Below are 57,671 nucleotides of genomic sequence, written 5' to 3'. Positions count from 1 at the left end.
CAGCACCTGCAGGCGCTGGTCGGGGCCGGGGCCCAGGGCCGAGGTGCCGGCTTCGGCCAGGGCCAGGTGCGGGCGGCTCACGCCGATGAACGCGGCCAGCTCGGCCTGGGTAAGGCCGAAATGGGCCCGCACGGCGGCGGCGAGGCTGCGGGAAGGATAAGCGCGACGCGACATGGGCGGGACGGGGCAAGCGGAGGCAACAATCAGGTAAAAATAGATACCAATGTTGCCGCCGGGCACCCTGCGCCCGAGAAACATTCATATTTATTTTTGGCTGATTGTTGCCTCCGCTTGCCCCGTCCTCTTCGCGGGCTTTCTGTCTTGTTCGCTTTCAGCTTTTTACCGCCCGTTACCGTACTAGTTATCCCAGCGGTTCTTTTTCCCGCCCCCTCACGCCATGCATGATTTAGCGGCCCTTTTCCTGGCCAAGGTGAACGCCAGCCCCCAGGTGCAATTCGTCTACGACATTGCCGCCGGCCGGGTGGTTTTCATCAACCAGGCCTACGAGCAGGTGCTGTTGGGCACCGATGCCGGCGTCAACGCCGAATTGCCCGCCCTGCTGGCCCGCATTCACCCCGACGACCGGGGCTACCTCGACGAGCATTGGGCGCGGTGGGTGCGGGGCGAGCAGCTGGGCGAGATTACCGTCCGCTTGCAGCGCGTGGGCGAGTCGGCGCAGTGGTTCACGGTCATCCCCTACTACCATCCGGCGGCGGCGGCGGCGGGCCCGCTGCTGGTGTGCACCCTGCACGACATCAGCGCCGCCAAGCACCACCAGGCCAATTCCGACCTGTTCAACAGCCGCAAAAACGTGACGCTGGAGGTCCTCTCGCACGATGCCAGCGGGGCCTTCATCATGATTGAGCAGCTGGCGCAGTACCTGCGCGAGGAGCTGCCCGAGGCCGCGCAGTCGCAGGTGCAGCTGCTGGAGATGCTGGAGAACACCAGCCGCGAGAGCGTGAAGATGATTCGCGACCTCATCAACATCGAGTTCGCGGCGGCCGTGACCACGAACCTGAAGGTGGACCGGGTGGACCTGGGCGAAATCATGCGCGGCCCCCTGGAGCAGCTGCACGTCGGCTACGAGCTGCTGGGCCACCACTTCGCCTATACGCTGCCGGCGGAGGCCGTGTACGTGAACCTGGACGTGAGCAAATTCACGCAGGTGGTCATCAACCTGGTGAGCAACGCCATGAAATTCACCCGCGACGAGGGCCACGTGCGGGTGGCCGTGGTGGAGCTGGCCGACCGGGCGCGGGTGGAAGTGGCCGACGACGGCATCGGGATTCCGGCGGCCATGCTGCCGCACGTGTTCGAGCGGTTCACCCGCGCCCGGCGGCTCGGCCTGCGGGGCGAGGAAACCATTGGCCTGGGCCTGTCGCTCTGCAAAACCATCGTGGAGTGGCACGACGGCACGTTGTCGGTGGCCAGCACCGAAGGCCAGGGCAGCGTGTTTACCGTGGAACTCCCCCTGGCCGAGGGGTTTGATAGCCGGTTGCCCGAGGAGCTGGTGGAGGCCGTCGTTTTTCCCTAACCGCGGGGGTTGGCAACCGCCCAGGGAAGCGGTTCGGGCGGTTGGCACTCGTCCAGCAGGGCCAGCCCGGCGGGCCAGTCGCCGTAGCCGCTGGCGGTGTTGATGTGGCCGGCGTTGCCGATGTCGACCAGCTCGCTGCCCCAGGCTTCGGCAAACTGGTGGGCGCGGGCGGGCGTCACCCATTCGTCGTTCCGGCTCAGCACCACTGTGCTCGGGAAGGGCAGCCGGGCCAGGGGCATCGGGGCAAAGCCGGTGGTGGGAAAGGCGGCATAATGCGCGGTTTCGACGTCGCTCGGGGCCACCAGCAGCGCGCCTTTGATGCGGTGGCCGTAGGCAGCGGCCCAGTGCGCCACGGTGGCGCAACCCAGGCTGTGGGCCACGAGCACCACCCGGCTCAGGTCTTCACCAGCCAGGGCCTGCGCCAGGGTTTCGACCCACTCCGCACGGTCGGGGCTGTCCCAGCTGCGCTGCTCGATGCGGGTAAAACCTGGCTGCATGCGCTCGAAATACGTTTGCCAATGGTCGGGGCCGGAATTGCCGAGGCCGGGCACGATGAAGACGCGGGCTGTTTCTTGCATCTTCAAAAGTAGCTCCCCTGTTACCTTTCTTTCTCTATGAAAATCTTCTCCGCCGCCCAAACCCGCCAGCTCGACCAGGCCACCATTGCCGAACAAGGCCTCATTTCGGTCGAATTGATGGAACGAGCGGCCACGGCCTTCACGGGGTGGTTTGCCAGCCATTTCAGCCCGGCCGAAACCGGCGAAATCCTGATACTGTGCGGCCCCGGCAACAACGGCGGCGACGGCCTGGCCGCCGCCCGCCTGCTGCTGCAAGCCAATTACCCCGTGCGCGTGGCCCTGCTGCCCGCCGAAAAGCAGTCGGCCGACTGGCAGCACAACCGCCAGCATCTGCCGGCCGCCGTGCCCGTGGTCGAAATCAGCGAAGGCCAGCTGCCCGGGTTTCCGGCCGGCGGGGTGGTTATCGACGCCCTGTTTGGCACCGGGCTTTCGCGTCCGCTGGATGGGTTGGCGGCGGCCGTGGTGGCCCACCTGAACGCGGCCCCCGCTCGCGTAGTCGCCATTGATTTGCCGAGCGGCCTCTTCGCCGACGCGCCCCAGCCCGCCGACAGCCCGGTGGTGCGGGCACAGCACACGGTCAGTTTCGGCCGGCCCAAGCTGGCCTTTCTGCTACCGCAGAACGCGGGCTTCGTGGGCGAATGGCAGGTGGAAGACATTGGCCTGAGCGAGGGCTTCATTGCCGACACCGCCACGCCCTGGCACTACACCGATGCCGCCGCCGTGGCTGGCGCGCTCCCGGCCCGGCCCCGGTTCAGCCACAAGGGCACCTTTGGGCACGCGCTGCTGCTGGCCGGCAGCCGGGGCAAGATGGGCGCGGCCGTGCTCTCGGCGGGGGCCTGCCTGCGCAGCGGCGTGGGCCTGCTCACGGCGCGAATCCCGGGCTGCGGCTACGACATCTTCCAAATCAGCCAGCCCGAAGCCATGTGCCTGCCCGATACGCAGGTGAATTTTATCAGCAAGCTGCCCAAGCTGGCGCCCTACCAGGCCGTGGGCATCGGCCCCGGCCTGGGGCAGGAAACGGCCACCTTGGCGGTGCTGCGCAAGCTGCTGAAAGCGGCCGCCAAGCCCACCGAAAAGCGCCCCAACCCCTTGCCCCTCGTTATCGATGCCGACGCCCTGAACCTGCTGGGCCTGCACCGCGAGCTGCTGAAGCTGCTGCCCGAAAACACCGTGCTCACCCCCCACCCCAAGGAGTTCGAGCGCCTCACCGAGCCGGCCCGCGACGACTACCACCGCCTGGACCTGCTGCGCGACTTCGCCACCAAATACCGCTGCCTGGTGGTGCTCAAAGGCGCCTACACCTGCCTGGCCACGCCCACCGGCGCGCTGCACTTCAACAGCACCGGCAACGCCGGCATGGCCACCGGCGGCAGCGGCGACGTGCTTACCGGCGTGCTGCTGGCCCTGCGCGCCCACGCCCAACTGCCGGCCTTCGAGGCGGTGCGGCTGGGCGTGTACGCCCACGGCCGGGCCGGCGACCTGGGAGCCGCGCAAACCGGGCAGGCCGGGCTGGTGGCCGGCGATATCGTGCGCCACATGGGGCCAGCGTTGGCGGAGCTGGAAGCCTAAACAGGCATGCTCGTCTTGCGTCAGAAGTACTCGTTCTACTCCTACTTACCCCACCAAATAGAGCACAGCCGGCACCAGCAGCACACCATCGGCCAGCAGGGCGAAGAAGTAGTCGCTCCGGCGCTCATCGGCCAGCAGGATGACCGAAGCCGCTGATAAGCCGGTCAGCAGCAGGACCAGCGGCGGGGCTTCCCGCTCGAAGCCCAGGGCCATGGCCCCGGCCAGGAAGGCCAGCGCCACGGCTTTGGCCCCGGCCAGGCCCAGCACCACGGGAAAGGTGCGGGTGCCCGCCGCCCGGTCGCGGCTCAGGTCGCGGATATCGAACACGACGGCCAGGCTCAGCACCAGGCAGAAGCGCTGGGCCAGCAGGCCGCCCGCCTCGGCCAGCGGGCGGTGCTGCGCCAGCGTGGGCAGCCCCACGGTGATGGCCGACCACACGCCCGCAATCAGAAACCCTTTCAGCAGGGGCACTTCGCGCAGGGCCCGACGCTGCCCGCCCCAGCGCGCCAGCGGCCACGAATACAGCAGCGCCAGCGCCGCCAGGGGCAGCAGGCTGGGCAGGTAGCGCCACCAGCCATCGGCCAGAAACAGGTAGCCGGCCACCAACGCCGCGACCCCGGCCAGCCCTACCAGCAGGCGGCGGTGCTGCTGCTGCCAGGCCTTGCGGCCCGAGGCCCCGGCCGGCTGCCGGTGCTTAAAGGGCAGGGCCGCGTCGAGGTTGTAGACCAGCAGCGTGGCGGCGAACACCAGCAAAACCACCCGGTAGCTGCCGGCCGGGGCCACCGGCCACAGCTTGAACGTAGCGGCCGTCTGGGCGGCCGCGGCCGCGGCCAGCCACACGCTGCTGAACAGCACGGCATCGAGGCCGCGCCGGAAAAGACCACGGCCGGCGGAATCTCCAACAGAAGGCGACGACGAAACCACGAACGAAGGTAAAGCCGGCCGGGGCCGCAGCAAAAAGGCGAAGCCCGGCCCGGGGGCCAGCTTCGCCTGAATGGCAACTACCGCGGGAAAAGAACCGCCGACCTAGGCCTTGCGGTCGCCGAAGGTGTCTTCGTAGAGCTTGATGCTGTCGTTGATGATGCGGTAGGCGTCCTCCTTGCCCATGAAGCGCTCCACGGTGACGTGCTTGTTGTGCTCCAGGGCCTTGTAGTCCTCGAAGAAGCGGCGCATTTCGAGCAGCGTGTGGGGCGGCAGGTCGCTGATGTCGTTGTAGTGGTTCACCGAAATGTCGTGGGCGGCCACGGCGATGATTTTATCGTCCTCCTCGTCCTGGTCCACCATCTGCATCACGCCGATGACTTTGGCCTCCACGAGGCACATGGGCACGATGTCGACCGAGCAGAGCACCAGGATGTCCAGCGGGTCCTTGTCGTCGCAATACGTTTGGGGGATGAAGCCGTAAGCGGCCGGGTAGTGCACGGCCGAGAACAGCACGCGGTCCAGCTTCAGCAGGCCGCTGTCTTTGTCGAGCTCGTATTTGCCCTTGCTGCCTTTGGGAATTTCGATGATGGATTGCACCACGGTCGGGGTATCCTCGCCGCGCGACACGTCGTGCCAGGGATTAAAATGGGTCATTGATTGATGTGTTGATTTTTTTGGTGTGCTGATGTGCTGAGTTGGAGGCGCCTTTCAGTGCAGGCATGTGTTGTTGATGTGCTGGGGTGGAAGTACCTTTCAGGGCAGGCGGTTGATTAAGGTTGATGAATTACGGTATGTTTGTTTGAAATGACTATTCTTTAAACTTCTTGCGTGGCGATTCCTGAAACCGATAACCTGATTGTCCGGCTGACTTTTGAATTCTCGCTGCTGATTATTGATTACACGGAGCGCCTCGAAATTCAACGCCGCTACGTGATGGCCAATCAGCTGATGAAAAGCGGCACCTCCATTGGCGCCAATGTGCGGGAAGCCCAAAGCGCGGAAAGCCGGGCCGACTTTGTGCACAAATGTAAAATTGCGGCCAAGGAAGCCGAAGAAACCGACTACTGGCTTTTGCTGTGCCACCACGCCCCTTCCTACGAAAACCCCGGCGAGTTGCTGCCCCGGCTGCTGAGCATCCGAAAGATTCTTTCGAAAATCATTTCTTCCGCTCACAAGGCCTAAGCGGACTTTGTTTAGGCAGCACATCCGCACATCAAAAAATCAGCAAATCAACGCAGCACCTCACCTAGCGGCACCCCCGAGCAACCGCTGGGCTCCTGGATGTGGAGGAAGCGCGCCAGCGTAGCCGCGATGTCGACCACCCGGGCGGGGACTACCGATTCGCCGTGCTTTACGTGCCAGCCCCAGAAAAGTAGCGGGACGTGGGTGTCGTACTGCCAGCTCACGCCGTGGGTGGTGCCCTTGATGACGGGGTACGAGTAGGCTTCGAGCCAGCCGGGCAGCAGCACGGTCAGCACGTCGCCGGAGCGGGGGGCGAAGAAGCCGTTTTCCTGGAACATGCCGGGGCCTTCGGTCCAGTGGCTGGCCTGCAGGTCGGTGGCGGTGCGGGCCTGGGCCACGCCGGGCAGCGTGCGCAGGATGGCGGCTACTTCGGCCTGGGTGGCGGCCAGGTCCAGGTGCTTCTGGGCCAGCAGGGGGCGGTTGAGGTAGACTTGCAGGTTCTCGAAATCGAGCACCCAGGCGCCGGGGCCGTGGCGGTGCGTCAGCACGCGCTGCACCGAGTCGCGCATGATGCCGATGCCCACGCCGCCGCCGGGCAGGTGGTGCTCCTGCAAAAAGCCCACGGCGTGGGCCGCGCCGTGGTCGGCGGTGAGGAAGACCAGGGCCTGGCCCGGGCCCACGGTTTTGTCGAGCTCGGCCAGCAGGCGGGCAATGTCGCGGTCGAGGCGCAGGTAGGTATCCTCGGTTTCCACGGCGTTGGCCCCGAACTGGTGGCCCACGTAGTCGGTGCAGGAGAAGCTCACGGCCAGCAGGTCGGTGATGCCGGGGCGCTGGCCCATCTGCTCGGCGTGCAGGGTTTCGATGGCGAAATCGGCCGTGAGGCTGTTGCCAAAGGGCGTGCTGCGGATGAGGTCGAGGTTCTGGGGCGTGGTTTTGGGCTGGGTTTCGCCGGCGGCTTTTTCCAGGGATTTCACGGCGGCCACGGGCGCGGCGCTCAGCACCGGCAGGTTGTGGGGAAAGGTGGGCGTGACTTCGCCGGGGAAGCCGTTTTCCCAGGGCACGTTGTCGGGGCTGCTTTCGGTGTAGTCGGCCAGGGGCAGCAGGGTTTCCCAGGGCTTGCTGAGGTACTGCGCGGGCAGGCCGCGGGCGTTGAACTTGCTCACCCAGTCCGGCAGCTGCTTCATATAGAAGGTGCTGGTGATGAAGGCCCCGTTGGTGCCGTCGTACCAGTAGGCGGCGTTGGCGCCGTTGCCGGCCGGCAGGATACTGCCCCGGTCTTTCATGCTGAGGCCGATGACCTTGCTCTGAAAGTTGGTGGCCAGCCGCAGCTCGTCGCCGATGGTGGTGCTCAGCAGGTGGCGGGGGCTCTGCTGGCCGGCCACCAGCGAGGTGCCGCCCACGGGCTGCACGGTTTTGTCCTCGGTCACGTAGGTGCCCTTGCCTTCCTCGCGCACCCACCAGTTGTTGCCGATGATGCCGTTGGCCGAGGGCGTGGCCCCGGTGTAGATGCAGGCGTGGCCCGGCCCGGTGTAGGTGGGCACGTAGTTGTAGTGGGTATTCTCGAAGCTAAAGCCCTGGCCCAGCAGCCGCTTGAAGCCGTCGTTACCGAACTTTGACCAGTAGCGGTAGAGGTAATCGTAGCGCATCTGGTCGACCACGATGCCCACCACCAGCTTGGGGCGGGGCACGGGTTCGCCGGCTTTCTGGCCGAGGGCGGGCACGGCAGCCAGGGCCAGCAACACGAGAGATAATATCTTTTTCAAGGAAAAGCAGGTAAGGCTAGACGACCACAAAGATACCCCCGCCCGGGCATGAGGAATGCGCCATAACCAGAACGTCGTGCCGAGCGCAGCCGCGGCATCTTGCGTGCTTCGTTGTAATGGCATTGATTACTACCACACGCGAGATGCCGCGGCTGCGCTCGGCACGACGTGCTTCTTCCTTCTCCCCAACTTCCCCTATGCCCCTCCCCGCCCTTATCTTCGACATGGACGGCGTACTCGTCGACAACACCGGCGCCCACGCCCGCTCCTTCCAGCTCCTGTTCCGCGACCTGGGCCTGACCACCAACGCCCTGCGGCTGCTCAAGCGCTTCAACGGCATGCCCGCCGCCGAGATTCTCACCCACGTTTTCCGCCACCCCGTGCCGCTGAAGCAGCGCGAGGCTTACGTGGCCCAGCGCGAGTTTCTCTACCGCGTGCTGTTCTGGAACAAGCGCCGCGAGGTGGCCGGCCTCACGGCTTTCCTGAAGGCGGCGCGGGCAGCGGGGCACCCCATTGGGCTGGGCACGGGCTCGGGCGAAACAGCTATCCACTACATCGTCGACCACCTGGGCCTGCGCCCCTACTTCGACGTGATTGTGGGCGAGGCCGACGTGAAGCACGGCAAGCCCCACCCCGACACCTGGCTGGTGACGGCCAAAAAGCTGGGCGTGGCCCCGGCCGACTGCATCGTGTTCGAAGATGGCCTGCTGGGCGAGCAGGCCGCCTACCGCGCCGGCATGCGCTGTGTGGCCGTGGCCACCACCCTGAAGGCGGCCGATTTCCAGGCCCCGCTCACCGTCATCAAGGATTTCACCGAACTCACGCCCGCCCAACTACCGGCGCTGCTGGCTGCTCAGCCCCAGGTGCCCCGGCCGCAGAAGGAGCGCAGCTGATGCTGCTCCGGCATGACCAGAAACGAAGAAGGCCCCGACGCTGAGCGCCGGGGCCTTCTTGTTAGGGCAGCGGGGCGCTACTCCACCACCAGGCGCAGGGCGCGGGCCCCGGCGCGCACCACGTACACGCCCGCCGGCAGCCCGGCCGGCAGGGCCAGCGCAGCCGTGCCGGCGGCATCGGCCGGGGCCGACGTCACCGGGCGGCCCAGCGCGTCAGACACGCGCACCTCCGTGCCGGGCGCGGCCCCGGTGAGCGTGGCTGCGTCGTGAGCCGGGTTGGGGAACAAGGCCAGCCCGGCCCCGGCCGACGCCGGGCCCAGGGCCACGGCCCGCACCGGCGAGTAGCTGAAGCTGCCGTCCAGGTCCACCTGCTTGAGGCGGTAGTAAAGCAGAACTGCGCCGGGCAGATTAGCATCCACCAAGCCGTAGCGGCGGGCGCTGCTGCTGCTGCCGGCGGCGGCCACCGTGCCCAGGGGCGCGAAGACCGTGCCGTCGAGGCTGCGCTCGACTTCGAACGCCTGGCTGTTCTTTTCCGAGGCCGTGGCCCAGGCCAGGCGCACGGTGGCCGGGCCCTCGGCCGTGGCCGTGAAGGCGGTCAGCTCCACGGGCAGGGGCTGCTGGAAGACCACCACCGGCGCGGGGGCCGTAAAGGGCAGCCCGGTCTGGCCTGCGCCGTTGTTGCCCCAGCCCCAGAGGGTGCCGTCGGTTTGCACGGCCAGGGTGTGGGTGGCCAGCGAGCCCGTGGCTATGCGCTGCCAGGTAGCCGTGCCCACGCGGGCGAAGGCGCTGCGGTTGGTGGTGGTGGTGCCGTCGCCCAGCTGGCCCACGCCGTTGGCCCCGGCGGTCCAGAGGCTGCCATCGGGGCGCAGGGCCAGGCTGTAGTTGGCCCCGGCGGCCAGCTGCTGCCAGGTGGCAGTGCCAATGGCGGTGGGGCTGAGGCGCGGGGTGGTGCTGCCGTCGCCGAGCTGGCCGCTGCCGTTGTCGCCCCAGGCCCAGAGGGTGCCGTCGGGTTTCAGGGCCAGCACAAAGGCTCCGCCGGCCACCACGCTTTGCCAGCTGGTACCAATGCTCACTTGCTGGGGCGTGAGCTGGGCCGTGGTATTGCCCTGGCCGAGCTGGCCGCTGCCATTGGTGCCCCAGGCCCAGAGGCTGCCATCGGTTTGCAGGGCCACCGCGAAGCTGTTGCCGGCGCTCACGCGCTGCCAGGTGGTGGCGCTGCCTACCTGCACGGGGGCGTTGCGCAGGGTGGTGCTGCCGTCGCCGAGCTGCCCCACGTTGTTCAGGCCCCAGGCCCAAAGGGTGCCGTCGGCCCGCACGGCCACCGAAAAGTCGGAGCCGGCCGCCGCGCTCAGCCAGGTCGAGGCAGCGCCGCCCACCTGCACGGGCGTGGGCACCGGCGGGTTGTTGTACTGCGTGCCCTGGCCGAGCTGGCCGTTGCCGTTGTGGCCCCAGGCCCAGAGGCTGCCATCGGGCCGGATGCCCAGGCCGTGGCGGTAGCCGGCGCTGAGCTGCTGCCAGGCATCGGTGCCGGCGTGCACCGGGGCCAGCACGGCTTTCAGGGCACTGCCCGTGCCCAGCTCACCGGTGATGTTGGTGCCCCAGCCCCAGCGCTCGGCGGCGGCCCTGGTGCCCAGGCTGAAATCGAGGCCGGCGGCCACGCTGGTCCAGTCGGTGGCGCTGCCCACCTGGGCGGGGGCCAGCAGCAAGGGGGTGGGCGCGGCCGGGCTGCCCACCTGCCCGTTCGAGTTCAGGCCCCAGGCCAGGATGGAGCTGCCGGTGCGGCGGGCCACGGTCTGGCTGCTGCCGGTCGCTATTTCCTGCCAGGTGGTGGCGGTGCCCATCTGGGTGGGCGTGGCCTGGTTGGTGGTGCTGCCGTCGCCCAGCTGGCCGTAGTCGTTGTTGCCCCAGCCCCAGAGAGTGCCGTCGGTTTGCAGGGCCACGGTGTAGTTGGGGCCCGCGCTGGCCTGCTGCCAGGTGGTGGCCGTGCCAATCTGGGTGGGGCTGCGGCGCACGGCGGCGGTGCCGTCGCCCAGCTGGTTGTTCACGTTGCGGCCCCAGGCCCAGAGCGTGCCGTTGGCGGCAATGGCCACGCCGTGCAGGGCAAAGGGGCTGGCGGCCACGCTCTGCCAAACGGTGCCCGCGCCAATCTGCGTGGGCACGGTGCGGGTGGTGGTGGTGCCGTCGCCCAGCTGGCTGTCGCCGTTGAAGCCCCAGGCCCAGAGGGTGCCGTTGCTTTTCAGGGCCAGGCTGTGGTACACGCCGGCGGCGGCGCTCTGCCAGTCCGTGTCGGTGCCGACCTGCACGGGGATGGCGTTGGCGCTGCCGTTGGTGGTGCCGTTGCCGAGCTGGCCGTAGTCGTTGCGGCCCCAGGCCCAGAGCGTGCCGTCGGTTTTAAGGGCCAGCGTGTGCGTGTAGCCCACCGCGATGCTGCGCCAGTTGGTGGCCGTGCCTACCTGCACGGGAGCGTTGCGGTTGAAGTTGGTGCCATCGCCGAGCTCGCCCTTGTCGTTGCGGCCCCAGGCCCAGAGCGTGCCGTCGCTGCGAATGGCCTCGGTGAAATAGGAGCCCGAAGCCACGCTCAGCCAGGTGCTGGTGCCCAGCTTCACGGGCAGAGCCCGCTGCACGCCGGTGCCGTCGCCAAGCTGGCCGTTCTGGTTGTAGCCGCTGCCCCACAGGGTACCGTCGGCGTGAATGCTGAAAGAGAAGCCGCCGCCGGCGGCCACTTTTTGGGCCGATGCGGCCAAAGGCAGCAAGGCCAGCACGCCGGCCGACAACCAGTAGCGGGCTTGCGCCCTCCACCGGGCCAGCGAGAAGAAGTGTAGCATAGAAGCAGCGGGAGCGTCACCCCCGGAAGTAAGGCCGGGGCCCGCGCACGCCATGCGCCGGGCCCCAATGAACAAATAAAAAGAGAGCAGCAATCCCAGCAAAGGTACCGGCCCCGGCCCCGCGGCGGCATCGCATGTTGATGCGAGGCCTTCCGGCCCGGCCCCGGCCGACTCCGTCGCAAACAGCCCCCGCACCGGGAGGCACGGGGGCTGTAACCAGGAGCCGGAAGCGGCGGCCTATTCCACCGTGAGGCGCAGGGCTTTGCCGCCGGCGCGCACCACGTACACGCCCGCCGGCAGCCCGGCCGGCAGGGCCAGCTGGGCCGTGCCGGCGGCATCGGCCGGGGCCGACGTCACCGGGCGGCCCAGCGCGTCCAGCACCGTCACCAGCGTGCCGGGCGTCGCGCCCGTGAGCGTGGCCGTGCCGCCGTGAGCCGGGTTGGGGTAGAGGGCCAGGCCAGCGGCGGCGCCCGTCAGGGCCACCACCCGCACCGGCGAGTAGCTAAACGTGCCGGCCAGGTCCACCTGCCGCAGGCGGTAGTAGAGGAGGGCCACGCCGCCGGGCAGCTTCGTATCCAGCAACTCGTAGCTGCGCGGGGTGCTGCTGGAGCCGGCGGCGGCCACCGTGCGGACAAGGGCAAACGCCTGCCCGTCGACGCTGCGCTCGACTTCAAAGCGGGCACTGTTCTTCTCCGAGGCCGTGGCCCAGGCCAGGCGCACGGCGCTGGCACCGTTGGCCGTGGCCGTGAAGGCGCTCAGCTCCACGGGCAGAGGAGCGGCTTTGCTGCCCAGGGTCCAGATGGAGAAGTCGCTGATGCCGGTTTTGGTCACCGTGTTGGCGGCGATGGTCACCGGGTTCTGGTTGGCCCAGGGGCCGCCGGGGCCGCTTACCGACTTGAACAGGTTCAGGTTGGCAGGCGTGATGCCGTTGAGCTCGTGGTCGAAGTAGGCGAAGTCCATGGTCACGCTCAGGCCCGAGTTGGTGGCGGGCTGAATGTCGAAGTAGCGCTTCACGCTCACGCTGCTGCCCGCGCCGGTGAGGGCCGTGCCGGTGGTGCGCACCACCGGCGTGAGGCCGGGCGCTACCGAGCCGGCGGCGGGCGTCAGCGTCAGGCCCAGGCCGCCGAAGGCTTCGGCACTGCCGGGCGCCAGCGTGCGCGTGGCGGCCACGTTGCCCAGCACGTAGGCGGCGTCCGTTTCACTGAGCGAGGCCGCCGAGCCCAGGCTGACGCGGTAGCTGCTCGTGGTGGTCAGCGTGCCGTTGGTCAGCGTGAGAGGGCCGGTCAGGGCCAGGTCGCGCTGAAGCTGCACGGTGCCGGCCGACTTATTCACCGCGAGGCTGGCGAAGGCCGTGGCCGCGCTGCCGCCCAGCAGCTGGGTGGCCGCCGCGCCCACAAAGGCCACTGGGCCGTTGAGCGCGCCCGTGCCGTTGTTGGCGAAGTCGCCGTTCACCTGCAGCGTGGCCCCCGCTCCCAGCGTGAAGCTGGCCCCGGCGTCGATGGTCAGGTCGCGCACGGCCAGGGTGCCGGTGGTCACGTTGGGGTAGCGGGGCGCGCCGGCCGGAATCAGGGCGCTGATGGTGGCGTCGGGCACCTGGCCGTAGCTCCAGTTCTGGCAGTCGAGGAAGTCGGTGTTCAGGTTGCCCACCCAGGTAGTGGTGGTCAGAGGGGCGGGTGCGCCCAGCACCGTTACCACGGCCGGGGCGGTGCTCACGTTGCCGTTGGCGTCGGTCACGGTTACCTGCACGGTGTTGGGGCCCAGGTTGGCGCAGCTGAAGGTGGTTTGCGACACCGCTACGCCCAGGGCATTGCTGCCGGTGCAGTTGTCGCTGGTGCCGGTGTATACCTGGCTGGTCATGAGCGTGGCCGTGCCCGATGGCCCCAGTACCACCGAAGCGGGCTGGGTGAAGGTGCCCACGTTGGGCACCAGCACGAAAATGCGCTTCACCGAGTAGCTGCCCACGTTGTTGCCGAAGGTCCAGTCGGTGTCGCCCACGCCGGGCGCGTTCTGGTTGCCGATGCCCACCCCATCCTGGGCAGCCGAGGTACCCCAGCCGTTGTAGCCAAACACGGTCTGGGGCGTGGTCAGGTTATGCACCTGGAACGAGCCGTGGCCGGCACCGGTGTTCTGGCCGCCGTCGCCCATGTCAAAATAGCTGCCGTTGGCCGCGCTCACGTTGTCGTCATTGGCCTGGCTGTAGTTGCTGGGCCACATTTCCACGCGGCCGGCACCCAGGCTGCTGCCCGTGACGAGGGCGCCGCCGACGTTGCTGAACACGCTCAGGTTGCTCACGCTCTGGTGCCAGTTCACGGGGTTGGTGGTGGGATGGGGCAGGCCGAGCTGGGTCAGCGTGCTGGCAAAGTTGTCCATTGAGGTCCACACCCACTGGGTGCCGGTGCCGGTGGTCAACTCCATATAGTAGGCCACGCGGGCGGGCGCGACAATGGCGGCCCCCGAGTTATTCACCGCGTAGGGCACCGCCGCAACGTTGCCAAAGTTGCCATCAGCGGGCATATCCAGCTGGTAGAGCACGCCGTAGCCGTTGGCTTCGGGCACGTTGGCCAGGGCCAGGGCGGGGGCGGCCGGCAGCGGGCCGCGCCCCGCGCCGGGGGCCAGCTTATCCTGCACCGTCACGGTGGCCGGGGCGGTGCTGGTGACGCCGTTGGCGTCGGTCACGGTCAGGGTCACGGCGTTGGGGCCGAGGTTGGCGCAGCTGAAGGTGCTGGGCGACACGCTCAGGGCGGTGGCCGGAGCCAGAGCGCAGTTGGCGGTGCTGCCGTTGTTCACGGCCGCGGCCGCCAGCGTGGCGTTGCCGTTGCCGTCGAGGGTCAGGGTCACGTTCTGGGCCACGGCCACCGGCGCGCCGGCGCAGGGCGTCACGGTGATGGTATTCGAATAGGCCCCGGTGTTGGTCACGCTGGTTTTATCGGCCCGCACGCGGTAATAGTAGGTCGTGCCGGTCGTCAGGCCGGTCACGGCCTGGCTGGTGGTGCCGCTGGCCACCGTGAAGGGCGAGTTGGTGAGAGGGGCCGAGAAGTCGGCCGCCGTCGACACGTCGAGGAAGTAGCCATTGTCGACCACACCCACGGCCGGGGCCGCCCAGCGGGCGGTGAAGCCCGTGCCCGTGATGCCCGAAGCCGCCAGGGCCGTGGGCACCACCAGCGCGTAGCTCTCTACCCAGTTCGAAGTGGCGCCCGTCAGGGCAAAGGTGTTCAGGGTACCGGGGTAGCCGTTGGCGCTCAGGTCGGGCAGAGTGGTTACGCCGGTGTTGGTGCCGCCGGCCGTGCCCTGGTCGAAGTTGGCGTAGAAGCCCAGGCTGGCGGGCTGGGCCACGGCCGTGCTGCGCATATCCGCCTGAATGTCGGCCGCCGAGAGGGCCGTGGTGTAGATGCGCACCTCGTCGAGGCGGCCGTTGAGCGGGTTGCCGTACGTGGCCGAGCGGCCCAGCATCAGGTTGCCGGACGCAGAGATGGAGCTGGTCGCGGTGGTGCTGGCATCGGCCACGCCGTTCACGTAGAGCTGGAAGGAGGCCGTGGCGGCCGTCCACACCGCCGCTACGTGCACCCAGCGGTTGGCGGGCAGGATGGCGGTGCCGGTGTTGTGGCGCCAGTTGGGGCTGCCCGTGCCGCTGTACCACGCCTCGGCGTGCAGCACGTTGCCGCTGAGGTAGAAGTTGTAGTCGCCGTCCTTGCGGATAATGGATTCCGCCGGTGTGGCCCCGTCGTAATACACCCAGGCTTCGAGCGTGAAGTTGCCCGGCCCCAGGTTGTTCACGGCCGGCGTGGCACCGTAGGTCACCACGTCGTCCGCCCCGTCGAAGGCCAGGGCGTTGCCGGGGGGCACCATCGCGCCGGGCACTACGGTAATGGTATTGGAGTAGGCCCCGGTGCCGGTCACCGTCGTCTTATCGGCCCGCACGCGGTAGAAATATTCGGTGCCGGCCGTCAGGCCGGTCACGGCCTGGCTGGTGCCGCTGGCTACCGCGTAAGTGGTGACGCCCGAGGCAAAGGTGGCCAAGGTCGACACATCCAGCGAATACCCGTTGTCGACCACCCCGAAGGCCGGGGCCGTCCAGTTGGCCGTGAAGCCGGTGGCCGTCATGCCCGTGGCCGCCAGGGCCGTGGGCACGGCCAGCGCGTAGCTCTCCACGTAGTTGGAGGTGGGGCCGGCCAGGGCGAAGTTGGTGAGCGTGCCGGGGCTGGCCGTGAAGGTCTGGTCGTACACGGTGGTCAGGCCGGCGTTATTGCCGGCCGGGCTGCCCTGGTCGAAGCTGAAGTAAGCTACCAGGCTAGCGGGCACGGCCGCCGTGGTGCTGTGCATGTCGGCCACGATGTTGGCCGGGCTCAGCGCCACCGAGTAGACGCGCACCTCGTCGATGCTGCCGGGGAAGTACTCGCCATTGTTGGTGGAGCCAATGCGCAGGTTGCTGGCGTTGGGCACGGCGTGGCCCGAGGGGTAGTCCTGCCCCCGCAGCACCCCGTCGAAGAAAATCCGGCGGGTGGTGCCATCGTACGTGGCGGCCACGTGGTGCCAGCGCCCGCTAATGTCCCCCACGTTCACGGCCAGGTCGTTGTTCCACCAGTAATTGTACAGTAGGCCGGACGGGTCCAGCCGCAAGGCGTTGGTCTGGCTGTTGGTGCCGAAGTTGCCCCAGCCGATGATGCCGTAGTAGCCCATCGCCGTAGGCTTTATCCACGCCTCAATGGTATAAGCGCCGTTGCCCACGGGCACAGGAGTAGTGGTGGGCAGGGCCACGTAGTCGTCCACGCCGTCGAAGGCCAGGGCGTTGCCGGGCGCTACGGCGGGCGTCACCACCAGGGCGGTGCTGCTAGCCGTGCCACCTATCGTGGTGAGGGTGGTGGTGCCGCTGGCCGGGGCCGTGGGCGGCACCCGGAACGTGAGGCTGGTGCTGCTCGCGTTGGTGATGCCGTTGGTAGCCGTCACCCCGCTCACCACCAGCGACGTGAAGGTGCTCAGGTTGGTGCCCGTCAGCGTCACGGCCTGGCCGGCCACGGCGGGGTTGGGCGCGAAGCTGGTAATGGTGGGCGCGGGCTGAATAGTCACCACCACCGGCGGGGCCGAGGTGTAAGTACAGCCCGTGGCCGGGTCGGTGGCCGTGGCCGTGTACGAGCCCGCCTGCGTTACCACGCGGGTGGCGCCGGGCGTAGCCCCAGGGTTGAACACGTAGGTGGCCCCGGCCAGCGGCGCGTCGGTATTGTTGGTGCTGCCGTCGGCGTTGAGCCGGGCAATGCGGGTATTGGCAACGCCCTGGTAGGTGGTGAAGAGGCCGCCGACGAGCACCTTGCCGTCGGGCTGCAGGGCCAGCGCGTTCACCGTGGAGTTGAAGCCCGTGCCGGTGTTGAACTGCCCGGGGTTGGTGCCGGTGTTGGTGCTGCCGTCGGCGTTGAGCCGGGCGATGCGGTTGGTGCTGCCGGCCGCCCCGCCGTTGTAGATGGTAAAGAGGCCGCCGACGAGCACCTTGCCGTCGGGCTGCAGGGCCAGCGTGTTTACCTGGTTATTGAAGCCCGTGCCGGTGTTGAACTGCCCGGGGTTGGTGCCGGTGTTGGTGCTGCCGTCGGCGTTGAGCCGGGCGATGCGGATATTGGCAACGCCCTGGTAGGTGGTGAAGAGGCCGCCGACGAGCACCTTGCCGTCGGGCTGCAGGACCAGCGCGGTTACCGCGGTGTTGAAGCCCACGCCGGTGTTGAACTGCCCGGGGTTGGTGCCGGTGTTGGTGCTGCCGTCGGCGTTGAGCCGGGCAATGCGGGTATTGGCAACGCCCTGGTAGGTGGTGAAGAGGCCGCCGACGAGCACCTTGCCGTCGGGCTGCAGGACCAGCGCGGTTACCGCGGTGTTGAAGCCCACGCCGGTGTTGAACTGCCCGGGGTTGGTGCCTTTGTCGGAGCTGCCATCGGCGTTGAGCCGGGCAATGTAGTTGTTGTTGGCAGCGCCCTGGTAGGTGGTGAAGCTGCCGCCGACGAGCACCTTGCCGTCGGGCTGCAGGGCCAGCGCGCTCACCGTGTTGCCGAAGCCCGTGCCGGTGTTGAACTGCCCGGGGCTGGTGCCTTTGTCGGAGCTGCCGTCGGCGTTGAGCCGGGCAATGCGAGTATTGGCAACGCCCTGGTAGGTGGTGAAGCTGCCGCCGACGAGCACCTTGCCGTCGGGCTGCAGGGCCAGCGCGCTTACCTGGCTATTGAAGCCCACGCCGGAATTGAACTGCCCGGGGCTGGTGCCTTTGTCGGAGCTGCCATTGGCGTTGAGCCGGGCAATGTAGCCGTTGGCAACGCCCTGGTAGGTGGTGAAGCTGCCGCCAACGAGCACCTTGCCGTCGGGCTGCAGGGCCAGCGCGCTTACCTGGCTATTGAAGCCCACGCCGGAATTGAACTGCCCGGGGCTGGTGCCTTTGTCGGAGCTGCCGTCGGCGTTGAGCCGGGCAATGCGAGTATTGGCAACGCCCTGGTAGGTGGTGAAGCTGCCGCCAACGAGCACCTTGCCGTCGGGCTGCAGGGCCAGCGCGCTTACCTGGCTATTGAAGCCCACGCCCACCGCGAAGGTGGGGTCTGGGCTGCCGTCGGCGTTGAGGCGGATGAGGAGGTTGGCCGTCTGGCCCTGGTAGGTGGTAAAATTGCCGCCCACCAGGATTTTGCCGTCGGGCTGCACCACCACCGCCCGCACCGTGTTGTTGAAGCCCCCGGCCGTGTTCAGGCCGGCCAGCACGGCGGCGGCCGTGAGCGTTATGCGCCCCCCGGCCGGAATGGCCGTCGGGCCGTTGGCCGTCACCGTCACCTTGCCCGCTGCGCACACCGGCACTGTGAAGTAGCCCGGGCTGGTGCCCGTGCCCGAAGGCGTGGTCACCGAAATAGTCGTCTGCACCACCCCAGCCGGCACGGATACCGTAATCTGGGTGGCCGAGTTCACCACGAAGCCCGGCGCGGCAATGTTGCCGAAGGCCACGGCCGTGGCCCCCGTGAAGTCGGTGCCGGTGAGCACCACGCTGGTGCCCGCCGCCCCGGTGGTGGGCGTGAAGCTGCTGACCACCGGCGCGGCCGGCAGGTTCAGCCGCAGGTACACGCCGCCGGTGCCGCCGGAGTTGGCCCCCGCCAGGTCGAGGTCGCCGTCGTTGTCGAAGTCGGCCAGGGTAAGGTAAAACACACTGGTGGCCGCCGCGCTGGCGCCGCTGCCGCTAAAGGCCCCCGCGCCGTCGTTCAGGCGCAGGTAGAAGCCGGTGGCCCCGCGGCTGGCAGCCACCAGGTCGAGGTCGCCGTCGGCATCCACGTCGCCCACGGCCACGCCCGAGCAGGTGGCGGGCACGGCCACGTTGCTGCCCGCGCCAAAGGTGCCGGTGCCGTTATTCAGGTTGGGGCGCACCGAGAGGGCGGCCGCGCTTTCGTTGGCCGTGGCCAGGTCGAGGGCTCCGTCGCCGTTCAGGTCGGCCAGCACCACGCCGTTGGGGTTGGCCCCCACGGCCACGGTGCTGGTCACAAAGCTCAGGCTGGTGCCCGCATTCAGCCCCACCACCACGCGGGCGTTGTTGTAGTCGGCCACCGCGAAGTCCAGGTCGCCGTCGTTGTCCACGTCGCCCAGCACCGCATACACGGCATTGCCGGCCGGGCCATTGATGGCCGTGGCCAGCGTGAAGGCCCCGCTGCCGTTGTTGGTGTACACCGTGATGGTGCCGCCGCCCCCCGAGCTGGGCACCACCATATCGAGGTCGCCGTCGCCGTCGAGGTCGCCCAGAGCGGCTTTGCGCGGGTCGTTGCTGCTCACGGGGGCCGGGGCCAGCAGCGTGAAGCCGCCCGCGCCGTCGTTTTGCAGCACCGATACTGTGCCGTTGGTGGTGCCGTTGGTGCCGTTGGTAGGCACTACCAGGTCGAGGTCGCCGTCGTTGTCGAGGTCGCCGGCCGTGAGGGAAAAGTAGCCGCCCGCCGCCGCGTAGGCCGTGGGCGCGGCGTAGCTGCCGCCGCCCGTGCCCAGGCGCACCTGCAGGCCCCCGCCGGTATCGGCCAGGTCCAGGATGCCGTCGTTGTTGAAGTCAGCGGCCAGCACCTCGCCCGCCGTGGGGCCGGCCAGCGTAGTGCCGGGCAGGAACAGGCCCCGGCCCGTGCCGCCCACCGCCGCCGTAAACTGCGTGACCCGCGGCGCAGCCAGGCTGCCCCCGGCACTGGCCGCCGCCGTGGTCACGGTGCTGCTCACCGTTTCGCCCGGCAAAAAGGAGTAGGCCGACGGGGTGAAGGTGAGGGTGCTGCCGTTCACCACGGCCGGCGCGGCCGTGGTGCGCAGGCCCCCGCGCTGGGCCGAAAACACTTTCAGCGCCCCGGCCGAGCCGGACGTCAGGGCCTGGTCGAAGGTGACGGCAACGGGGCTGGTGCGGGCCGCCGCCCGGGCAGTGGCCGGGGGCGTTACCGCCGTGATAGTGGGGGCCTGCGCCCCGGCCGCCCAGGGCAGCAGCGCCAGCAGCCCCAGCAGCACCGGGCGTACGAATGATACGGGCTTGGGCGTGCCCACGCGGGCTATCCGCCCGGCAACAATGTAAAAGTTTTCCATCAACAAGAAAAAGGACCAGTCGGTTGAATGCTGCGGCTCCGCTTCCTGACCAGGAAAGACTGCCGCAATTAATCAGCGATAACTGAACAATGCCGCAAAGATAGCGGCCCTTATCACGCGGCGGCATCGCATGTTGATGCGATGCCCGGCCGGCCCGCACCCGGCGCCCGACCACGCAAAAAGCCCCCGCGCCGGGGGGCACGGGGGCTGCTGGGGTGTCGTATCGGCGGGCGGCGCGGGGGCGGCGCCTCCCCCCCTGTCCCCCTCTCCCGTGGAGAGGAGGCACCGGTTATGCGCAGCATGACGTCAGGCTCCCCTCTCCGCGGGAGAGGGGCCGGGGGCGAGGTGCCCGGCACGGGCGGCGCGCCCGGTGGGCGGGGGCAAGCCCCGCCCCTACTGCACTATCCGGCTCAGCACGTCCGTAAACGGCTGCGCATCGGTGTCGCCGCCCACGGCGGCTACCTTGCAGTACACCCGGTCGCCCGACTTGCACTGACTGATGAGGGCGTCGCCATCGCGCACCACCACCACGTACCACTCCATGTCGGGCAGGGTGGCATCGAGGGTGTAGAGGTACTTCATGGCCACGGCGTGGGGCGAGCGCCTGGCCTTGGCGCAGAGCGTGCCGGCCTGCGGCCCGTCCACGAGCTGGAACTTGGTAGGTGCCTCCAGCGTGGTGTGGCGCTCGGGCACCTTGCCCAGGGGCAGGCCGGTGGAAAGCAGGGCGGCATCATCGTCGGGAAACAGCGCGTTGGCCATCACGGCCACGGCGCTCAGGGCGGCGTTGAGGGCCGTGCGGAGCTGGGCCAGCTCGGCCGTTTGGGTGGGCGTGGGATGCTGGATGCTGGCCGCCGCCAGGTAGGGCGTGAGGGCCAGCCCCAGGGTGTCGGTGAAGGGCCTGGCGTCGGGGTAGCGGGCATTGCTCACCATGTTGGTGAGGCAGTTCTGGGCCAGCGGGCCAACGTCCATCTTTAGAACGGCATCGAAATTGGTATTGAGTCTATGTGCGGACATAACGGCAAAATAAAAAGGATTAAACAACCAAGCAGTGGGCCACGCGGCCCCGAAGCACCCGGGTTTTTTGCCACCATACCGCCCCCCGGTGGTCCGTGCGCGGCCATCGGCCCGCTTCCCGGCTATTTCGGGTTAACCCAACAGCGTACCCGGTTGACCGGACAGCGTATCTGCTTAACCGGTTGCGCTGCCGGGCTAACCAGATGGCGCATCCGGTTAACCCGACGGCGCATCCGGTTAACCCGATGGCGCGTCGGGTTAACCCGACGGCGTAACCGGTTAACCCGACAGCGCATCCGGTTAACCCGATGGCGTGACCGGTTAACCCGACGGCGTAGACTGTAAACCCAAAAGAAGGAGGAAAAAGCCCGGCGCCAGCAGGCCCGAACCGGGCACTGCCCGGCCCGCCCGGCCCTAACGGCCACGAGGTGCTGACGCAACAAAAACGGCGGGGCAAAGACATTCGGGCGCGGGTAGAGCAAGCCAGGACAATGCCCTGACCACCACTACTTCGGCCAGCGCCAAAGCCCGGTATGCCAGGACAACGCACCAAATATACCTGCCGCGACCGGCCCCGCAAACGTTTGGGGAAAATAAATCGGCCCGGCTGCCAAAGCGGTAGCACAACAGCGCAAAGGTTCCGGTGCGCGGCCCCGCACCGTCAGAATAGCTGCTAACGGCGTGGGGCCGCGCACTGAAACCTTTGCGCTACTGCCCGGCCCCGGCCGGCAGGGCCACCCCGTAGAGGGCGGCTACGGCGGCATCGACGGCCGCTTCGGGCGCGGCGGTGTCGGCGGCGGGGTCGGCCGCTTTGGCGGCCAGAATCTGCTGTACCAGCGCGGCAATGGCCGCTTGCTCGGCAGCCGTGGCGGCGGGGATGGGAATCCGTTTGAAGTATTCGTAAATCAGTTGATACCCATTCTGAATCTCCGTGCAATAATTAGCAATCAATAACCAGCCTATCTTGGAGTTGAGGACGCCCAGAAGAAACAAGTCATTGCCTGGTATTATATAAGTGGCGTTGTTTACATAGGTGTTATGCTTATCAAAAGTGAATACGGGTTTCACTTGAAAAACCTGATAGATAATCTTCTCTTTCTCGAACTCTTGCCAGTAGTCAATGCTGTCTTGAACTTCATACCACTTGTATGTACCAGGCTTACGGCCCGGCCATTCAGCAGCCTCTTTTCCCGTTAGATTTTTAGGACGTGGCTCCAGCTTCTGGCGGTACTGCTCAAGATGCGCCATCACCGCAGGATATTTACCGGGGTCGATACCCCGGCGCATGAACAGTAAATACTTGTCGCCTTTAGGCTGTTGGTATCTCTTTATGTCGCGTCCTCCAAGGAACGGCTTGATAATCTCGATTGAGTTTGGGTCTTTAGCAATAAGAAGCTCACGAGTAACGCCATCGATTACAAAAGCTTCATTTGAACCAGTTTTAATGCCGTAATAAATTCCGCCTTTGACATACTCTCCGAGTGGTGTACCAACAGCGTGGAGTTTATCTAAAAACTCTTGTGCTTCAGCATCAGCCATGTTCCATCCTTCTGTTTTTAATGAAGATTGATGAACAGTGCGTACTAGGCTTGTCACGTAAGAATCGAAGTTTGCAGTCAGCAGCTTCGGCAACGCAGCGGCGCGGAAGGTGCTTTCCGCAGCGGGCGCGCCCTGGCGCAGGGCCACGATGGCGGGGTAGGTGGTGGCTTCGGGGAACACGGGCAAGTCGCCGAAGTCCACGAATTCGAGCAGGGTTTGGGCACTGGCCAGCCAGCCGCGCAGGGCCGCCCCGTAGCCGGCCCGTAGCCACTTGTTGGGCACGATGTAGGACAGCTCGCCGCCGGGGGCCAGCAGCTCGGCCCCGAGTTGCAGGAAGTACACGTAGAGGTCGGCCGTGCCGGCAAAGACGTGGCCGAAGCGCTGTTTGAGGTGGGGCTTGAGGGCGGTGAAGGCTTCCTGCCGGATATAGGGCGGGTTGCCCATCACCACATCGAAGCCGCGAAAGGCCCCCGCCTCATCCAGCACCTCCGGAAACTCGAAGCGCCACTCGAAGGCCTCCCGAAAGAGGGCACCCTGCTCGTGGGCCTGGATTTCGGCGTCGAGCTTGTCGGCCAGCAGCTCCAGGCGGCGCATGTCGAACTGCCGGGCGTCCTGCTCTTTGGCGCTGCCCGCGAATAGCGTGCCCTGGGTTTCGAGGACCAGGCGCTGGTTGCGGTACTTGCGCAGGTCCTCCCGCTTCTTGTCCTTGAGGTGCAGCACGGCCGTGAACTGCTCCTTGATTTGCCGGAAGAACCCCAGCAGGGTATTCTTGTCCTCGCGCCCCCGACTGCCGAAGTATTCGTGGGTGGCCTCCTTGTACTTCTTCAGCGTGAAGCCGCCCTTCTTAAACACCTCCGACAAGTCCACGTCGAGGGCGAAGCGGGCCAGCAGCGAGTTGCCGGGCTTCACGTTCAGGTCGAGGTTGGGCAGGGTTTCAAGCTCGCGGAAGTCGGTTTCGGGCTTGTAGTAGGCGTGTTTGAGCAGCTCAATCCACAGGCGCAGCCGGCAGATGCGGACGGAGTTGGGGTTGAGGTCGACCCCGAACAGGGCGTGCTCCATCAGGGCGCGCTTCTCGCGGAAGAGGGCGCGTTGCAGGCGGGTGCGCTCCGGCCCCACGGTGCGCAGCCCGGTGGCGGCATCGAAGGTGGCCACGCGGTAGGGAGCGGGCAGGCCGTCGGCATCGGTCACCAGCAGCTCGTCGTGCTCCACCTCCAGGGAGTAGGGCAGGCGCGCGCCGTCGTCGTCGAGCAGCAGGCCGAGACGCGATTTCAGGGCCAGCAGCTCGTTGAGGGCACTCACCAGAAAGTGGCCCGAGCCCACGGCGGGGTCCAGCACGGTGAGGGTGTTGAAGTGGGCGGCGTATTCCTGGCGGCGGGCGCGCTTGGCCGGTATCAGGGCATCCTGCAAGTCGTCGAGGGTTTCGCAGCCGGCCAGCTCGGCCAGGGCGGGGGCCTGGGCGAAGTGGCGCAGCACGGCGCGGCCCAGGGTCTGGCGGGCCATGTACATGGTCACGAAGCCGGGGGTGTAGAACGAGCCGTCGCGGTAGCCGTTTATCTTTTCGAACACCAGCCCCAGCACGGCGGCCGAGAGCAGCGGCCGGGGCGCGGGGGCGGCGGGAGCGGCGGCGGCATCGGCACCGGGCGCGGCGGGCGCGTGGCTGGTGGTGGGGTCGGTGGCAAAGTCGTAGGCGTCGAGGAAGTGCAGCAGGTAGGGCAGCGCGGCCCACTGCGGGGCGGCGCTGGTGTGGGCCTTGGCCGGGGGCACCACCGGCGCCCCCGCCTTGCGCAGCACCGAGCCGGGGTAGGGCGCCAGGCCCAGCCCATCGCGCAGCCCGCTGATGTCGAAGGTGTAGCCCTCCAGCTGGCTGGGCTCGAAGAGGGAGGAGTTGAGGTAGGGCACCTCGGGGAAGGCGGCGCGCACGTCCGGGCTGCGGTCGGCGGGGGCGCGGTTCAGCACCTCAAAGAACAGGGTCAGCACCTCGTCGTAGTCGGTGAGCCGGGCCGGGTGCAGGAAGCGGAAGTGGGCCGCGTCGGCGGGCGCGTGGTAGCGCACCAGCTGCCCCTCCAGCAGCTTGAGAAACAGCAGGCGGTTCACCCACATCAGGCACAGGGCCAGGGCCACTTCCTCCAACTGGGCTTCCAGGGTGTCGCCGTAGGGGGCGCGCTCGGCCAGCGGCAGGTTGTTGAGGCCGTGGCCGGTGTGCAGCTTGCGCAGGGTGTTTTCGAGCAGGGAGCCGGGCTGCCGCTCGGCCTCGGGGCAGCGGCCAATGCGGCGCAGGCCGCCCTGCTTGTCCTCCTTCAGCCCCATCAAATACAGCAATTCGTTGTAGAACTCCTGGTTGAGGGTGTTGGGGTCGCGCCGCCCGGTGAGGGGCTCCTTCAGCAGGTAGGCCGGGTGAAAGAGGCGGTAGAGAGCCAGCACCTCGGTGGCTTTGGTGGGCAGGCCGGGGCGCAGGTCCACGTAGGCCACGCGCAGCTCGCCTTCGAGGGCGGCCAGCTTCTTGCCGGCAATGGACTTGTAGAAGAAGTCGGTATCGGTGGCGGCCTTGGCCCCCGCCTTCCAGTCCCGAAACGCCTTCACCAGCGCCTTGTCCTTCCAGAACAGCCGGTTGAAGTCCACGGCATCGAACACGTACCACTCGTAGCCCGTCGTGATGATAAGGCGGCGGAAGTCGTCGGCCTGCTCGTCGGTGCGGTCCTCCAGGTAATACAGCAGCAATTGCTGGAAGGCCTTGCGGTTGAGGTCGTCGGGGGCCAGCATCTCGCTGGGGTTCTTCGGCCCCTTCACCTCCAGCACCACCGCCACCGGCGAGTCGGCCGTGTCGCCGAGGTGCAGCACCAGGTCGCGCTTGTTGTGTACGTTGCCGTAGCGGGAGCCGCCCTCGGTGGGCCGGCTCACGCTGCGCAGGAAGTCGAGAATGTGGGTTTCCCCGTGCCGCTCAATCTTGTTCGGGTCGAGGTGCCGGAGCATCTCCGCCAGATGGGCGCGGAATTCGGCAAGCTGTTCGGGAGTGGGGCGCAGGCGGCGCAGGGCGGTAGTGGCCGCGTCAGGGGTCAGGAGGCTGGGTAGAAGCATGGGAGCAAATGTAGGCGCGGGCCGGGCGTGGGGCGTGGGGTTCCCGCTGGCACACGTCTGCGACGCGCGCCAGCCAGTGGCGGGGCAGGCGGAGCCCGGCGGCCCCTACTCTACCTGAATGTGGACCACCTGCCCGGCCGCCCGCACCACGTACAGGCCGGGGGCCAGCCCCGCCACGTCCAGCGTGGCCGCACCGGCCTGGGCGGGCACCGAGCGCACCACGCGGCCCAGCGCATCGAGCAGCTCGGCGCGGGTGGCGGCGGGCGGCAGGGCCAGCGTCACCCGACCGGTGGCGGGGTTGGGGTAGGCGGCCAGCACGGCGGGCGCGGTGCCGGGCGCGGTAGCCAGCGGGCCGGTGCCGCCGTTCAGGCGCACGCTCGCCGTGCCGGCATTGAAGTTGGTGACCACAAAATCGAGGTCGCCGTCGGCATCCACGTCGCCCAGGCTGATATCGCCGGGTGCGCTGCCTACGGCCACGGTCTGCGCGCTGCCAAAGGTGCCGGTGCCGTTGTTGAGGCGCAGGTCCACCGTGTTGCTGCCGTAGTTGGGCACCAGCAGGTCTGCGTCGCCGTCGCCGTCCACGTCGCCCAGGGTCAGGCTGATGGGGCTGGTGCCCGTGGCCAGGTCCTGAAAACCACTGAATACTCCGCTCCCGTCGTTGAGGCGGACGCTCACGGTGTTGTCACCATAGTTCGTGGCCACCAGGTCGAGGTCGCCGTCGTGGTCGAGGTCGGCCAGGGCCACCGACCAGGGCGTAGTGCCCACGGCCACGCTCTGGCTCCCCGAGAAGTTGCCCGCCCCGTCGTTCAGCCGGATGCTGATGCTGGACGTAGAGGAGCTGGTCACGGCAAAGTCCAGGTCGCCGTCGCCATCCACGTCGCCGATGGCCAGCACCACGGGGCCCCGGCCCACGGTCACGCTCTGCGAGCCGCTGAAAGTGCCCAGGCCGTTGTTGAGACGCACGTACACCGTCCCGCCAAAGAAGCCCATGCCCTGGTCGGCTTTGAGCAGGTCGAGGTCGCCGTCGCCGTCCACGTCGGCCAGGGCCACATCGCCGCCCGGGCTGCCGCCCACGGTCAGGGCCTGCGAGCCGCTGAACGTGCCCCGGCCGTTGTTGCTGCGAATGCTTACCTGGCCACTCATCCCGTTGGCCACCACCAGGTCCAGGTCGCCGTCGGCATCGATGTCGCCCAGGGCGCTGCTGAATGGCTGCGTGTCTACGCTCGGGTCGGCCCCCGTCCCAAACTGCCCCGCGGATACCCGCGCCGCCGTGGTGAACTGCCCCACCCGGGCCGGGCCCAATGCGCCGCCTGCCCCGCCAGCACCGGCAACGGCCGTAGTCACGGTGTACTGCACCGTTTCGCCCGGCCGGAAGTCGTAGGCAGTCGGGGCAAACGTGAGGGTATTGCCGGCCACCGCGGCCAGACCCCCGCCCCGCAGCCCCCCGCGTTGCCTGCTGAACACCTTGAGCGCCCCGGCCGAAGCGGCCGTCAGCGGCTGGCTGAACGTGGCCACCACGGAGGCATTGCGGGGCACCGCCCGGGCATTGGCCGCCGGGCTGATGGTAACGATGGCAGGCCCCTGGGCCAGCGCCGACGCGAAGGGAGCCAGCCAGAGCAGCCCTCCGGCTGCCCCCGCCAGGCAGGAGTAGAGTTTCAACACCATAAGAAAAGGAGAGCCGGTAGCCGCAGATGCCCTGCCTCCTCCGGCAGGCATCGCCCCACAAACATACGCGGGCCCCTTCCAATCGATTGGCACCCTTGATGCCCTCCCGGCCTACTCCACCTTCAGGGTCCGGGCCACGCGCTGCTCCCCGGCCCGCACCTGCACCCGGTACAGGCCGGGGGCGCGGCCCAGCAGCGGGACTTCGGCCGTGCCGCCGGCCTCGGTCAGGCTCACCGGCTGCTCAAACACGGTGGCCCCCAGCGCGTCCGTCAGCGTCACGGTGGCTGTCTCCATGCCCGGCACCGCCGGCACCTGCACCGTCGCCCGGATGTGGGCCGGGTTGGGGTACACGCTCACGTCGGTTAGCGGGGCCAGGTCCTGGGCACTGGCCGCCGGCCCCCACAGTTCCAGCAGTACCGGGACCACCAATAGGCCCATGCGGGGCGAAAACACGATATTTCTCATAGTCTGGATAGGAAGTATAACATAAAGCCGGGGCCACCGGGAGCCAGCGCCGCCGCCTCCCCCCGTCAGGTGCTCCGTTCTGGTGTTGTTGCTGGTCAGCTCAGTTGCCTCGTTCGCCCGTCCGTCAGCGCCACCCCGCCATCCCGCTTACTCGAAAGCCGGCGTCAGCGTTGGCCTGTTCCGCATAAAAAAGGCCCCCTTCCAACGGAAGGGGGCCTTTAAAATTGTGTAGGAAACCAGGAATTATCCCGCCGCCAGCGCCTCAGCCCCGCCCACGATTTCGAGAATCTCGGTCGTGATGGCCGCTTGCCGCGTCCGGTTGTACGTCAGCTTGAGGGCTTTGAGCAGCTCACCGGCGTTGTCGGTGGCTTTGTCCATGGCCGTCATGCGCGCGCCGTGCTCCGAGGCGTTGCTTTCCAGCACCGCCTTGTAGAGCTGAATCTTCAGCGACTGCGGAATCAGGGTCCGCACGATTTCTTCCTTGTTGGGCTCGAACAGGTAGTCCACGTTGGCCGTGGGCGTCGCCGAAGCGGGCAACGCGGCCGGCACCAGCGGCAGCAGCTGCTCGGCGCGGATAAACTGCGTCGCCACGTTCTTGAACTCGTTGTACACCATCACCACCTCATCGTAGGTGCCGTTGCGGAAGCCGTCCATGGCCACCTCGGCCGCCTCGCGCACCGTCTCAAACGAGAGCTTGGCGAAGACGTGGGTGAAGTTGCCCACGACGCTGCCCTTGCGGGTGTAGTAGTCGTGCGCCTTCTTGCCAATGGCCAGCACCGAAATGCTGGTGGCCGGCAGCTTGGCATACCGCTCCGCAATCAGCGCATTCACGCCCTTAAACACGTTCGAGTTGAACGCGCCCGCCAGGCCCCGGTCCGAGGTGATGGCGATGACCAGCACCTTGCGCACCTCGCGGGCCACGCCGTAATCGCTCACGATGTCGGCATCGGCCGTGCGGGTCAGGTTGGCCAGAATGGTGTTCAGCCGCTGGGCATAAGGCCGCATCCGGATGATGTTGTCCTGGGCCCGACGCAGCTTGGCCGCCGCCACCATTTTCATGGCTTTGGTAATCTGCTGCGTGCTGCTCACCGACTGAATGCGGCTGCGGACTTCTTTTAAGCTTGCCATTGATAACGGTTAATTGAACGTCATGCAGCGCGCAGCGCAGCATGACGTCCTTTTCTTACTTGACTACTTCACCGCGTAGCTCGCCGCCACGTCCTTGGCTACCTCGCGGATGGCCTTGGTGGCGCTGTCCTCCAGTTTGCCAGCCTTCAGGGCTTTCAACACGTCGGGGTAGCGCGAGTTCATCACCTGGCCAAACTCCTTCTCGAATTCGCGCACGCGGTTCACGGGCACGGTATCCAGCAGGCCGTTGGTCGAAGCGTAGATGATGGCCACCTGGTCTTCCACCTTCACGGGCGAAAACTGGGGCTGCTTCAGAATCTCCAGGTTGCGACGGCCGCGCTCGATGGTGAGCTTGGTCGAGGCATCAAGGTCGGAGCCGAACTTAGCGAAGGCTTCCAGCTCGCGGAACTGGGCCTGGTCGAGTTTCAGCGTACCGGCCACTTTCTTCATCGACTTAATCTGGGCGTTACCACCCACGCGCGATACCGAAATACCTACGTTGATAGCCGGCCGAACCCCCGAGTTGAACAAGTTCGTCTCGAGGAAAATCTGGCCGTCCGTAATCGAAATTACGTTGGTCGGGATGTATGCCGAAACGTCACCAGCCTGCGTCTCAATCAGGGGCAGGGCGGTCAGCGAGCCGCCGCCTTTCACCAGATGCTTGATGCTGTCGGGCAGGTCGTTCATGTTCCGCGCAATCTCGTCCGAAGAGTTGATTTTAGCAGCCCGCTCCAGCAAACGGCTGTGCAGGTAGAACACGTCGCCGGGATAAGCCTCACGTCCGGGAGGACGACGGAGCAGCAGCGACACCTCGCGGTAAGCCACCGCCTGCTTCGACAAGTCATCGTACACCACGAGGGCCGGACGACCCGTGTCGCGGAAGAACTCACCGATAGCGGCCCCCGTGAAAGGCGCGTAGAATTGCAGCGGCGCGGGGTCGGCGGCCGGAGCAGCTACCACCACCGTGTAATCCATGGCCCCGCCTTTGGTCAGCGACTGCACCACCTGGGCAATGGTCGAAGCCTTCTGGCCGATAGCTACGTAAATGCAGAACACGGGCTCGCCGCGCTCGAAGAATTCGCGCTGGTTCAGGATGGTATCGATGGCCACGGCCGACTTGCCGGTCTGGCGGTCACCGATAATCAGCTCGCGCTGGCCCCGGCCAATCGGAATCATCGCGTCAATCGACTTGATGCCGGTTTGCATGGGCTCAGTCACCGGCTGACGGAAAATTACGCCGGGCGCCTTGCGCTCCAACGGCATTTCGTACAGCTCGCCGGTGATGGGGCCACGGCCGTCAATCGGCTTGCCGAGGGTGTTTACCACGCGGCCCACAATGCCTTCGCCCACCTGGATGGAGGCAATTTTGCGGGTGCGCTTCACCGTGGCGCCTTCCTGAATACCGGAATAGTCGCCGAGCAGTACCGCGCCCACGTTGTCTTCTTCGAGGTTGAGGACGAGGCCTTGCAGGCCATTCTCAAACTCAATCAGTTCGCCCGCCTGGGCTTTGCTCAGCCCGTAGATGCGGGCCACACCGTCGCCCACTTGCAACACGGTGCCGACTTCTTCCAGCTCGGCTTCGGACTTGAAATTGGACAGTTGCTGCCGCAGGATTGCGGAGACTTCATCCGGACGTACTTCTGCCATTTATTTGGGAATCTAATGTGATGAGGTAATGGAGTGATGGGGTAATGAGGTAAGTAATAAAAAAACCGGCGGCCGGTCACATCATTACCTCATCACCAAAGACCTCATCACACCTTCTGTTGATAAGTATTTTCCTGCAAAGAGATGCGCATCTTCCGTAGGCTGGTGCGCACCGAATCATCAATCTGGATATCGCCCACCCGCAGCACGAAGCCACCGATGAGGTCCGCGTCCACTTTCTCGGTGAGTTTCACCTGAGTCAGGCCGGTTTGCTCGGTCACCAGCTTCTCCATCTCAGCCCGCGAGGCCGGCGTGAGTGGCGTAGCCGAGGTCACCTCGGCCATCTGGATGCCCTGCATGGCATTGTACTGCACCTGAAACTCGGTGCCCATTCCTTCCAGCGCCGACTCCCGGTTTTTCTGGGTGAGGATGGTGAAGAAGCGCATGGTAACGTCCGACACCTTGCCCTTGAAAATGGCAGTGAGGATGGCGAGCTTCTTGTCGTGCTTCACAATCGGGTTGCGCAGCAACAGGCGAAGCTCACGGCTTTCGGCCACGGTCTTGCCGAGCAAGTCCATGTCCGCCTTCACCGAATCCAGGGTGCCCATCTCCTTGCCCAAGTCGAGGAGCGACTTGGCGTAGCGGGCCGCTACTCGTTGGTCAGCCATAGTATGTTTTAGTTGTCAGTTGGTTGTTGTTAGTTGTCAGGTCCGTTGGTTATAGCCGTTTGCACGACCCATCAACCGACAACTAACAACCAGCAACTAATTCAATTTAACGTCTTTCAAATACGAATCCACCAGCTGCGTTTGAGCGGCCGGCTCGCTCAATTCGCGGCGCAGGATGCGCTCGGCGATGTCAACCGACAGCTGGGCGGCGGTATTTTTCACCTCGGCCAGCGCGGCGTTCTTCTCGGTCTGAATGGCTTCGCGGGCTTGCTGCGTGATGCGGTTGGCTTCTTCCACGGCTTTGGTCTTTTCCGTTTCGCGGAATTGGTTGACCATAACCTGGGCTTCCTGCATCATGCGGTCGCGCTCCTGGCGGGCGTCGGCGAGCAATTTTTCGTTGCCGGCTTTCAGCTGCTGCATCTCGATTTTGGCCTGGTCGGCCATGCGCAGGGCGCTTTCGATGCTGTCTTCCCGCTCACGCAGCCCGGCCATAATGGGCTTCCAGGCGAACTTGGTCAGGACGAAGAGGAGGAGTAAAAATAGGATTGTCTGCCAAAACAGCAGGCCTAATTGGGGGGTGATTAAGTCCATCGAATCAGTAGGTTAGCAGTGAAAAGAAAAGCAGCCCGCGCCGCGCCGCGAGGGGCGGACGCGCCAGCGGGCTGCCGAACTTGTAGCGGCTACTTCTACAGCTTGAAGCTCACCAGCAGGCAGACTACCACTGCGAACAGGGCCAGACCTTCGATAAGAGCAGCGGCAATCAGCATTACCGTCTGGATTTTACCCGAAGCATCGGGCTGGCGGCCAATGGCGTCCATGGCGCTACCGCCGATGCGGCCGATACCAACACCAGCACCCAGGGCCACCAGACCAGCACCAATACAGGCACCCATTACAGCGAGGTTGTTACCGTTGCCAGCTACTGCGGCCACAGCCTGCAAGAACAAAGAAAGAAGCATAAACTTGGAAAAAAGAAAAAAGAAAAATTGAAAGTCAGCTAGTCACGACTGGGGGGAGGAGCGCCGTGAGTTCGCAGGAAAAACGTGAATTAGTGGGCGGCCGGGGCACCTTCCGAGCCGTCGTCGTAGCCCATCTGGAAGTCGGAATCGTGGTGGTCTTCCACCGCACCGCCGATGTACATGGCCGACAGCAGCGTGAATATGTACGCCTGCAGCAAGGCCACCAGCAGTTCCAGTAAGCTGATGAACAGCGCGAAAGGAATAGCAACGACGCCTACGGTGGCCGCCTTGAACAGGAATATCAGGCTGATGAAGCTCAGAACAATGATGTGCCCGGCCGTGATGTTGGCAAACAGACGAACCATCAGCGAAATCGGCTTGATGAAAATGCCCGCAATCTCAACCGGCACGATGATGGGCAACAACAACAGCGGCACGCCCGGCGGGCGGAAGATGTGGCCCCAGTAGTACTTGTTCGAGCTGAACAGGGTGATGAGCAGCGTGGCCACGGCCAGCATAAACGTCACGGTGATGTTGCCGCTCAGGTTGGCCGCGCCGGGCGTGAGACCCAGCAGGTTGTTGAACCAGATGAAGAAGAAGATGGTGAGCAGGTACGGCATGTAGCGCTCGTACTTGGGGCCGATGCTTTTCTTGGCCACTTCGTCGCGAATGAACAGGACGATGGGCTCCAGCATGGACTGCACCCCTTTGGGCGCACCGCCCTTGCGGGTGCTGTAGCCACTGGCTACGGTCCGGAAAATCAGAATCAGAATCAGGCAGCTCAGCATGAGCGAGGCCACGTTCTTGGTGATGGAAAAATCGTAAAGTGGGGTGCCGTCGGTGCTGACGAGCTTGCTCTCCTCCAGCTTGACGGTGCCGTAGGTATGGGTTTCGGAGTCGTGCAGCTTGCTGGACGAAAACACCGATAGGCCGTGCGCAGGCTGGTAAGCAATAACGGGCAGCGGCAGGGTGATGTGGGTCCCCGTGTGCTCGTCACCCAGCGTGGCGAAGTGCCATTCATGGTTGTCGGCAACGTGCTCCATGATGACTTTGCCGGGGTCGAAATTTTCCGACTTGGCTCCTTCAGCAACAGCCGTTTCGGGCTGCTGAGCAAATGAAGGCAAAGTGAGGAGAAAACAGAGGGCGAGCAGTAAATGCTTCATTCAGTCAGACTTAGGGGCGAAGGCGGCGAAAGGGGCCGGAACTCCAATTACCCTGATTTTGAAAACGGGCGCAAGTTACTAAGGATAGCCCAAATTTCAAACCCAGCATACAAAAAGTACAGGACGAAGAAGGCAATAAGCAGGCTCGCGGTGCCCTGGTCGCGCCCCCCGCCGGCCCGGTATAAGTAGATGCCCAGCACCAACACTGACCCCAGAAACCGCAGCACGACCCCACCGAAATAAGCGGCGATAAAGTAATCCTGCTTGAGGGCCGTGACGCGGGCGGTGAGGTAGTACGTGCCGCCCGTGAGCACCGCCAACAGCAGCAGCACGCGCCCGGTGTAGGGGTGGATGATGTGCGGGCCGAACTGCGCGCCCAACAGGTAGATAATGGCGGCCAGGGCAAGCGTAAATAAAGCTAAGTGCAGCAGGAATCGGGGCATTAGAATTATTTGGTCAGCGAGCGAATGACTTGGTAGAGCGCCACAAACAGGCCTACCAGCATCAAACTTACTGTGTAATAAGGCGTTTTGTTGTGGTAGTGGCCATCGAGCCAAGTACCAAACCAGGCGCTAAGGCCAATGATGGCCAGCATGGTGAAGGCAATGCCGGAGTATTTGGCCACGTTGCTGGCCTGGTCGGCGGAAGAATCGGTCTTGGGCTTTTCGGGCGACATGGCGGGTGGGAAATAAGGGACAATGACGGCAAGGTAACGGGCAAAATCCGGGCAAACGCGCCAACATGACACGGGAAAGCGCTGGCTGAAATGAAAAAACGTAATTTTACCCTTCCGGCTACGTTAGCCAACCGGCGTGTGCGAACATTTCGGGGCGCGTTGGGCGTTCCGGGCGCGACGGCTTGCTTTCATCCTTTCTCTTGGCTTTGACACACCATCTGCTGATACATCGCTGGGCCGCGCTGCTCGTCTTCCTGCTGGGGCTGGGCGCGGCGGGCTGCGCGTCGGATAAAAACCTGGTATCGCACGCGTTCAACAACGTAGCGGCGCGCGACAACGCGTACTTTCTGGCCCGCGAGAAGCTGCACGCCACGGAAGACAAGCTCTACGCCGGCCGCGTGAACGACTACAACCAGACGCTGCCCCTGTTTCCGACGCTGGACAGCGGCACCGTGCGCGCCAGCCGGGCCGAGTTGAACGACATCATCAAAAAGGCTTCGATGCCGATTCAGCACCGGCCGGGTTCCGACTGGACTGATGATGCTTACGTACTGGTGGGCTGGGCGCGGTTTTACCAGATGCAGTTCGATGACGCGGCCCTGACATTTAAGTACGTCAACTCGACCAGCAAGGACGCTAATGCTCAGCACGAAGCCTTGATTGGACTGATGCGCACCTTCGTGGCGAAGGGCGAGTTTGAGAATGCCAAAGCGGTGTCGGACTTGCTGGACAAGGAAACCGGCCTGCCGCAGGATGCCCGCCAGCTGTTCCTGACCCGCGCCGACTATTACATCCGAATCGACGAGCCGGCCAAAGCCATTCCGCAGCTGGAAAAGGCCATTCCGCTGATTGAATTCAAGAACGAACGGTCGCGGACGCGCTATATTCTGGCGCAGCTCTACCAGGATGCGGGCGATAACAAGAAGGCCTACGACCAGCTCGACCAGATTCTGGCCCGCAATCCGCCGTATGAGCTTGATTTTCAGTCCAAGCTGATGATGGCGCAGGTGTCGGACCTGAGCACGCAGGACCGGGCACGGCTGGACAAGAACTTCGCAGGCTTGCTGAAAGACCTGAAGAATAAGGACTACCGCGACAAAATTTACTACGAGATGGCGCGGCTGAACTACCGCGAAAAGAACTACCCGGAAGCGCTGAAACTGCTGCGCCAGTCCATCAAAGCCACCACCACCAACCGGCTGCAAAAGAGCTACACTTACCTATTGGCAGGCCGCATCTACTACGAAAACCTGCAGAAATACCGCCTCGCGGCGGCCTACTACGACAGCACGGTGCAGAACCTGGCCAAAGACGCCCGCAACTACATCGCCATCAAGGAGCGCAGTGACATTCTGAAAGATTTCGCCAAGCAATACACCATCATTGAAACGCAGGACAGCCTGCAGGCCCTGGCCAAGCTGAGCAAAGACGCGCTGGACCAGCAGCTGGGCGTGTATGCTGAGGCGGAGATTGTGGCCAAAAAGAAGGAGGCCGCCCGGCTGGCCGCGCAGCAAAAAACGCAGGCCCAGGCAGCCGAATTTGCTGCGCGGCCGCAAAGCAGCGCCCCCAGCTCTTTGCTCGGTGGGGCCAGTGCCGTCGACCCGCTGTCTTTTGACCCCACCGCTACGGCCTCGGCCGGGGTGTGGTATTTTGATAATCCGGCCACTTTGGGTACGGCGCGCGCCGATTTCATCCGCAAGTTTGGCGACCGGCAATTGCAGGACAACTGGCGCACCAGCCGCCAGGCCAGCAGCTCGCCCAATGCGCAGGCCAATGGCGGCGTGCCCGTGGCCATCACCGGCAACGGCCAGACGCGGGTGAACGGTGGCCGGCCCGATTCGGCCGCGACTGCCGCAGCGGCCAACCCCGACGCCGAGAAAAATGCCTTGGTGGCGCAATACCGCAAGGACATTCCCTTTACTCCGGCGCAGCTACAGGCATCGGATAAGCAGGTGGAAGCGGCGCTGTACGAGTTGGCCGGCATCTACAAAGAGCAGCTGAAAGAGCGCGAAAAAGGCTTCGACACCTACGACAAGCAGGTGACCCGCTACGTGCGCGGCGAACACGCCCCCGATGCTTACTACCTGCTCTATCTCTACAACAAAGACAAGCCCGACGCCGCCAAAATGGCGCAGTACGCGGCGGCGCTCCAGCGCGAGTTCCCGACGTCTATCTACGCCAAGCTGATTGCGGACCCGCTCTACCGCGAGCACGAGCAGGCCCTGCACAACGCCGTGGCCAGCCGCGTCGACTCAGCTTTCCTCTACTACAAAAATCAGGAATTTCGGAAAGCTTCAGCGGTGCTGGCCCGTACCGAAAAGCTGTACCCCAAGAGTGACCTGAACGACCGGGTGGCTTACCTGAAAACGCTGCTCGTCATCCGCACGCAGCCGCCGCTCACGGCGCGCTCGTCCATCGAAAAGTTTTACCAGGACTACCCCAATAGCCCGCTGGTGCTCAAGGCCCAGGCGATGGTTGACACCTACAAGAAGCAGGAAACGGGGCAGATAACCGGCGCGCTGGCATCGACCGAAAAGCCTGTGGTATCGATATTTCGCCCCGGCGAGGTCGACAACCGCCTGCGCATTTTCTACCGGGAAGATGAGAGCCCGGCGAAGGCATTGGGCGCACCGGTGCCGGTGCCGGCTCCCGCCACGCCCGCGCCCAAAGCCGCCACCAAGCCGGAAGCGGTAGTACCCAGTGGCTCGGCTGGCCCCGCCCCGACAACTAAAACAGCCCCTCCAAGCGCAGCGCCGGGCGCTCCGGCTCCGGCGCCCGTGGTGGGAGCGCCCGGTGCCGCGTCGGCCACTACTCCGGCGCCTTCGCCAGTTGGGGGCAGCCCTACGCCCACCACGGCGGGGGCCAGCACGGCGTCTTCGGCCCCGGCCACGGCCTACGTTACGCAGCTGAGCGGGGCCCACGCGGTGGTGCTGGTATTCCCCAAAAGCTCGCCGGCGGCTACGGATTTGGCTACGCAGCTGGGCACCTACAACAACCGGTTTTTCCGGGCCAACAACCTGCAAATCGAAACCCCGACGCTCGGGACCGACCAGGACTTGTTTGTGGTGCGGGCGCTGCCGGGTGCCAAGGTGGCCCAGAGCTACGCCACCAAGCTGCGCGGGCCGCAGTCGCCGCTGGCCCGGCTGCGCGGGGCCGGCTATCAAACCCTGGTTATCAGCCTGGAAAACCTTGCACTGCTGCAATCTTCCGGTGATTTGGCCGGGTATTTGAGTTTTTACCAGCGCGTGTACAAATGAGTTTTTCGGGCCCGAAACGCCCGAAAGCCTCCGGCCCGCGCCGGGGGCTTTATTTTTGCTGAATTATTTCCGTCTTTGCTACTTATGCCGACCTCCTCCCCCGCCCGCCGTCCCAAGCCGATGCCCCTGAAACCGGAGCGCAAGGGGCGGTTCACGGCCTTTGTTCGTACCATGTGGCTGCTATTCGGGGCCGGCGTGCTGGGGCTGGGCCTGTTTGTGCTGGCCGTGAGCGGCAACTTCCTGAACCTGTTCGGGCGCATGCCCAACCTGAAAACGCTGGAGAACCCGCGTTCGGAGCTGGCTTCGGAAATCTATTCGGCCGATGGCGTGCTGCTGGGCAAGTACTTCCACGAAAACCGCACCCCCGTCGAGTTCAAAGACCTGCCCCAGAACCTGATTGACGCCCTGATTGCCACCGAAGACGTGCGCTTCGAGCAGCACTCCGGCATTGATGCCAAGAGCGTGATGCGGGCCGTGACCGGCGTGCTCACCTTCAGCCACAACGGCGGCGGCTCCACCCTCACCCAGCAGGTGGCCAAGGTGCTGTTCCGCACCCGCGGCGACCTCAACGATGGCTCCCTGAACGGCACCGGCAAACTGGGCCTGCTCATCACCAAAACCAAGGAGTGGATTCTGGCCATCCGTCTGGAGCGCAACTACACCAAGCGCGAAATCATGCGCATGTACCTCAACACGGTGGAGTATGGCTCTAATTCCTTCGGTATCAACACCGCCACCAAAACCTTCTTCAACAAGAAGCCCAAGGAGCTAAGCACGCCCGAGGCCGCCACGCTGGTGGGCATCGTGAACGCGCCCGGCCGCTTTAGTCCCGTGCTGCACCCCGTGCGCTCCAAGATGCGCCGCAACTGGGTGCTGCGCCAGATGGCCAAGTCGAACTACATCACCGACGCTGAGCTGGCCCAGGATACCGGCAAAGCCATTGTGCTGCACTACTCCGTGGAGAACCCCAGCAAGGGACTGGCCCCTTACTTCCGGGCCGAGGTGGTGAAGTCGCTGCTGGCCTGGGCCAGGGAAACCGACCACGACCTGTACTCCGACGGACTGAAAATCTACACCACCGTGGATTCCCGGATGCAGGAATACGCCGAGAAATCGGTGGCCGAGCACCTCGCTTTGCAGCAGAAGTGGTTCACCGCTCACTGGAAGGGCCAACTGCCATGGCGCGACGAAACCGGCAAGGTCATCCCCAACTTCCTCAACAACTCCATGCGCCGCACCCAGCGCTACAAGTCGCTGATGAACATCTACGAGGGCAACCGCGACTCGGTGAACTACTACCTGCACAAGAAGTACAAGATGCCGGTATTCACCTGGCAGGGCGAGAAGGAAATGCTCATGTCGCCGCTCGATTCGCTGGCCTACTACAAGCGCTACCTGCAAGCCGGCTTCATGGCCATGAACCCCCTCAACGGCCAGATTAAGGCCTGGGTAGGTGGCCCCAACTACAAGTTCTTCAAGTTCGACCACGTGCGGCAGGGCAAGCGCCAGCCGGGCTCCACGTTCAAGCCCATTGTATACACGGCCGCCATCGATCAGGGCTATTCGCCCTGCTTCCCGCGGCCCGATGTGGCCACCACCTTCCCCGCCGTGGCCGGCCGCGCCGCCTACACCCCCCACAACTTCGAGGGCGGCTACTCCGGCCGTGTCTTCACCCTGCGCCAGGCCCTGGCCCGCTCCATGAACTCCATTACGGCGTGGCTGGTGATGAAGCTCACGCCCGAAACCATCGTCACCTACGCCAAGCGTCTCGGCATCACCTCCCCCATCGATGCGGTGCCCTCCATGGGCTTCGGCACCTCCGATTGCAGCATCTACGAGCTGTGCGGGGCCTACGCCACCTTCGTCAACAAAGGCGTGTGGACCTCGCCCATCATGGTCACCCGCATCGAGGACAAGAACGGCAACGTGCTGCGCGAATTCGTGCCCCAAACCAAGGAAGTGCTCAGTGAGGAAACCGCCTACCTGATGACCTACATGCTGCAGGCCAGCACCACCGAGCCCGGCGGCACCAGCACCATCCTGCACACGGGCTTCAAATTCCCGTATGAAATCGGGGCCAAAACCGGCACCACCAGCAACTATTCCGACGCTTGGTTCATGGGCATCACCCCCGACCTGGTGTGCGGCATGTGGGTGGGCGGCGAAGACCGCAGCATCCACTTCCGCACCGGGGCTTACGGCCAGGGTGCCCGCGAGGCCCTGCCCCTCTACGGCCTCTTCATGCAGAAGGTGTATAAGGACAAGAGCATCGGCATCAACACGGGCCCCTTCCCCAAACCAGCGGCGCCGCTCAGCATCGAAATCGACTGCTCGAAGTACTACGGCGGCCAGCGCGACACCATCCCCGCCGACCAAAAGATGGCCACGCCCGACCCCGCCGACCTGGACGACAAGGACATCTAGCCCCAAACGTCCTAATGTTTTGCCCGGCCTCCCCTACCGACTTGCCGGAGGCCGCCGGGCTCCCAACAGAATTTTAGAATGGCTGGCGACTTTCGCCAGCCATCTTTCGTTATGGTTGATGCGCGAACGTCCGGCTTTGCCCAAGCCGTGAAACCCGCAAAACCCGTCTAAATCTGCCCTCATGGCCGCCAACCCCGAACTGCAAGCCCTCATCAACGCCCTGCCCCACAAGCCCGGCGTGTACAAGTATTTCGATGACGAAGGCATCATCTACGTGGGCAAGGCCATCGACCTGCGCAAGCGCGTGAGCAGCTACTTCACCAAAAACGACCACAACAAGAAAACCCAGCAGCTGGTCCGCAACATCAAGCGGCTGGAGTTTACCATCGTGGACAGCGAATCCGATGCTTTTTTGCTCGAAAACAACCTCATCAAGCAGCACCAGCCCAAGTACAACATCCTGCTGAAGGACGGCAAAACCTACCCCTACCTCTGCCTCACCAACGAGCGGTTCCCCCGCCTCATCCCCACCCGCAACAAAATCAACGACGGCTCGCGCTATTACGGCCCCTACGCCAACGGCACGTCCCTCAATGTCCTGCTGGAGCTCATCCGGGCCCTGTACCCGCTCCGCACCTGCAACTACAACCTGAGCGCTCAAAACGTCGAAGCCGGGAAGTTCAAGCCCTGCCTGGAACTCCAAATCGGCAACTGCAACGCTCCCTGCATCGCCCGCGAAGACGAAGCCACCTACAACACCTACATCCAGCAAATCCGCAACATTCTCAACGGCGACCTGCGCATCCCCAAGCAGTATTTCCGCGAGCGCATGAGCGCCGCCGCCCAGGAAATGCAGTACGAGCTGGCCCATCAGTTCAAAGTCAAGCTCGATAGGCTGGAAGACTTCCAGGCGAAGTCCACCATCGTTTCCGACACGCTCACCAACATCGACGTCTTCGCCATCGCCAGCAACGAGAAATCGGGCTTTATCACCTACCTCAAGGTCATGAACGGCTCCATTATCCTCACCCAGTCCCTCGAAGTCACCAAGAAGCTCGACGAAGAAGACGCCGAAATCCTCGCGCCTCTCGTCATGCAGCTCCGCCAGGAGTTCGAGAGCGAGTCAAAGGAAATCCTCACCAACGTCCTCCTCGACCTCCCGCTGCCCGGCGTCACCCTCACTGTCCCCCAAATCGGCGACAAGCGCAAGCTCCTCGAATTAGCCATCAAAAACGTGCTCTACGCCCGCAAGGAGAAGGAAAGCATGAACGAGAAGAGCAAGGACGTGAACGAAGTGCGCATCATGGAAACCATCAAAAAGGACTTGCGCCTTACCGAGCTTCCCAAGCACATCGAATGCTTCGACAACTCCAATTTCCAGGGCGATAACCCCGTGGCCGCGATGGTCTGCTTCCGCAATTCCAAACCCAGCAAAAAAGACTACCGCCACTATCATATCAAAACCGTCATCGGCTCCAACGACTTCGACTCCATGTACGAAGTCGTGTCGCGCCGCTACCGCCGCCTCGTCGATGAAGGCGCCAGCCTTCCCCAGCTTGTCATCGTCGACGGCGGCAAAGGCCAGCTCAGTATGGCCGTCAAAGCCCTGAAAGACCTCAACCTCTGGGGCCAGATTGCCATCATCGGCATCGCCAAGCGCCTCGAAGAAATCTACGTCCCCAACGACCCGCTGCCCATCTATATCGACAAACGGAGCGAGTCCCTGCGCCTTTTCCAGCGCATGCGCGACGAAGTCCACCGTTTCGGCATCACCTTCCACCGCTCCCGCCGCGACGCCGGCACCCTCAAAACCGAACTCACCGACGTCAAAGGCCTCGGCCCCGTCACCGCCGACAAGCTCCTCAACAAGTTCAAGTCCGTCAAGAAAATTCGCGAACTATCCGAGGCCGAGCTAATCGCCGAAGTAGGCAAGGCCAAAGCCAAAGTCCTTCAAGACTACTTCGCTCAGCACGAAGCCCCTTCCCACCCCATGCCCGCCCGGCAACTACCCAGCTAATTCCCAACTATTATAAAGAAAAAAAGCAGAAAGGCCCTCGCATCACTGCGAGGGCCTTTCTGTAAACAATCAATCTGTGAAATCCGAATAATCCGGCTAACTCCGTGACGCTAGAAAGACCACAGGTTATACTCGTACTCAACCAAATCAGCGGCCGTCTGTTGAGCAGCCAAAATGCCCTGCTGAGCACCACCGTAGATATCGTCCAGTCGGCTGTCGCCCGCGTTCGATACTTTGGTAATGTAGGAGTTGAACAGCCACAGCTCAAAGGCATCAGCAAGGTTTTTATGCTGCGCGTCGTTCTCCGCGTTGAACCAGATGGCGTTCTGCGGATTGTTACGGAACACCTTTACCAGGTCGCTGTACTTGAAAGTACCAATCGTCTTCTCAATACCCGATACGTTCGAAGCAAGCGTTGAAGGAACCAGCAAAGTGATGGCTTTGATGTCGTGGTACATTCTCGACCGTTTTTTGTCGAAAATCATATCCTCCTTCAATTCCATCTCATAGATGTCCTTGGGGCGGTACTCGTTCGCAGCGGGCGCGGGCTTAGCAACAACGGCAACTGCCGCGGGGGCATTCACCATAATTACTCGGCCCTTTTTGTCCTTCATTGGCTTGCCTTTAGCATCCAACTTAGGTATTTTTTTGGTAGCTCCTTTTTTGGGAGCCGGAGCACCCCAGTCATCGCCTCCACCGCCGAGGTCCTTTTCGCTAAAACCAGCCGCCTTTTCTTCATCGCTCAGTTTCACCGTCTCGTCAGCATACGACATGTTGCTGGAAACCTCCGCCGGAGTGAACGTTGACGTGAGCGAATCATTCTTATAGGCCTGCAACTCGCCACGCTTCACCGCATCGAGAATGACCCGGCTAATTTCCTTGCCTTCCGAAAACATCGGCTTGTTCTGCTTCTCGCGCAGGTCCACCTGCCGCCAGATACTCTTGCGGAACATTTGGTCGGAAGGCGGAATCGGCCGATGCGAACCAGTGCTGCTAGCCGTGGTGGCTTGCTCCTGGGCCGCCGCCGTCAGCGATAGCGACAAACCTGCCGCAATGGCGGCCAACGTGTGAATGGATTTCATAACGGGCAAAAGCAAATTGGCTGTAGGATAGTTGACTAACGCAGCAAGGCCACGAAATATTATAGCAATGGAATGTTGAAAGTGCGCGTTACACTCACGGGCTCAACGTTGCCTTGGAAGTTCTGGCGCTGCACGTCTTTTACTTCAACATAGAGGCGGTCGCCTTCGCGATAGGCATTTACCACGTCGCTCAAGTCAGCTTGCGGGCCGCTGATGGTCTTGGTCTGGAGAGCAGGGCGTTTGCCACGCACCAGCGTCACCTCGTAGCGGGAAACCCGGAACTTAGCATCATCCGGCAGGAAAGTCAGGAAACCAGCATCCGGAATAGCCTTCAGGCTAAACGAGCGAACCGCGGTGCCAGGAGTGCCTTGTTTATCATTAACCGGGCGGCCACCTGCGAAAGCCTCAATCGTAGGCTTCGGAATGGGACGCACCTGGAACGTCTGCGAGCCGATGGCGTTGCCGCCGCTGCTCACATTCAACGTTACCTCACGGGAGTTAGGAACGAGCGTCACATCACCCACTTTGGCACCCGACATCACAGCCGCGCCGGAAGCCGAGAAGCTGGGCTTGTACTGCGCGCCCAGTGCCGGCACCGAAACGTTCAGCTTGTTGCCGCACTTGAAATACAGTGCCTGCACCGAAGCCGACTGAATCTGCATCACTGGCTTAGTGATAGTGTAAGGCACTTTCACTGTGAAGGTGGTATCGCGGCCGTTCTGGTTGAACTTAATCCGTCCTTCCCACGATGCCTTTGCATTACCCGAAGCATCGAAGCTGCCCGGGCGAGCAGTAAATTCCACTTTGCCGTGGCCATCAGGACCTACCGACAGGGAAGAACCGTTCAAGGTCATGCTCGGGTGGATGCTCGAAGCCGAAGCAGTCAGGAATAGCTCTGCTTTGTACTTGGTGCCCGCTGCCACCGTGTTCGACTCGGCACTTGCGAAAGCACCAATTTTATCAAACACAAGCGACTTAGCACCTACTTTCTGAGCCTGAGCGGACAACGCTTCCGCCTCGTACTTCAGCACTTCCGTCTCTTTTTGCGAGATGGTGGCCAATGCAGCTACAACCGGAGTATTCTCGAAGTTGAGTTCCGCAAAGTCCTTGGTTTTCTGCGATTTCTCGGTTACTCGCTTGTCATCTTTCGCATCAACAGCCAGCGGAGAAGCCTCCGGCACGTATTGCTTAATAAAGTCAGAGTATTCGTTCAGCTTTGGTTTCAGACCGGTGTAAGCAAGCCCGTTGCGCTTACCACCCAACATGGTGATAGCCACCTTATCTTCACCGCTCAGGTTGGTCATTTCCGGACCAGTGTTTTCCGTCACCTTCAGCAGTTGCTGCCGAATTTCACGCAAGTAGGTAACCATGTCCTTCGTCTTGCTGCGAATTTCTTCGCTCTGCTTCAACACGGCCAAGTCACGGGCTTGATTCTGGTTCTTGGTAACTGCCGTCTTAATGCCATCAATGGTACCGTCGGCCGCCACCGAGGTCTTATCATTGACGCCCAAAAGACTATCGTCGATAAATTTGAACTTCAGCAGAATCGCTGAGTTCACTTGAAGCGCCAGAAGAGCGGTTAGCACGAGGTACATCATGCCAATCATCTTCTGCCGCGGGGTTTCTTTTCCGCCTGCCATTATCTGTTTCCTCTAAAATTGGATGAAGAACTAACTGTTTGCTATCTTCCTAAGCCTTAAGCTTGGGCAGGAGCACGCATGGCGTTCAGCATATTGCCGTACACCCGGTTGAGCGAAGTCAGGTTGCCCGTCAGGTCAGATACTTGCTTCTGGAATTGCTCGGTGTCTTTACCAGCCTGGGTCATGTTGTCCATGGCCTTGCTGAGCGTACCGTAGAACTGGTTCATGGACTTAAGGTGCGTGTTGGCATCCTGCAACTCCATTTCATACACTGCGTTCAGAGCACCCAGATTTTTGGTCACGTTTTGCACCTGCATGTGGTACTCTTTAGCATCGGAAGTAGCATTCGACATGGCCGAAATTGCCTCTACCGTGTTACCGTAAGCCACGTTGATTTTGTCGAGCGAGTCGGCAGCCGAACGCACTTTCTTGGTGTACTCGTCGGTCACGTTGGTAGCCTCGCCCAATTGCGACAGCTGCGATGTGGTGGTGCTCAAGCGGTTCAGGCCCTGGCCCAAGCTGGTGAGAGCCTCCGGCGTTACGTTAGCATTTTTCAGCATATCGTCCAGCTTCATCGTCAAGCCTTTAGCGCTGCTATCGTTTTGTTTGCCGCCCGTTGAGGGGTCATAACCTTCGTTCAATTCCGGGTACACCAAGCTCCAGTCGTGCTCGTGGGCCTGGGGCTGGAATGCGCTTAGGAAGAAGATAACGGCTTCCGTACCCAAACCTACAATTAGCATAGAGTCGGCACCTTTCCAGTGCTCGATTTTGAACAATGCACCGACAATTACAACGGCTGCACCGATGCCGTAAATTTTGGGCATCAGCGTATCGTAGAGAAAACTTCCTTTAGCTGCCATGAGATTTTAACTGTTGAAAGGGGTTGAAAGAAGGTGTTGGAAGGGGGAGGGTGGTTAAAAATATGGCGTTTGGCCGTTTAAATTTTTAGTTGAGGGAACTGTTGGTGCCCATACCAATTTGAATCATCGAGCACCGGAAACCGATGTACGAGCGAGCCGAATCCTGGTATTCGAAGTTGCGAGTGCCTGTTTCGAGGAAGTACGCAATGTCTTTCCACGAACCACCGCGCACCACTTTGCGGGGCTCGTTGTCATCCGGGTTGGTAGGGTTCAAGTCCCACACAACCGGCACGGAGGCTTCCATATAAGCGTCATCGCACCATTCCGACACGTTGCCGGCCATGTCGTACAAACCAAAGTCATTGGGGAAGAAAGAACCTACTTCCGAGGTGTAAGCAAAGCCATCGGAGGCGTAATCCCCGCGGCCGGGCTTGAAGTTAGCCAGCATGCAACCCTTGCTGTTGCGCAGGTAAGGACCGCCCCAGGGATACGTAGCCAAATCACGGCCCCCGCGAGCAGCGTACTCCCATTCGGCCTCGGAAGGCAAACGGAAGTTCGGGTCGTTAGCATAGCCGGCTTCTTCGCGGGCCGCATTGCGGAACTTTGTGCGCCAGTTGCAGAAATACTTAGCAGCAAACCAGTCAACGCCGACCACTGGATATTCATCAAACGCTGGGTGAGTGTAGTAGTACTCCAACAGAGGGTCGCCCATGTGGTAGGTAAAGTCCCGTACCCACACCGTGGTATCCGGGTACAGTTCCGTCATCACGTATTCTTCCCCTAGCACGTCCAGCGAGTCTTGCTTGATAGCGTCCACAAACTGGCGGTATTCGTTGTTGGTAATCTCCGTTTCGTCCATGTAGAAGCCGGCGATGGTCACCTGCTTGTTCATGTTAACCATCGATGCGGAGATGTCCTGGTCGGTCTGGCCCATGTGAAAAGTACCACCGGGGCAGGGAACCATGCCAAAAGGCACTTCCTGAGGGTTAAAAATGGGGCGGTCTTCGGCGCCTACCAAGTCACCCTGGGGGCCTTTGCCAAATCCGCACCCGCCTAATAATGCCCCAGAGATAGCGAAAAGGGATAATGCTAGAAGCTTGTTCATGAGAGTTAAAAAATCTGTTTTAATTACCAATACCGCTAAAGTACATTTAGATGGGCAGGCAAATCTACACTTATTTAGGAAACTGTGCAATAGCTAACTATTTCTGCACACTACTAAATTGGGGGTAAATACGCTGAATAGCGCAAATAACTCGGTTAATCCGTTTTATCGTCTGCGAGGCCGACTAAAATTTATCCTAACTGAATTGGATAATGCCTTTTGGCGAGCAAGATAAGAAAATAGGAAAATTAGAAGCTGTAACGGGGCGTGCGAATAGCCGGGCGGGTAATCAGGCCGGGCTTAGGCAGGCGGTAGGAGAGCATAATTTCGTGCGAGCTGAAGGCCCGCGCATCTTGATTGAAGGCGATAAAGTCAAACGCATAACCGACGCGAATTGCATTGTCTTTAGCAAAACTTAAACCAAGAAGTCCCGAAACGGATTCTTCGTGGCGGTAGTTGGCACCTATCCAATACTTATCGTCGATTGTGGCTCGAACGCCACCTTCAAAGGAGTAGTTCTTTGCGTTATCAAATTTACTCTTGCTCGAGAAGCTGCCTGGCAGTACATCTTTCACAAGCACCATTGGCGTCACTATAACGGAGGAAGACGCCTCAATATTGTAGCCGGCTGTGAAGTAGGCGTGGTTCTCGGATAAATACCGGCTTTGAATGCCTTTGGTTCCCGCGCTTTTGAACGAGTACTCAGAACGAGCCAGATTGTTGAGGCTGATACCTGCGTAAAATTTCGGGGATTCGTACCAAATGCCGGCGCCCGCATCAAACTTGTTATCGGAGGCATCGCTGGGCACATTGATGTCATCCTTGTCAATCGCGTTGTAAGTGCCTTTGCTCAGGTAAGTATAAATGCCCTGAATGCCGAAGGCCAACTTGCCGGAGCCCAGTTTAATATGCTGCGAATAAGAGAGCGCGGCGTTGGTCATTTTCGACTGGCCCACCTGGTCGTAGTAGACGGCCAGGCCCACGCCGCCACTGAGGGCCGGAACGGGTAGCGAAACTGTAATCAGGCCCGTGCGGGGCGAACCGCCGCCGTCGAACGTGCCACTGTAGTTCAAATATTGGTAACGACCAATGAGGCTTACTTCTCCTTGGCCCTTGACACCGGCATAGGCCGGGTTCAAGTACATCCCATTGAGACCGTAATGGGTGAACTGAGGCTGCTGTTGAGCAAGCGCAGAACCAGCTGCAGCTGTTAGCAGCAGGGTTGCGAGTAACGTTCCTTTCATAGAAGCGGGGTGGTGATGGTGGTGGAAGAAGAGGGTGGTGGGTTGCGGCGGGTGGCTACAAGATGTCTAGCTTCCAAATGTAAGGGAAAAACCGTCTCTAAAAAATTCGGGCAAAAAAAACCGGAGCAAATGGGCGGTTGCTCCGGTTTTCAATGGCTTAAACCAACTAGACGTTGGGGTTAACGTTTTTAGGGCTGGCTTTTCCGACGTCTGACTGGGCATGCAGACGGATGTAGGCTTCAATGGCACCCGTCATGGATGGCGCATTGGGATGGGGCGCTTCGATGTCGAGTATCAGGCCAGCATCAATTACCGCCTTGGCAGTGGTAGGGCCGAAAGCGGCCAAGCGAGTACCTCCCTGCACAAAATCAGGAAAGTTAATGAATAGCGAGCTGATGCCGGAAGGGCTGAAGAAGGCAATGCAGTCGTATTTCACGTCCGAAAGGTCGGAAAGGTCGCTGGCCACTGTGCGGTAGATAACGGCTTCCGAAAACTTCAGATTGTTGGCCCGCATAAATACCGGAAGGTCGTCCTTGCGAATATCTGAGCAGGGGTACAAAAACTTCTCCCCTTTGTGCTTCCTGATGACGTCGAATAAGTCGGCAGCCGTGCGCTCGCCAACGAAAAGCTTACGCTTACGCAATACGATGTACTTCTGAAGATAATTAGCCGTCTGTTCAGAAATGCAGAAATATTTCATTTCTGCCGGCATTTCCAGCTTGGCTTCCTGGCAAATGCGAAAGAAATGGTCAACGGCGTTACGGCTGGTAAAAATAACAGCTGTATATTCCAGTATATTTATTTTTTCGCGCCGAAAATCCTTGTAAGAAACGGGCTGCACTTCAATGAACTCCCGGAAATCTACCTTAATTCCGTATTTCTCGGCAATGGAGAAATAGGGAGAAACGTCGTTGGTAGGTTTGGGCTGGGTAACCAGGATGCTACTGATGCGCTTGGCATGCCGGCCTGTGCCCGGCTTATCTGCACTCTCGGCCATACAGGAAGAAAAGGTAATGCTAGGACAATAAGAAGAGGGAAGTAAACTAAATCGTACGGTATAGCGGGGCTAATCAGTACGTAAAAACAATGAGCTTAAGTAAAACCAATAAAGGCAGTACTTCAGTAGCGCAAAGGTAGGCAAACAAATGCAGATTCAGCAGCGAGGTGTGATGATGCAACGTGCGGGCAACCCGGGAAACGGTGCCGATGAGCCCAATGCCAATGGCGGCACTGGCAGCCCACGCCACCGTGCGGGGAAAACTACCGTTAAGGCTAAGGTAGAGCAAGAGCACCAAGGGCAAAAACAAACCGGCCAAGAGCGTGGTGCGCAAGAACTCGCGATACTGAATATTGACAAGGGGCTGCAGACCAAAAATGTAGGCCAGGAGGCCTACGTACACGTATTTACTGAAAACGAAGGTGGTAATAATGGCCGTGTAAAGAAGCACCCGGGCCACAATAGCGGTTTCGGGCACGTCGAAGAAACGGCGCAACAGCGGCAGGTTCTGCAAGTCGGTATGGATGGCGGTGAGCAGCAGCGCAAATGATAAGGAAAAAAGCAGCACCAGCAGCAAATTGAGCAGTGAGAAAGCGGGCTTGGCCAGAAAGGCCTGTTGGTCGCTGCCATTGCCGAACAATTCTTCAATCTGAAAAATGCGCGCCAAACCGGGCTGGTAGGTGGTGCGAACGGCCCCATACGAGAGGCCCAGCACCAGCAAAAAGCCCAAATAGACGTTCTGGCCCTGAGGGCCAGGCAAGCGTGGTTGGGCCTGTCCGACTTGGGCCTCGGCCCGGCCGGGAACGGTACTGATGGGGCTGATTCCTGAGAATGAAGCCAAAGCGGGGGTTCCGTCGGGCTGCCACACGGCCAACAGATGCGTGCCCGGTGCCAGCTTCGCGGGCAGCAACTGGGCGAGGTCGAGCGAGTAGGTGGTGGCCGCACGGGCCGTGAAAACGAGTTGGTTATCGAGAAACAAGCTCAGGCCGGGCTGCGCAGCAAAGGCGAGTGGAAAAGGCTGGCTGCGGCCCACCCGGACCCATTGGTAGTACGCGTGAGCGGGCTGATGGTAGCCCGGCAGGTAGAAAATCAGCCGGTTGCGGGCGGCATCGTGGATGAGCCAGTCGTTGGAAAGGGCCGTGGGCGAAGCGGGTGGCAGCTGGCGGTATTCGCTGGCTTGGACCGGACGCACTGCGCCTATCAGTGCCAGTAACAGGCTCCAGGCGAGCAGCCATGACGTGCGCAATGAGCCCGAGGCTACCATATACGTTGGGCTTAACTTCCGCTTTCGGCAGCCAGCAGCTGGCGACGGGAAATGCGGCTTTGGTACACGCCGAAGAAAACACTCAGCAACGCCGAAAAGCTCACCAGTGACACAATGAGCACGGTATTGCCGAGGGCAGCGAACCGGATAACGAACAGAATCACCAGGATATTGAGCAGGCCCAGTAGCAGCACGGTGCTGATTTGCTGGAAGCCCATGGCCAGAATGCGGTGGTGAATGTGGTTTTTGTCGGGCGAAAAGGGCGAGCGACCGGCCAGCATCCGCAGCGAGAAGACCCGAATGGTATCAAACAAGGGCACAAACAGGATGCCGACGGCCACCGAGGGCGACGAAGAGCCGAAAGGCTGGCCCACCCGCACGCCCATTTCAATGAACTGAATGGCCAGGACTGACACGATGAACCCACACACCAGAGAGCCGGTATCGCCCATGAAAATAGGGGCCCGGTGAAAGTTATAGCGCAGGAAACCCAGCAGGCCGCCAATCAGGCAGACCGCAACGTAGGCGTAGTTGGCAAAGCCTTCGCCGCCGTACGCATAGAAATAGTAGCCGAACGTGCTGCAGATAATCAGGACGATAGTGCCCGCCAGACCGTCGAGGCCATCGATGAGGTTGATGGCGTTGGTGATGCCGACGATGACGCCGAGGGTGAAGGCGTAGCTGATGCCAACGGGCAACGTCCCGATGCCCAGAATGCCCTGAAAGCTGGTGATACGCACATCGGCCATTATCATCACGATGCCGGTGGCTAGCAGCTGCCCCACAAATTTCTTCGAAACCGACATGCCCACCAGGTCATCCTTCAGGCCCACGAAAAACAGGATGATGCAGCCAGCCAGCAGCTCTTTCACGCCATTTTGCAGGGGCGCGAAGATGGTGAGGGCCGACATGAAGCCCGCGAAAACCGCCACGCCGCCCAGGCGCGGGGTGAGCGACTGGTGCACGGTGCGCCCGTTGGGCGTATCGAGCATGTTTTTGAGGTGAGCGATGTAGATAATGGACGGCACGGCAAACAGCGACACCAGCAACGCCCACATCCAGGACAAGCCTAATGGAATATCGAAATGATTCATGGGAAATGCGTTAGGGATGAAGGGGTAAATGGTAGAAATAATAACCTACGGAATAGCAGGAAATAGACATGAAATCAGCTGTGAAGCACCCCTAGACGGTCAAGTAAGGCGATATGCGTAAAGTTATTAGGCACGATAGAGTCGGGCACGAAAATGAATTTCTTGTCGAAAATCTGGGGACCGTGGTAGTAGCTCACCCAATATTGGTTGTTGAGGTGAAACAGGGCCGAATCGATGGCCTCGACGGGCACGGCGGTGCGGGGCGGCACCTCCTCGAATAGGAAGCGGAGGGTGGACGTGCGCACCTTTTCGCCATCTTCCTGCTCGCCGTAGCCGTTGGCGTTCACGATGACATTGTGCAGGGGAAAGGCATTGTGATTGAGCAGGTACACTTGCCAGATGGTTTGGCCTTCGGGCGTCAGGGCCTGGTCGTCGGGAATCACGGCCACGGAAACGCCTTCTACCGGGTCAAAAGAAATGTCTTGTTTCACAGGACCACAGATTTAACGGATTTTGACGGATTAAACAGCTTTTTGTGGTTGCCGACGGGCAATAAGCGGATACGTGTTAGGCGGCGGTGGCGTCGAGCAATTGCAGCAAATAAGGCAGCAGGCGCTCCTGGACTTCGGCCACCGATACCGACGCGGTGCTGCCCAACTCCTGAGCCAGGGAGGTAACGGCCTTGTCAGTGATGCCACAGGGCACGATATGGCCAAAGTACGTAAGGTCGGGGTTGACGTTCAGGGCAAAGCCGTGCAGCGTGACCCAACGGCTGCATTTCACACCGAGGGCGCAAATTTTGCGCGGGTTGGGCGCCCCGGCTTCCCAATCGAGCCACACGCCGGTGAGTCCGGCGATGCGACCGGCATTGAGGCCGTACTCGGCCAGGGTGCGGATAACGGCTTCTTCCAGCACGCGCAGGTACCAGTGAATGTCGGGCCGGAAGTTATCGAGGTCGAGAATGGGGTAGCCCACCAGCTGGCCGGGCCCGTGGTAGGTGATGTCGCCCCCGCGGTTGATGCGGTGGAAGCTGGCTTCGTGCGCCGCCAGGGCCGCTTCGTCGAGCAGCAAATGCTCGGGCTTGCCGCTTTTGCCCAGGGTGTAGGTGTGCGGGTGCTCGCAGAGCAGCAGGTGGTTGGGCGTGGCAACTGGCGCGGCCCCGGTGGTTTCGGCCTGGCGGTTCTGAATTTTAATAGCCAGCGTGGCGTCCATCAGCTCTTCCTGCAGGCGCCAGGTGGGCACGTAGTCGACCAACCCGAGGCGCTGCACCCGCACCGTGCGGTTGGGAGAGGGGCTGGCGTCGTCGGGAAGGAGGGTGTCGAGCAGTTGGGGGGCGAACTGTTCTACGGGGGAAGCCATGGGCGTGGGTTGATGAAACGGGACGCAAAGGTACTACCCCCCGTAAGCTTTAGCTTGTGCTGGCTGGCAGTTAGCTTGCGGCTCCCCGTTGGATATCGACTTCCCCACATGGCCCACGCGCCCCACGAACTAGGCCAGGCCGGCGAAACCGCGGCGGCCGACTACTTCCTGACCCAGGGCTTTGAGGTGCTGGCCCGCGGCTATCGTCACGGCCGGGCCGAAGTAGACCTCGTGCTGCGGCGCGGCACCGAGCTCTTGGTTTTCGCAGAAGTCAAAACCCGCTCTTCGGGCCAGTACGGGCCACCCGAAACCTTCGTATCGGCCCGCAAAAAGGAGCTATTCCGGCTCGCGGCTACCCATTTGCAGGAAGAACTGGACTGGCGCGGCGACATCCGATTCGATATTGTGGCCCTCACCCTGCTCAGCCAAGGCTTTCGCATCGAGCATTTTGAGGATGCTTTTTATTGATGTGCTGATTCTTTGATGTGGCGATACAACGCCCCTCTTTAGCACATCAGCCCATCTATTTACGCTTGGGGGCCACTTTGGCCGGGGCACGAAGCGGCGCGCGCGGCGTGGGCCGGCGCTGGCCGGGGCGTTCCTCCACATCGGGCTGACCGCGCTTGTCGATACTTTTCTCTTTGTCGTAAATGAGCACGGCGTTGCGGTTGTACTCCCGAATCAGCTCGGGCTCGGCCACCTCGGGGTCGTAGCCCGATTCGGCGTACTGGTACTCGTAGTGGCGGCGGCCCCGGAAGCCCCAGAACTTGGTCCAGACCCCCACTTTGCGGCCGTTTTCGAACTGACCGCGCCAGTCGGGCTGGCCGTTGACGAGGAATTTGGCGTAGTCGCCTTCCAGCTTGCCCTCCACGTAGGGCACCACTTCGTTGATTTTGCCGCGGTCTTCGCCGTAGTAGCTCACGTTGGCATCGCGCGGGAAACCCATTTCGTAGTGGATTTTGGTGAGCAGCACGCCATTTTTATCGAACCTCTCCCAGCGCAGGTGCTTGGTGCCGAGGGCGTAGTAGCCGCTTTCGAGCACCTTGTTATTCTGCATCTTTTTGTAGGGGCCGTGCAGAATCTTCAGGTTGGGCGCATCTTCCTGCACTGCGGCCAGCTTCAGGACTTTGTGCTTCTTGGTGTCGTAGTAATAATACGCCGGCGCGTAGGCATTGAGGGTTTTGGGGTACTTGAGGAAGTAGAAAATCTCAATCGTCTGGTTGCGGCCTTTGGGGCCGCTTTTGGCGAAGGCCCGCTTCATCTTCTCGCCCAGGAAGACGTTTTTCTTCTTCTTCTTGGACTTGCGCTCGGTGTCTTTCTCGGCGTCCTTCGCGGCTTTCGCCTGCTCTTTGGTGAGCACTGCTTTGCGGGCGGTGCTGAGCGAGGGCTTGCCCCGGAGCGAATCGGCGGTGTGCGTGAGCGTATCGGCCCCCAGCACGGCGGCAAGGGGCTGGTCGGGGTTGCTGTTGAAGGAAACGGCTTTGCGGGTGCACGCCCACGGCAGCAGCGTGAACAGCACCAGCCCAAGCCCCAGGAAACGCAGCGGCCGCAGCCAAAGACCAAGTATGCGCATGAATCGAACGGAATATTTTTGCGGCATCAACGCAAAGGTATAGCGGTTTGGTGCCCAGGGGTGAACGGGATTGATTCAACGAGTGAATCTCATTCGCCCTTGACTTCCCGGCTAGTCAGGTCGAGGAGTTGGCCGGCCTTCAGCAAGTGCACCTGCAAGCCGTGGCCGCTGATAACCTGGTGCTCGGGCAGGCCGGGCAGGTTGTTGTGCGTGGTCTGGGCCGCATCGACGACGACCACGGACTCTTCCCCAAAAACCTCGGCTGGCCGGCCGTGGCGGATGAGCAGGCCGGTTTCCTCGCTCAGGCCGATGCCAAGCAGCGTGGGCTGGGCCAGCACGGCGTGCATGAGGCGCGGGTAGCGCCCGCGCTCGGCAAAGTGCTGGTCGAGCAGCACGCCGGGCAGCAGGCCCAGGCCGGGCTTCACCTCAATCTGGCCGCCCAGCAGGCTGCGCCAGCCGTGCCCGTTCACCAGCATAAACTCGGCCACGGCCGAGGCCCCGGCGCTGGTGCCGGCCAGGATGAACGTGGCTTCGGTAAGATACTTATGCTTGAGGATGGCCAGAAATTCGGTGTTGAGCAGGAAGTCGGTGAGGCGCTCCTGGTCGCCGCCGCTCATGAACACCAGCGTGGCCCGGCGCAGGCGCATGAGCGTGGCGGGGTCGTCGGCCGGGTTGTGTTCATCAACCTGCAGATGCCGGACATGGGGGTAGCCCAGCAGGTGCCAGGAGTGGGCGTAGGCGGCGGCGGTGCGGGCGGGCTGGCGGCGGGTGGCAGTGGTGAGCACCTCGATGGTGGCGTCGGGGCCGGGCAGCAGGCGGCCCAGCAAGGTCAGCAGCGGGTCGTCGTCGCCGCCGCCCAGCACCACGAGGGTGCCCAGCGGCGCGGCAGCGGGAGAAGCGGAAGCAGTGGGCATTTGGCGGGGGTTTGGGACGGCAAGATGGGGAGATGCGACGGAAGTGGGGCCAAAATGGAAGCAGAGAATGGGAAAAGCTCGCTCTGCGGCTCCCATTTACCGGCGGCTTCGCCCTACTTTTGCACGGAATATTTTCTCCCTCAACCCCGCTTGCCTAGCGAAGCACCTCCCCTCTTTTTATGCAGCCGCAGACCGTGGAAGCCATCACGTCCCTGATTCAGGAGGGCGAATTTTTCAAGCTAAAGCAGGTACTCCGCGACTTTCAGCCGTCGGAGCTGGTGGCCCTTATTGAGGAAGAAGAAGAACGGGAGCAGCTCATCATCTTCCGGCTGCTGCCGCTGAAGCTGGCCACCGAGGTGTTCGAATACCTCGATTTGGAGGTGCAGCGGCACTTTCTCGACAACCTGGCCCAGGACAAGATGGCCGACATCCTCAACGAGATGTCGCCGGATGACCGCACGGCCCTGCTCGAATTCCTGCCCGCCAACTTCGTGGCCGAGCTCATCCAGAGCCTGTCGGAGCCGGAGCGGAAGGTGACTTTGCAGCTGCTGGGCTACCCCGAAGACTCGGTGGGCCGCCTGATGACGCCCGATTACATTGCCATTCGCGAGAACTGGACGGTGCAGCAGGTGCTCGACTACGTGCGGCAGCACGGCGGGCAGTCCGAAACGCTGAGCATGCTCTACGTGACCGACGCGCACGGCGTGCTGATTGATGACATTCGCATCCGCGAGTTTCTGCTTTCGGCCCCCACGGCGCGGGTGCGCGATTTGATGGACCGCCGCTTCGTGCACCTCACCGCCAGCCAGGACCAGGAAGACGCCATCGACATCTTCCGGCGCAACGACCGCAACGCCCTGCCCGTGGTGTCGGACCAGGGCATTCTGCTCGGCATCGTCACAATTGACGACATCCTGAGCATCCGGGAGCAGGAAGACACCGAGGACATGCAGAAGCTCGGCGGCTCGGAGGCGCTGGACGAGCCTTACCTGGCCACGCCGCTCATGCGCATGGTGCAGAAGCGGGCCGGCTGGCTGGTGGTGCTGTTTCTGGGCGAGCTGCTCACGGCCTCGGCCATGCAGTTTTTCGAGGGCGAGCTGCAAAAGGCCATTGTGCTGGTGCAGTTCATTCCGCTCATCATCAGCTCGGGCGGCAATTCGGGCTCGCAGGCCACGTCGCTCATCATCCGGGCCATGGCGCTGGGCGAGTTCACCCTCAGCGAGTGGTGGCGGGTGCTGCGGCGCGAAATCCTGTCGGGCCTGGCGCTGGGCGTTATTCTGGGCATCGTGGGCTTTGCCCGCATTGCCATCTGGCAAAGCATCACCCCCATTTATGGCCCGCATTGGCTCATGGTGGCCTTCACGGTGGGCATTGCGCTGGTGGGCATCGTGCTGTGGGGCTCGCTGGCGGGCTCCATGCTCCCGCTGCTGCTCAAGAAGCTGGGCCTGGACCCGGCCACGTCTTCCGCCCCCTTCGTGGCCACGCTGGTCGATGTCACGGGGTTGATTATTTACTTCTCCGTGGCCCTGGTGATGCTGCACGGCACGCTGCTGTAGGCCGGGCGGCGGCCCCCACCCCTTACTTCCGAAAACCTCCGCCACCAGTGGCGGGCCGTGTGGGGGGTGTGCCCATGCCTGCCGCCACCGGTGGCGGGCCATGCGGAGGCACTGCCCGGGCCTACCGCCACCAGTGGCGGGCCGTGTGGGCACACCCCTTGCCCCTACCGCCACCAGTGGCGGGCCATGCGGAGGCACTGCCCGGGCCTACCGCCACGGGTGGCGGGGGCCGGCGCTACTCCAGCTTCCGGCGGCTGGCCTTCTTCTCGCCCTGAATCTTTTTGCCTTCGAGGCGCTTGCGCACGGCGGCTTTGTTGGGCCTGGTGGCCTTGCGGGGCTTGGGCCGGCGCAGGCTCCGCAGCAGCAGCGCGTGGAAGCGGGCCAGGGCAATTTCCTTGTTGCGCAGCTGGCTGCGGTCGTCCTGCGCGGTGATGAGCAGCAGGCCCTCGGCGGTGAGCTGGTTGGCCACCTTCTCCAGAATCAGCGCCTTCTGCAGGTCGGTCAGCACCTGCGAATCCATCAGGTGCCAGCGCAGCTCCACGCGGGACTCCACCTTGTTCACATTCTGCCCGCCCGGCCCGCTGGAACGGCTGGTCTGGAAGGTGATTTCGGGCAGGAAAGCAGCGGCGGGGGGAAGCACAGGGTCGAATGGGAAGCTAGAAAAGGGACGTCATGCTGAGCGGAGTCGAAGCATCTCTACCGCAATAGTAAATAAATCACTACCCCACGCGAGATGCTTCGACTCCGCTCAGCATGACGTCCCTTAATGTACGATTACTTCTTATTTATTGAGCAGCATCGCGCCGTAGGAGTACCCGCCGCCGAACACCGTAATAATCACGGTATCGCCGCTTTTCAGCTGGTCCCATACTTCGGCCAGGCCGATGGCGGCCCCGGCGCAACCGGTGTTGCCGAGGCGCTCGATGTTGCTCACGGCGCGGGCCGGGTCGATGCCGAGCTGCTTGGTCACGTTCTTCGAGATGCGCAGGTTGGCCTGGTGCGGAATGAGGTAGGTGAGGTCCGTGGCGGCAAGGTGGTGCTTGTCGAGCAAGGTTTGGGTCACGCGGGCCATGTAGATGCAGGCCTGCTGAAACACGTCGCGGCCGAAGGGCATCACAATGCCTTTTTCCACGGGCTTGAGGGTCACGGCTTCGTCGGCTTTGCCCACGGGGGCCGCGCCGCCGGTGATGACTTCGGCAATGGACAGGTCGTCGGGGCTGATGCGCTCCTTGGAAAACAGCAGCGCCGCCGCGCCGTCGCCCCACAGGTGGCCGGCCATGGTGTCTTCTTCGTTGTTGTAGGCCGTGTTGTGCTCGCTCACCACCACCACGGCGCGGGTGGCCTTGCCCATGGCAAAGTAGCCCTCCACTATTTCCACCGCGTTCAGCAGAGAGGCGCAGGCCGAGGAAATGCTGACCGTCGGAATCTCGTTCACGCCCAGGTCGCGCTGCACAGCGTGTGCGGCCGTGAAAAT

At 63.0% G+C, this 57,671-nt stretch carries 42 protein-coding genes (2 of these 42 only partly in view); 9 read left to right on the top strand and 33 right to left on the bottom strand.

The features are described 5' to 3' along the window. Positions 1 to 174: the 5' end (the start) of a helix-turn-helix domain-containing protein gene (locus tag J4G38_RS02405; RefSeq protein ID WP_210518208.1), read on the bottom strand. It extends 483 nt beyond the left edge of the window; the window shows 174 of its 657 coding nt (coding positions 1-174); it begins with the start codon at positions 172 to 174; the stop codon falls past the left edge of the window. A 223-nt stretch (positions 175 to 397) separates the two neighbouring features. Here J4G38_RS02405 and J4G38_RS02400 point away from each other — a divergent pair, with 223 nt between their 5' ends. Then, positions 398 to 1,534 (top strand): sensor histidine kinase, encoded by a 1,137-nt coding sequence (locus J4G38_RS02400; protein WP_210518205.1) that lies wholly within the window; start codon positions 398 to 400, stop codon positions 1,532 to 1,534. On the opposite strand, the gene J4G38_RS02395 is transcribed toward J4G38_RS02400, so the two are convergent. After that, the gene (locus J4G38_RS02395) at positions 1,531 to 2,112 is read right to left on the bottom strand and encodes an RBBP9/YdeN family alpha/beta hydrolase (RefSeq protein ID WP_210518204.1); all 582 of its coding nucleotides are present in this window, start codon (positions 2,110 to 2,112) and stop codon (positions 1,531 to 1,533) included. The genes J4G38_RS02400 and J4G38_RS02395 overlap by 4 nt on opposite strands. 36 nt (positions 2,113 to 2,148) lie before the next feature. Here J4G38_RS02395 and J4G38_RS02390 point away from each other — a divergent pair, with 36 nt between their 5' ends. Continuing rightward, positions 2,149 to 3,681, top strand: a complete 1,533-nt coding sequence (locus tag J4G38_RS02390) for an NAD(P)H-hydrate dehydratase (protein WP_210518202.1) — start codon at positions 2,149 to 2,151, stop codon at positions 3,679 to 3,681. A gap of 45 nt (positions 3,682 to 3,726) precedes the next feature. Here J4G38_RS02390 and J4G38_RS02385 read toward each other — a convergent pair whose 3' ends face one another. After that, the gene (locus J4G38_RS02385) at positions 3,727 to 4,605 is read right to left on the bottom strand and encodes a UbiA prenyltransferase family protein (RefSeq protein WP_210518200.1); all 879 of its coding nucleotides are present in this window, start codon (positions 4,603 to 4,605) and stop codon (positions 3,727 to 3,729) included. Between the two features lie 102 nt (positions 4,606 to 4,707). After that, a complete protein-coding gene (locus J4G38_RS02380; protein WP_210518198.1) occupies positions 4,708 to 5,259 on the bottom strand; it encodes an inorganic diphosphatase in 552 nt (183 codons plus the stop codon). Positions 5,260 to 5,433: 174 nt separating this feature from the next. On the opposite strand from J4G38_RS02380, the gene J4G38_RS02375 reads away from it, so the two are divergent. Continuing rightward, positions 5,434 to 5,787, top strand: a complete 354-nt coding sequence (locus J4G38_RS02375) for a four helix bundle protein (protein WP_226163072.1) — start codon at positions 5,434 to 5,436, stop codon at positions 5,785 to 5,787. Between the two features lie 47 nt (positions 5,788 to 5,834). On the opposite strand, the gene pafA is transcribed toward J4G38_RS02375, so the two are convergent. Further along, positions 5,835 to 7,550 carry an alkaline phosphatase PafA gene (pafA, locus tag J4G38_RS02370; RefSeq protein ID WP_210518195.1) on the bottom strand — a complete coding sequence of 572 codons (1,716 nt, stop codon included), beginning with the start codon at positions 7,548 to 7,550 and terminating at the stop codon, positions 5,835 to 5,837. Between the two features lie 197 nt (positions 7,551 to 7,747). On the opposite strand from pafA, the gene J4G38_RS02365 reads away from it, so the two are divergent. Continuing rightward, on the top strand, positions 7,748 to 8,443 hold the full coding sequence (locus tag J4G38_RS02365) for an HAD family hydrolase (RefSeq protein WP_210518194.1): 696 nt from the start codon (positions 7,748 to 7,750) through the stop codon (positions 8,441 to 8,443). Between the two features lie 77 nt (positions 8,444 to 8,520). Here J4G38_RS02365 and J4G38_RS02360 read toward each other — a convergent pair whose 3' ends face one another. The 14 genes from J4G38_RS02360 to J4G38_RS02295 form a co-directional block, all read right to left on the bottom strand. Further along, the gene (locus tag J4G38_RS02360) at positions 8,521 to 11,268 is read right to left on the bottom strand and encodes an RCC1 domain-containing protein (RefSeq protein ID WP_210518192.1); all 2,748 of its coding nucleotides are present in this window, start codon (positions 11,266 to 11,268) and stop codon (positions 8,521 to 8,523) included. A 237-nt stretch (positions 11,269 to 11,505) separates the two neighbouring features. Continuing rightward, the gene (locus J4G38_RS02355) at positions 11,506 to 19,812 is read right to left on the bottom strand and encodes a LamG-like jellyroll fold domain-containing protein (protein ID WP_226163070.1); all 8,307 of its coding nucleotides are present in this window, start codon (positions 19,810 to 19,812) and stop codon (positions 11,506 to 11,508) included. 393 nt (positions 19,813 to 20,205) lie between these two features. Then, positions 20,206 to 20,826: a hypothetical protein gene (locus J4G38_RS02350; protein ID WP_210518188.1), complete on the bottom strand. Its 621-nt coding sequence runs from the start codon at positions 20,824 to 20,826 to the stop codon at positions 20,206 to 20,208. 708 nt (positions 20,827 to 21,534) lie between these two features. Continuing rightward, positions 21,535 to 25,440 (bottom strand): type IIG restriction enzyme/methyltransferase, encoded by a 3,906-nt coding sequence (locus J4G38_RS02345; protein ID WP_210518186.1) that lies wholly within the window; start codon positions 25,438 to 25,440, stop codon positions 21,535 to 21,537. A 105-nt stretch (positions 25,441 to 25,545) separates the two neighbouring features. Next, entirely contained in the window at positions 25,546 to 27,105 is a 1,560-nt protein-coding gene (locus J4G38_RS02340) for an FG-GAP-like repeat-containing protein (RefSeq protein WP_210518184.1), read from the bottom strand. A 111-nt stretch (positions 27,106 to 27,216) separates the two neighbouring features. Continuing rightward, on the bottom strand, positions 27,217 to 27,570 hold the full coding sequence (locus J4G38_RS02335) for a T9SS type A sorting domain-containing protein (RefSeq protein ID WP_210518182.1): 354 nt from the start codon (positions 27,568 to 27,570) through the stop codon (positions 27,217 to 27,219). Positions 27,571 to 27,813: 243 nt separating this feature from the next. Then, positions 27,814 to 28,698 (bottom strand): ATP synthase F1 subunit gamma, encoded by an 885-nt coding sequence (gene atpG / locus J4G38_RS02330; RefSeq protein ID WP_210518180.1) that lies wholly within the window; start codon positions 28,696 to 28,698, stop codon positions 27,814 to 27,816. 63 nt (positions 28,699 to 28,761) lie between these two features. Continuing rightward, the gene (gene atpA, locus J4G38_RS02325; RefSeq protein WP_210518178.1) at positions 28,762 to 30,345 is read right to left on the bottom strand and encodes a F0F1 ATP synthase subunit alpha; all 1,584 of its coding nucleotides are present in this window, start codon (positions 30,343 to 30,345) and stop codon (positions 28,762 to 28,764) included. 107 nt (positions 30,346 to 30,452) lie between these two features. Beyond that, a complete protein-coding gene (gene atpH / locus J4G38_RS02320; protein ID WP_210518176.1) occupies positions 30,453 to 31,013 on the bottom strand; it encodes an ATP synthase F1 subunit delta in 561 nt (186 codons plus the stop codon). A 96-nt stretch (positions 31,014 to 31,109) separates the two neighbouring features. Next, positions 31,110 to 31,604, bottom strand: a complete 495-nt coding sequence (locus J4G38_RS02315) for a F0F1 ATP synthase subunit B (protein WP_210518174.1) — start codon at positions 31,602 to 31,604, stop codon at positions 31,110 to 31,112. Between the two features lie 95 nt (positions 31,605 to 31,699). Next, entirely contained in the window at positions 31,700 to 31,972 is a 273-nt protein-coding gene (atpE, locus tag J4G38_RS02310) for an ATP synthase F0 subunit C (RefSeq protein ID WP_191007053.1), read from the bottom strand. An 89-nt stretch (positions 31,973 to 32,061) separates the two neighbouring features. Beyond that, the gene (atpB, locus tag J4G38_RS02305) at positions 32,062 to 33,096 is read right to left on the bottom strand and encodes a F0F1 ATP synthase subunit A (protein ID WP_317198169.1); all 1,035 of its coding nucleotides are present in this window, start codon (positions 33,094 to 33,096) and stop codon (positions 32,062 to 32,064) included. A gap of 86 nt (positions 33,097 to 33,182) precedes the next feature. Then, on the bottom strand, positions 33,183 to 33,578 hold the full coding sequence (locus J4G38_RS02300; protein WP_210518169.1) for a hypothetical protein: 396 nt from the start codon (positions 33,576 to 33,578) through the stop codon (positions 33,183 to 33,185). Positions 33,579 to 33,583: 5 nt separating this feature from the next. Then, positions 33,584 to 33,811, bottom strand: coding sequence for an AtpZ/AtpI family protein (locus J4G38_RS02295; RefSeq protein ID WP_210518167.1), 228 nt, complete (start codon positions 33,809 to 33,811; stop codon positions 33,584 to 33,586). 206 nt (positions 33,812 to 34,017) lie between these two features. On the opposite strand from J4G38_RS02295, the gene porW reads away from it, so the two are divergent. The 3 genes from porW (at position 34,018) to uvrC (ending at position 41,509) form a co-directional block, all read left to right on the top strand. Then, positions 34,018 to 37,068, top strand: coding sequence for a type IX secretion system periplasmic lipoprotein PorW/SprE (gene porW, locus J4G38_RS02290; RefSeq protein ID WP_210518165.1), 3,051 nt, complete (start codon positions 34,018 to 34,020; stop codon positions 37,066 to 37,068). Between the two features lie 84 nt (positions 37,069 to 37,152). Beyond that, positions 37,153 to 39,492, top strand: a complete 2,340-nt coding sequence (locus tag J4G38_RS02285) for a penicillin-binding protein 1A (protein WP_317198168.1) — start codon at positions 37,153 to 37,155, stop codon at positions 39,490 to 39,492. Between the two features lie 181 nt (positions 39,493 to 39,673). Next, complete coding sequence (gene uvrC, locus J4G38_RS02280; protein WP_210518164.1) at positions 39,674 to 41,509, top strand: excinuclease ABC subunit UvrC; 1,836 nt, start codon at positions 39,674 to 39,676, stop codon at positions 41,507 to 41,509. A 110-nt stretch (positions 41,510 to 41,619) separates the two neighbouring features. Here the strand turns inward: uvrC and porN are convergent, their stop codons facing one another. The 10 genes from porN to lipB all read right to left on the bottom strand — a co-directional run bounded on the left by porN (position 41,620) and on the right by lipB (position 52,154). After that, the gene (gene porN / locus J4G38_RS02275; RefSeq protein WP_210518162.1) at positions 41,620 to 42,591 is read right to left on the bottom strand and encodes a type IX secretion system ring subunit PorN/GldN; all 972 of its coding nucleotides are present in this window, start codon (positions 42,589 to 42,591) and stop codon (positions 41,620 to 41,622) included. 59 nt (positions 42,592 to 42,650) lie between these two features. Continuing rightward, positions 42,651 to 44,231, bottom strand: coding sequence for a type IX secretion system motor protein PorM/GldM (gene porM / locus J4G38_RS02270; protein ID WP_210518160.1), 1,581 nt, complete (start codon positions 44,229 to 44,231; stop codon positions 42,651 to 42,653). Positions 44,232 to 44,287: 56 nt separating this feature from the next. Beyond that, positions 44,288 to 45,055: a type IX secretion system motor protein PorL/GldL gene (gene porL, locus J4G38_RS02265; protein ID WP_210518158.1), complete on the bottom strand. Its 768-nt coding sequence runs from the start codon at positions 45,053 to 45,055 to the stop codon at positions 44,288 to 44,290. A gap of 121 nt (positions 45,056 to 45,176) precedes the next feature. Beyond that, positions 45,177 to 46,196, bottom strand: coding sequence for a T9SS ring complex lipoprotein PorK/GldK (gene porK / locus J4G38_RS02255; protein WP_210518156.1), 1,020 nt, complete (start codon positions 46,194 to 46,196; stop codon positions 45,177 to 45,179). A 248-nt stretch (positions 46,197 to 46,444) separates the two neighbouring features. Continuing rightward, positions 46,445 to 47,440 (bottom strand): PorP/SprF family type IX secretion system membrane protein, encoded by a 996-nt coding sequence (locus J4G38_RS02250; RefSeq protein ID WP_210518155.1) that lies wholly within the window; start codon positions 47,438 to 47,440, stop codon positions 46,445 to 46,447. Positions 47,441 to 47,606: 166 nt separating this feature from the next. Further along, positions 47,607 to 48,437: a uroporphyrinogen-III synthase gene (locus J4G38_RS02245; RefSeq protein ID WP_210518153.1), complete on the bottom strand. Its 831-nt coding sequence runs from the start codon at positions 48,435 to 48,437 to the stop codon at positions 47,607 to 47,609. Positions 48,438 to 48,510: 73 nt separating this feature from the next. After that, positions 48,511 to 49,629, bottom strand: a complete 1,119-nt coding sequence (locus J4G38_RS02240; protein ID WP_210518151.1) for a DUF4271 domain-containing protein — start codon at positions 49,627 to 49,629, stop codon at positions 48,511 to 48,513. Between the two features lie 83 nt (positions 49,630 to 49,712). Beyond that, on the bottom strand, positions 49,713 to 50,795 hold the full coding sequence (locus J4G38_RS02235) for an MraY family glycosyltransferase (RefSeq protein ID WP_226163066.1): 1,083 nt from the start codon (positions 50,793 to 50,795) through the stop codon (positions 49,713 to 49,715). A 74-nt stretch (positions 50,796 to 50,869) separates the two neighbouring features. Further along, positions 50,870 to 51,286, bottom strand: a complete 417-nt coding sequence (locus J4G38_RS02230) for a hypothetical protein (RefSeq protein WP_210518150.1) — start codon at positions 51,284 to 51,286, stop codon at positions 50,870 to 50,872. Between the two features lie 76 nt (positions 51,287 to 51,362). Then, on the bottom strand, positions 51,363 to 52,154 hold the full coding sequence (lipB, locus tag J4G38_RS02225; RefSeq protein ID WP_210518148.1) for a lipoyl(octanoyl) transferase LipB: 792 nt from the start codon (positions 52,152 to 52,154) through the stop codon (positions 51,363 to 51,365). Positions 52,155 to 52,262: 108 nt separating this feature from the next. On the opposite strand from lipB, the gene J4G38_RS02220 reads away from it, so the two are divergent. Next, positions 52,263 to 52,622, top strand: coding sequence for a YraN family protein (locus J4G38_RS02220; protein WP_210518146.1), 360 nt, complete (start codon positions 52,263 to 52,265; stop codon positions 52,620 to 52,622). A gap of 55 nt (positions 52,623 to 52,677) precedes the next feature. Here J4G38_RS02220 and J4G38_RS02215 read toward each other — a convergent pair whose 3' ends face one another. Then, positions 52,678 to 53,727 (bottom strand): toxin-antitoxin system YwqK family antitoxin, encoded by a 1,050-nt coding sequence (locus tag J4G38_RS02215; RefSeq protein WP_210518145.1) that lies wholly within the window; start codon positions 53,725 to 53,727, stop codon positions 52,678 to 52,680. Positions 53,728 to 53,816: 89 nt separating this feature from the next. Next, on the bottom strand, positions 53,817 to 54,641 hold the full coding sequence (locus tag J4G38_RS02210; protein WP_210518143.1) for a cyanophycinase: 825 nt from the start codon (positions 54,639 to 54,641) through the stop codon (positions 53,817 to 53,819). Positions 54,642 to 54,820: 179 nt separating this feature from the next. On the opposite strand from J4G38_RS02210, the gene mgtE reads away from it, so the two are divergent. Then, on the top strand, positions 54,821 to 56,197 hold the full coding sequence (gene mgtE / locus J4G38_RS02205) for a magnesium transporter (RefSeq protein WP_210518142.1): 1,377 nt from the start codon (positions 54,821 to 54,823) through the stop codon (positions 56,195 to 56,197). A 235-nt stretch (positions 56,198 to 56,432) separates the two neighbouring features. On the opposite strand, the gene arfB is transcribed toward mgtE, so the two are convergent. Further along, positions 56,433 to 56,837, bottom strand: coding sequence for an alternative ribosome rescue aminoacyl-tRNA hydrolase ArfB (arfB, locus tag J4G38_RS02200; RefSeq protein ID WP_210518140.1), 405 nt, complete (start codon positions 56,835 to 56,837; stop codon positions 56,433 to 56,435). Positions 56,838 to 56,978: 141 nt separating this feature from the next. Then, positions 56,979 to 57,671, bottom strand: the 3' portion of a protein-coding gene (locus tag J4G38_RS02195) for a 3-oxoacyl-ACP synthase III family protein (RefSeq protein WP_210518138.1). 255 nt of this gene lie beyond the right edge of the window; 693 of the gene's 948 nt are visible here — the last part of the coding sequence; its start codon lies beyond the right edge, outside the window — the gene reads right to left on this strand; its stop codon occupies positions 56,979 to 56,981.

Source organism: Hymenobacter terricola, assembly GCF_017921975.2.
GTDB lineage: Bacteria > Bacteroidota > Bacteroidia > Cytophagales > Hymenobacteraceae > Hymenobacter > Hymenobacter terricola.
Note: the sequence above shows the minus strand (reverse complement) of the source record. Positions and strands in the feature narration are given on the sequence as shown.

Excerpts from the sequence above, each read along its gene's own strand:
- J4G38_RS02400 (WP_210518205.1), top strand. The coding sequence starts at position 398 with ATGCATGATTTAGCGGCCCTTTTCCTGGCCAAGGTGAACGCCAGCCCC.
- J4G38_RS02395 (WP_210518204.1), bottom strand. The coding sequence starts at position 2,112 with ATGCAAGAAACAGCCCGCGTCTTCATCGTGCCCGGCCTCGGCAATTCC.
- J4G38_RS02390 (WP_210518202.1), top strand. The coding sequence starts at position 2,149 with ATGAAAATCTTCTCCGCCGCCCAAACCCGCCAGCTCGACCAGGCCACC.
- J4G38_RS02380 (WP_210518198.1), bottom strand. The coding sequence starts at position 5,259 with ATGACCCATTTTAATCCCTGGCACGACGTGTCGCGCGGCGAGGATACC.
- J4G38_RS02365 (WP_210518194.1), top strand. The coding sequence starts at position 7,748 with ATGCCCCTCCCCGCCCTTATCTTCGACATGGACGGCGTACTCGTCGAC.
- J4G38_RS02360 (WP_210518192.1), bottom strand. The coding sequence starts at position 11,268 with ATGCTACACTTCTTCTCGCTGGCCCGGTGGAGGGCGCAAGCCCGCTAC.
- J4G38_RS02355 (WP_226163070.1), bottom strand. The coding sequence starts at position 19,812 with ATGGAAAACTTTTACATTGTTGCCGGGCGGATAGCCCGCGTGGGCACG.
- J4G38_RS02350 (WP_210518188.1), bottom strand. The coding sequence starts at position 20,826 with ATGTCCGCACATAGACTCAATACCAATTTCGATGCCGTTCTAAAGATG.
- J4G38_RS02345 (WP_210518186.1), bottom strand. The coding sequence starts at position 25,440 with ATGCTTCTACCCAGCCTCCTGACCCCTGACGCGGCCACTACCGCCCTG.
- J4G38_RS02340 (WP_210518184.1), bottom strand. The coding sequence starts at position 27,105 with ATGGTGTTGAAACTCTACTCCTGCCTGGCGGGGGCAGCCGGAGGGCTG.
- J4G38_RS02335 (WP_210518182.1), bottom strand. The coding sequence starts at position 27,570 with ATGAGAAATATCGTGTTTTCGCCCCGCATGGGCCTATTGGTGGTCCCG.
- atpG (WP_210518180.1), bottom strand. The coding sequence starts at position 28,698 with ATGGCAAGCTTAAAAGAAGTCCGCAGCCGCATTCAGTCGGTGAGCAGC.
- atpA (WP_210518178.1), bottom strand. The coding sequence starts at position 30,345 with ATGGCAGAAGTACGTCCGGATGAAGTCTCCGCAATCCTGCGGCAGCAA.
- atpH (WP_210518176.1), bottom strand. The coding sequence starts at position 31,013 with ATGGCTGACCAACGAGTAGCGGCCCGCTACGCCAAGTCGCTCCTCGAC.
- J4G38_RS02315 (WP_210518174.1), bottom strand. The coding sequence starts at position 31,604 with ATGGACTTAATCACCCCCCAATTAGGCCTGCTGTTTTGGCAGACAATC.
- atpE (WP_191007053.1), bottom strand. The coding sequence starts at position 31,972 with ATGCTTCTTTCTTTGTTCTTGCAGGCTGTGGCCGCAGTAGCTGGCAAC.
- J4G38_RS02300 (WP_210518169.1), bottom strand. The coding sequence starts at position 33,578 with ATGCCCCGATTCCTGCTGCACTTAGCTTTATTTACGCTTGCCCTGGCC.
- J4G38_RS02295 (WP_210518167.1), bottom strand. The coding sequence starts at position 33,811 with ATGTCGCCCGAAAAGCCCAAGACCGATTCTTCCGCCGACCAGGCCAGC.
- J4G38_RS02285 (WP_317198168.1), top strand. The coding sequence starts at position 37,153 with ATGCCGACCTCCTCCCCCGCCCGCCGTCCCAAGCCGATGCCCCTGAAA.
- uvrC (WP_210518164.1), top strand. The coding sequence starts at position 39,674 with ATGGCCGCCAACCCCGAACTGCAAGCCCTCATCAACGCCCTGCCCCAC.
- porN (WP_210518162.1), bottom strand. The coding sequence starts at position 42,591 with ATGAAATCCATTCACACGTTGGCCGCCATTGCGGCAGGTTTGTCGCTA.
- porM (WP_210518160.1), bottom strand. The coding sequence starts at position 44,231 with ATGGCAGGCGGAAAAGAAACCCCGCGGCAGAAGATGATTGGCATGATG.
- porL (WP_210518158.1), bottom strand. The coding sequence starts at position 45,055 with ATGCCCAAAATTTACGGCATCGGTGCAGCCGTTGTAATTGTCGGTGCA.
- porK (WP_210518156.1), bottom strand. The coding sequence starts at position 46,196 with ATGAACAAGCTTCTAGCATTATCCCTTTTCGCTATCTCTGGGGCATTA.
- J4G38_RS02250 (WP_210518155.1), bottom strand. The coding sequence starts at position 47,440 with ATGAAAGGAACGTTACTCGCAACCCTGCTGCTAACAGCTGCAGCTGGT.
- J4G38_RS02245 (WP_210518153.1), bottom strand. The coding sequence starts at position 48,437 with ATGGCCGAGAGTGCAGATAAGCCGGGCACAGGCCGGCATGCCAAGCGC.
- J4G38_RS02235 (WP_226163066.1), bottom strand. The coding sequence starts at position 50,795 with ATGAATCATTTCGATATTCCATTAGGCTTGTCCTGGATGTGGGCGTTG.
- lipB (WP_210518148.1), bottom strand. The coding sequence starts at position 52,154 with ATGGCTTCCCCCGTAGAACAGTTCGCCCCCCAACTGCTCGACACCCTC.
- J4G38_RS02220 (WP_210518146.1), top strand. The coding sequence starts at position 52,263 with ATGGCCCACGCGCCCCACGAACTAGGCCAGGCCGGCGAAACCGCGGCG.
- J4G38_RS02215 (WP_210518145.1), bottom strand. The coding sequence starts at position 53,727 with ATGCGCATACTTGGTCTTTGGCTGCGGCCGCTGCGTTTCCTGGGGCTT.
- J4G38_RS02210 (WP_210518143.1), bottom strand. The coding sequence starts at position 54,641 with ATGCCCACTGCTTCCGCTTCTCCCGCTGCCGCGCCGCTGGGCACCCTC.
- mgtE (WP_210518142.1), top strand. The coding sequence starts at position 54,821 with ATGCAGCCGCAGACCGTGGAAGCCATCACGTCCCTGATTCAGGAGGGC.